Source organism: Streptomyces sp. NPDC041108 (genome assembly GCF_055592645.1).
On sequence record NZ_JBVIYK010000001.1, the window covers coordinates 468,173 to 525,843 of the forward strand.

Consider the following 57,671-nt stretch of genomic DNA (forward strand, 5'->3'; position numbering starts at 1 on the left):
GATCTTCATGCTCCAGGCCCGTGGCGTCCCCGGCGCGATCCTGCTCGGCATCGTCGGCGGCACGGTCCTCGCCGTCGTCCTCAACGCCCTCGACGTCATCGACCCGAAGCAATGGGCCAGTGGCGCACCGGAGTTGCACGGCAGCGCGATCTCGATGCCGGACTTCTCACTCTTCGGGCACGTCGAGTTCGGCGGCTGGGGGGACGTCGGCGCCATGACGGTCGGCATGATCGTCTTCACTCTCGTGCTCGCCGGGTTCTTCGACGCCATGGCCACCATCATCGGGGTGGGGACGGAGGCCGGGCTCGCCGACGACAGGGGCCGGATGCCGGGTCTGTCCAAGGCGCTGTTCATCGACGGCGCCGGCGGCGCGATCGGCGGCGTGGCCGGCGGCTCGGGCCAGACCGTCTTCGTCGAGTCGGCGACCGGCGTCGGAGAGGGCGCGCGAACAGGGCTCTCCTCCGTCGTCACCGGCCTGTTCTTCGCGGCCTGTCTGTTCCTCACCCCGCTCACCGCGATCGTGCCCGGCGAGGTCGCGGCCGCCGCCCTCGTCGTCATCGGCGCCATGATGATGACGAACGCCCGGCACATCGACTGGTCCGACCGGGCCACCGCGATCCCGGTCTTCCTGACCGTTGTGATCATGCCGTTCACGTACTCCATCACCGCGGGCGTCGCCGCCGGAGTCGTCTCCTACGCCGCCATCAGGCTGGCCCAGGGCCGGGCGCGGGAGGTCGGCGGGTTCATGTGGGGCCTGACGGCCGTCTTCCTCGTCTTCTTCGCCCTCCATCCGATCGAGAGCTGGCTGGGCGTGCACTAGGCGCCCGGCGCCGAGTACCGTCCGCAGACCCGTTGCTTCAAGGAGACCGACCATGCTGGACATCGCCGAAGAACTGCACCGGTGGGTCGAGCAGGGGCGCGACTTCGCCGTGGCCACCGTGGTGGCCGTCGGCGGCAGCGCTCCCCGGCAGCCGGGCGCCGCCCTCGCGGTGGACGCCGAGGGCACGGCGATCGGCTCGGTCTCCGGCGGTTGTGTGGAGGGCAGCGTCTACGACCTGTGCCGACAGGCGCTGACGGACGGCGAACCGGTGCTCGAACGCTTCGGCTACAGCGACGAGGACGCCTTCGCGGTCGGTCTGACCTGCGGCGGTGTCATCGACATCCTCGTCACCCCGGTGCGGACCGGCGACCCGGTCCGTCCGGTGGTCGCCGCCGCGCTCTCCGCAGCCGCGAGCGGGGAGGCGGCGGCGCTGACCCGGATCGTCTCCGGCCCGGCGGACCTGCGGGGCCGCGCCCTGCTGGTCCGCCCGGACGGCTCGTACGGCGGCGGCTACGGCGCTCATCCCGAACTGGACCGCACCGTGGCCGCCGAGGCCCGTGCCCTCCTCGACACCGGCCGCACAGGCACACTGGAGATCGGAGAGCGGGGCTCACGCTGCGGAGCACCGCTCACCGTCCTCGTCGAGTCGTCCGTCCCGCCGCCCCGGATGATCGTCTTCGGCGCGATCGACTTCGCGTCGGCGCTGGTCCGCGTCGGCAAGTTCCTCGGCCATCACGTCACCGTCTGCGACGCCCGCCCCGTCTTCGCGACCCGCGACCGTTTCCCGGAGGCGGACGAGATCGTCGTCGACTGGCCCCACCGCTATCTGGAGCGGACCACCGTCGACGCCCGTACGGTCCTCTGCGTCCTCACCCACGACGCCAAGTTCGACATCCCGCTCCTCCAACTCGCCCTGCGGCTCCCCGTCGCCTACGTCGGCGCGATGGGCTCCCGCCGCACCCATCTCGACCGCAACGAGCGGCTCCGCCAAACAGGTGTCACCGAAGCCGAGTTGGCCCGGCTCCGGTCCCCGATCGGGCTCGACCTCGGAGCCCGCACCCCGGAGGAGACGGCTCTTTCCATCGCCGCCGAGATCGTCGCCGCCCGGCGCGGCGGCAGCGGCGTCCCCCTGACCGGCGCGCACACCCCGATCCACCACGACGGTTCCCCCGACCGTTCACCCGGTGTCACGCGGCTGCCGAGCCTGCGGGTCTCCTGAGGCCCGACCCCGAACCCGCGCCCGCGACTTGACCCCGGCAGGGAGAGGGCGGACCGTTGCTCCAGGACAACAGCACTACGGGGGCGGACAGTTGAGTGCGGCGAGCGGCGACGAGCGCCCGGCCGTGGGCGCGGGCGAAAGCGAACGCGCAAGCGGAAGCGGGAACGGACGCGGGAACGGACGCGAGAACGGAAGCGAGAACGGAAGCGGGAACGGAAGCGGCAGCGGTACGCCCTCGGGCGAGCGCGCCGGCGACCGCGACCCTGGTACGGAAGACGACCCCGGCGCCGACTCGTCCGGCCGCCCCGCCCCCGACGCCTCCGCCGACGACCGGCGGCTGTCCACCGCCTCGACGGCCCTGCTCGGCCTCTTCCTCCTCGCCCACGTCGTCTTCGTCTGCGGAGCCCTCGTGACCCTCTGGCCCGCCGTACTGGCGACGGTCGAGCCCGGGGCGGAGCCGACGGCCACCGCGCGCTGGTCGCCCTTCGGCCTCGGCGACTGGTCCCTCACCGCCGACACCGCGATGCTGCTCGCCGTGGTCGTGTGCAGCGCGCTCGGCAGCTTCGTCCACGCGGCCACGTCCTTCGCGACCTACGTCGGCAACCGGCGGCTCTACGCGAGCTGGCTGTGGTGGTACCTCCTGCGCGCCGGCATCGGCGTGGCCCTCGCCCTGCTCGTATACCTCCTGCTGCGCGGCGGCCTGTTCGCGGGCAGCTCCGGCGCCGGTGCCACCAACCCGTACGGCTTCTCCGGCATCGCCGGGCTCTGCGGACTGTTCTCCAAGCAGGCCACCGACAAGCTCCGCGAGATCTGCGACACCCTCCTCAGCACCACTGGCGACGGCGACCGCGACCGCCGCGACGGCCTCGCCGCCGCCCGGAACCGGGATGCGGGCAGGTCCTGACCGGCGCCCGTCCGCAGTCCGCCCGGCGGTTCACGCGGGCTTGCGCGCCAGCACGTACGCCTGTGGGGTGAGCGCCGTGGTGTCCGGCCCGTCCGCCTCCCGCACCAGCCGCGCCGACTCGACGAACCCGGCGTCGGTCAGCAGCTCCGCGACCAGGCCGGGCGGGAAGCGGTGCACGTCGAGGTCGAGGGGATGACCGTCCGCGTGCGACAGGTGCACGGACTCGTCCCCCACCTTGTACGCCAGCGCGAGGAGGCCGCCGGGGGCGAGAACGCGGTGGAACTCACGGAAGAGGGGCGGGAGTTCGGCGGGCGGGGTGTGGACCGTCGATTACCACGCGAGGGCGCCCGCCAGGGAGCCGTCCTCGAAGTCGAGCGCGGTCATCGTGCCCACGTCGAACCGCAGCCGGGGGTGGGCCCAGCGGGCCACGGCGACCATCTCCGGCGAGAGGTCGATCCCGCAGATGTCGAGCCCCAGCGAGGCCAGATGCCCGGTGACCCGCCCCGGACCGCACCCCAGGTCCGCCACGCGGCCCCCTCCGGCGCCCAGCACCCGCTCCGCGAACACCCCGAGCATCGCCCGCTCGAACGGACTGTTCGCCAACTCGTCTCTCAGCAGCTTCTCGTAGTCGGCGGCGACCGTGTCGTAGGACGCCCGGACGGCGTGCACGTGGTGTGTGGTCATGCTCCGCGACAGTAGCCGGGGGGTCCGACAACGACGTGGAGACCGGGATCCGTACCGCCGTCGGGCGAACGCCCTGTCGGCGGCTCAGCCCGGCCGCCGGCCGTCGGGCGCGAGCAGCCCGTCCACCACCCGTCCGAACGTCCGCCGTGCCACGAGCGCCAGCGGCCGGTCGAGGAATCCCGGCAGCCCCCGCACCCGCAGGTCCTCCCGCCACACCACTCGGGACGTGCCGGCACCGTGCGGATGGACCTCGATCTCGGCCCACCCGGTGACGAACGAACCGTGCTTGACGAGACGGCACCGCCCGCCCGCCTCCCCCTCCGGCGGCTGCCAGACGGTGACCTCCATCGGATCGTCGAAGGCGAGCGGGCCGACACCGCTGTGCGCCACGAACACCGTGCCCACCCCGGTCGGGGCCGGCGTGCGGACGGTGACGCGGGTCAGCGGGACGACTCCGGCGTGCCGGGGCCAGTCGGTGAGACGCTGCCATGCGCGGTCCGCGGGGAGCGGGGGGAGGCGTTCCAGGAGGAAGAGAACCACGAGGTGATCGTAGGCGCACGGGTCCGTTCCGGCCCCGCCCGACCCGCACGGCCGGCCCCGGCGCGGAGCCCTACCGTCGCGCCCCGCCGTACGGCACGATGAGGCGCGACCGCACGTCCGCCCCCGGCCGGAAGGTGCTCCCGTGGACGCTGAACTGCACGGCAGGCTCGACGAGTTGCAGCGCGATCCGTATCCGCACTACGCGCGGGCCAGGGCGGCGGAGGGGCTGACGTACGTCCCCGAGCTGGACTCCTGGCTGGTGGCGCGGGACGCCGACGTACGGGAGGTGCTGCGGCGCCCGGAGGACTTCTCCTCGGCCAACGCGCTGCGCCCGGACGTCATGCCCGCCCCCGCCGCGCTGGCCGTGCTCGGCGGCGGCTTCGGCGGCCGCCCCGTCGTCGTCACCGCCGACGGGGCCCTGCACCAGGAGCTGCGGGCTCCCATCGTGCGAGGGATGTCGCCGGCGAGGGTCGCGGCGGTCCTCCCGTACGCCGAGGAGCGGGCCGCCGCCCTGATCGACGGCTTCGTCAAGAGCGCCGGAGAGACCGGAACAGCCGGGAGCGGGGCCGATGGCTACGGCGAGGGCGGCGAGGGCGGCCGGGTCGAGCTGATGTCCGCCTATGCGGGCCGGCTGCCCGGGGAGGTCATCGGACGCCTCGTCGGGTTCGACCCGGAGGACGTCCCGGCGCTGGTCCGGGGCGGTCACCGGGCCGAGCGGCTGCTGTTCCGGCCCATGACGGAGGCCGAGCAGATCGCGGCGGCCGAGGAGGTGGTCGCCGCAGCCCACCGCCTCGACGCGTTCGTGCGGGCCCGCCACGCCGACCCCCGCGAGGATCTGGGCACCGAACTCATCAGGTCCGTCGTCGGCACCGGCACAGGACCCGGCACCGGAACCGGACCCGGCGCCGCCACCGACGCCGATGTCGCCACCGACGACAACGCCGGTGCCGGTGAGCTGACGCTCGACCACCGCCATCAGGTCGTCTCTCATCTGCAGAACCTGCTGATCGCCGGGCACCTGACCACGACCGCCCTCATCGGGACGACCCTGCTGCACCTCCTGCGCGACCGCAGGCAGTGGGAGCTGCTCTGCGCCGAGCCGGAGCGCATCCCGGCCGCCATCGAGGAAGCCGCCCGCCACGACACCGCGTTGCAGGGCTTCCGCCGTGTCACCACCCGGCCGGTCACGCTCGCCGGCACCGAACTCCCGGCCGGGACACCGGTGTTCCTGGCCTTCGGCGGCGCCAACCGGGACGGCTCCCGCCACCCGCGCCCCGACGACTTCGACATCACCCGGCACGCCGGCAGCCGCCACCTCTCCTTCGGCCTCGGCGCCCACGCGTGCCCGGGATCGCAGCTCGCCCGTGAACAACTGCGCATCACCCTGCGGCTGTTGACGAGCCGACTGCCGGGCCTGCGCCTCGCGGAGGACCAGCGGATCACCATGCGCCCGACGTTGATCCACCGCGCCCCGGAACGCCTCGAACTCGTCTGGTGACCTCCGGGGACACCCGCTCCGGCTCCGCCACCGCACGGCGAGGACGCGGCCCGAGCGCGGCTCAGACGTCCAGCAACTCCCGTGCCGCCACCGGCATCCCCGTCTCCAGCGACCGGTTCGCCGCCAGTCCCGTCACCAGCGAGCGCGCTCCGTCCACCGCGTCGGCCGCCCGCCCCAGCGCATCCGGCGCACGCTCCCCGAACAGGTCGGCCAGCATGCGGACATCGCCACCGCCGTGCCCGCCCTCGCCGACGGCCACCTTGACCTCGCGCGGCGGCTCCCAGAAGCGGCGGACCAGCAGTTCGGTCCGGCCGGCCCCCTCGCCCGCCTCGGCACCGTGCAGGACCGGGCCCGCCCCGGCCCTGCGGACGTGGGGGCGGGTCCAGGTGGACTCCTCCACCAGCAGCTCGACACGGCCCTCACTGCCGTTGAACGCGACGCGGTAGCCCTCCCAGGGGGAGTAGGCCGTCAGGTGGTAGGTCAGGGTGGCGCCGGAGTCGTAGCGGACGAGGACCGCCATGTCGTCCTCGATGGTCACGCCGGGGGCGAAGACGTTCTGGTCGCGGTGGTAGCCGTCCTCCCGCTCGGCGTCCAGATAGAGCGAGGTGAGGACGGGGGAGTCCCGGAGGTGGAGGGCGAAGGGGTCGGTCTCGGCCGCCGGGGAGCCGTGGGCGCGGGTGTAGTCCCGGGCGAGGCCCCGACGGCGGCCGGCGTCGGGGCCGTAGAAGAAGAGGCCGCCCTGGGCGAAGACGGTGTCGGGGCGGGTGCCGAGCCACCAGTTGACCAGGTCGAAGTGATGGGTCGACTTGTGGACGAGCAGGCCGCCGGAGTTCGCCTTGTCGCGATGCCAGCGGCGGAAGTAGTCGGCGCCGTGCCGCAGGTCGAGCAGCCACTCGAAGTGCACCGAGCCGATCTCGCCGATCTCGCCGCCCACGATCAGTTCCCGTACCGCCGAGTGCACCGGGTTGTAGCGGTAGTTGAAGGCGACGCGCACCTCGCGGCCGGTCCGGTGCCGGGCCTGGAGGACGCGGCGGGCGCGGTCGGCGTCGGTCGTCATCGGCTTCTCGGTGACGACGTCGCAGCCCGCCTCCAGCGCGCGCACGATGTAGTGGTCGTGGGACCGGTCCAGGGAGCACACCACGACGAGGTCCACGCGCTCGCGCCGCAGCATCTCCTCGAAGTCCTCGGCCCCGTACGCCGGTACGGGCGTGCGGCCGGGGTGGTCGGCCGCGATCCAGGAGTTGTGCACGGCGACGCGGTGGGCGTTCGTGTCGCAGAAGCCCACCAGGTCGATCCGCTCGGAGAACGGTCCGGTCAGTGCCTCGGTGAACATCCGCGCACGGGCTCCGAGCCCCACCACGGCGGCGCGGCGGCGAGGCACGGAGGTGGTGCAGGGGTCTTGTTCTGACATCCGGACCTTCCCTAGGGTCGTACCGGGGGGTGGAAGCGCTTTCTAGTGAAAGAGGTGACCCACTCATGCCCCGAATCAGGACGAGGAAGTCCTGGAAACCCCGTGCGGCGGCCACCGCGCTGGCGCTCTGCGCGCTGCTCACCGGCTGCTCCGCGACGGACGGGTCGGGCAGCGTCGGCGACGGTGTCGTCCTGCGCTACACCTGGTGGGGCAACCCGGACCGCGCGGCGAGAACCCAGGCGGCCGTCGACCTCTTCGAGAAGCGGAACCCCGGGATCGAGGTGCAGACCTCCTTCGCCGGCTACGAGGCATACAAGCAGAAGCTCGCCACCCAGGCCGCCGGCGGCGACGCGCCCGACGTGATGCAGCTCGACTACCGGATGATCGACCAGTACGCCTCCGGCGGTGTCCTCCTCGACCTCGCGGAGCAGCGATCGGCCCTGGACACCCGCGAGTTGGAGCCCGGTCTCCTCGCCACCGGCACGGTGGACGGCAGACAGTACGCGGTCCCGCAGGGGCGCGGCACCGAGACGATGGTCCACGACACCGCGAAGTGGAAGGCGGCGGGCCTGGAACCGCCCCGCGTGGGCTGGACCTGGAGCGAATGGGCCGAGGCCATGCGGACGGTGGCCGAGGAGACCGGAGAGCCCGGCGGCACCGACCCCGGGCAGAGCGAGGACGCCTTCGAGATCTGGCTGCGCGGCCAGGGCAAGTCCCTCTACACCGACGACCGGCGGCTCGGCTTCGACGCCGACGACCTGACCCGCTGGTGGACCTTCACCGACCGGCTCCGCAGGGAGGGCGCCGTGTCACCCGCCGAGCAGACCACCCAGCTCGACGGCACGGTCGAGAACACCCCGCTCGGCCGGGGCAAGGCCGCCTCGGACGTCAACTGGGACGCCCCCGCGAGCGGTTACCTCGCACTCGTCCCCACCGGGATCTCTCTCGCCCCGATGCCGGGCGGAGAGGACGGCACCCCCGGCCAGTACTTCAAGCCCTCCATGTTCATGGGCGTGGCCGCCGACTCCGGCCACCCGGAGGAGTCCGCCCGGCTCGTCGACTTCCTGCTCAACGACGACGAGGCCGCGAAGATCCTCGGCGCCACCCGGGGCATCCCCGTCAACGAGTCGATCCGCGAGGACATCGCGGCCGGCCTCAAGGACTTCGACAAGACGATCTACGAGTACCAGGCCACCGTCGAAGGGAAGCTCGACCCGCCGCCCCAGGCGCCCCCCTCGGGCGACAGCGCCCTGCAGACCACCTTCCAGCGCGACTACGACCAGGTCTCCTACGAGCGGATGTCCCCCCGCGAGGCCGCCGAGAACTACCTCACCGAGGCGAAGGCGGAGCTGAGGTCATGACCACCACGCAACTGCCGACCACCGTACGCGGCACCGGAGTCCAGCAGCCTGACCGGCCCGCCCGGCGCCGCCGCCGCGAGGGCGCGGCCTGGGTGTTCCTCTCCCCCTGGGTGCTCGGGGCCTGTGTCCTGACCCTGCTCCCGATGGCCGTCTCGCTCTACCTCTCCTTCACCGACTACGACCTCTTCAACGCGCCCAGCTGGGTGGGCCTGCGCAACTACACCCAGATGTTCACCGAGGACCCGCGCTACTGGCGTTCGGTGGCGACGACCCTGATGTACGTCGCCATCGCCGTACCGCTCCAACTGGCCCTCGCCCTCCTGGTGGCCCTCGCCCTGAAGAACATGAAGCGCGGCCGGGCCTTCTACCGCTCCGCGTTCTACGCCCCCTCCCTCCTCGGCGCGTCCATGTCCATCGCCCTGGTGTGGCGGGCGATCTTCAACGACGACGGCACGGTCGACCAACTCCTCGGCACCGGCGGCTGGGTCAACCGCCCCGGCTGGGCGCTGCTCGCGGTGGCCCTGCTCACCGTGTGGCAGTTCGGCGCCCCGATGGTCATCTTCCTCGCCGGACTCCAGCAGATCCCGGGGGAGTTGTACGAGGCGGCCGAGGTGGACGGCGCGGGTGCCTGGCGCCGCTTCCTGTCGATCACGGTGCCGATGCTGTCACCCGTGATCTTCTTCAACCTGGTCCTGCAGACCATTCAGGCATTCCAGGTCTTCACCCCGGCCTTCGCGGTCAGCGCCGGCAAGGGCGGCCCCGCGGACTCCACCCTCTTCTACACCCTGTACCTCTACGACCGGGGCTTCGTCGCCTCCCACATGGGCTACGCCTCCGCCATGGCCTGGGTCCTGCTGCTCGCCATCGGCGCGGTCACCGCGATCCTGTTCCGCACGTCCCGCTCCTGGGTCTTCTACGCCTCCGAGGGGGACCGATGACCACCACCACGCCCTCAACCCCCGCCCCGCGCAAGCCTGTCGACCCGCGGCGTGTGGCGCTGCACCTCGGCTGTGCGGCCGCGCTGCTCGTGATGCTGTATCCGCTGGCCTGGCTCCTCGCGACCTCCCTCAAGCCCGCGAACGAGGTCATCGCCAGCCTCGACCTGCTGCCGAGCAGGCTGGAATGGTCCAACTACACGACCGCGCTGGACGGCGTCAACGACGTGTCGGTGGGCAGGCTGCTCGGCAACTCCCTGCTGATCGCCGGCGGCGCGGTCGTCGGGAACGTCCTGTCCTGCTCCCTGGCGGCGTATGCCTTCGCCCGCCTGCGGTTCCGGCTGCGAGGCCCGCTCTTCGCGTTCATGATCGCGACGATCATGCTGCCGCACCACGCCGTACTGATCCCGCAGTACATCATCTTCAACCAGCTCGGCATGGTGAACACCTACTGGCCGCTGGTCCTGCCGAAGTTCCTCGCGACGGAGGCCTTCTTCGTCTTCCTCATCGTGCAGTTCATGCGGGGCCTGCCGAGGGAGCTGGAGGAGGCGGCACGCATCGACGGATGCGGACCGTTCCGGAGCTTCTTCTCGGTGATCCTGCCCCTCACCCGGCCCGCCCTGATCACCACCGCGATCTTCACCTTCATCTGGACCTGGAACGACTTCTTCACCCAGTTGATCTATCTGTTCTCGCCCGAGAAGTTCACCCTGACCCTGGCGCTGCGGTCCTTCGTCGACGCGTCGAGCACCTCGGCGTTCGGCCCGATGTTCGCCATGTCGGTGATCGCCCTCCTGCCGATCGTGCTGTTCTTCCTCGCGTTCCAGCGGTTCCTGGTGGAGGGCATGGCCAACTCCGGGATCAAGGGATAGGGATGAGCGTCGTGCGCAACGGCGGGGAACGTGAGGCGGGCGAGATCTTCGGCCCCCGGATGACACTGTTCGCGGACGTGCTGAGCATCGGGATCGCGGTGGCGGTGGTGAGCCTTCCCCTGGTGACCCTGCCCGCCGCGCTCTCCACGGCCTGCGCGCTGCTGCGGGGCGTACGGGAGGGCCGTCCGGCCACGGCCGGCCGTTTTCTCGTGGCACTGCGGGAGCGTCTGCGGCCCGGTGACCTCGCCGCCGGACTCGTGGCCCTGACCGGCCTGGCCCTCGTCCTGGCCGATCTGGCCCTGGCGGCCGCCGGACTCCCGGGCGGGCGGGCCTTCGCCTTCCTCGCCGCCGCCGTCGGCACGGGCGCCGCCGTGGTCGGCCTGCGCGCCTGCGCACGCCCCGAGTCGGTCGGGGACTGGCCCGCGGCGCTGCGGGGAGCGGCCCGGGACGCGGTGCGTGATCCGGGCGGCAGCGCACTGGTCGTGGCGGCCGTGGCCACGGCGGCGCTGAGCGCCTGGATGCTGCTGCCCCTCGCCTTCCTCGTGCCGGGTCCGCTGGCGCTGGCGCTCACCGCCGTGGACGTCCGCGGAAAAGAGGTCGCCTCCCGGCCGGGCGTGTGATGCGCTGACGCACTCGCACGTCATCAGCAAGGGGAGCGCACGGTGAACAGACGGCAGCGGAAGAAGTGGTCCACACGGCTGGTGACGGCCGCGATGGTCGGTGACACGGTGCGGGTCCGCGCGCTGCTGCGGGCCGGAGCCCCGGCCGAGACGACCGACGCCGAGGGGACGACACCTCTGTACGCGGCCTCCGTGCACGGAGCCGCGGACACGGTGCGCGTGCTGCTCGCGGCCGGGGCCCTGCCCGACACCGAGAGCGGACGCGGAACAGAGGGCACGCCGCTGTGCGGCGCCGCGTGCTGGGGGCACACCGAGACCGTGCGGGCGCTCCTCGACCACGGCGCCGACCCCGGCCTCCGCGAGGACCACGGCACGGGCCGCACCCCGCTCGACTGGGCGACCGCCGGCCCCCACCCCGAGACGGCGGCCCTGCTGCTGGCCGCGGGGGCGCGGCCCTAGGCCCGTCGTCACACTCCGGTTCACCCCGCGACGACGGGAAGGTGACGGCACGGCCCGGTGTCCGATCCCGAACTCGGCCTGCCCCACGTTCGAGTGCCACGTCGTCCGTGCGCACGACCGTGGTGACGTACCGGCGGCCGTCGCCTCCGTGCCGCCCGACGCGTGAGGGCGACGGTGAGGATCAGCCGCGTCACGCCCGGCTCGCGCCCCTGACCCCCCGGGGCCGGTCCCCGCGTCGAGGGGTGGGGACGAGCGTGGCGCCGTACGGCCACGGTCCGGCGCCGCCGAGTCGACGGCCCGCCGCCTCGGCGAAGGGGAGGCGGCGGCCGGCGCCTCAATGACCGGCCGGCGGGCCCGTGGTGCCGCGGACCTCCAGTGTCGGCGTGGTCAGGACGAGCTTGCCGGCGCGCGTCGGGTCGGCGATGCGGTCGAGGAGGCACTGGGCTGCGGCCCGGCCCACGTCGTGGCTGGCGTTGTCCACGGTGGTGAGCCAGAGGTGGCGCAGGCGGGCCACGTAGGTGTTGTCGTAGCCGACGAGGGAGAGGTCGCGCGGCACCTTCAGGCCCAGCTCCTCGGCGGCGGAGAGGGCGCCCACGCAGGCCATGTCGTTGAACGCCACGATGGCGGTGGGGCGTTCGGCGGTGCCGAGCAGCCGTACCGTGGCGCGGTAACCGCCCTCCTCCGTCAGGTCGCCGCGCTCGACGGACGCCAGATCGCCCAGCCCGTGCTCGCGCATCACCGTCTCGAAGCTGCGGCGGCGCAGCGCGCCGACCACGCCGTCCCCGGCGATGTGCGCGATGCGCCGGTGCCCGAGGCCGATGAGGTGCTCGGTGGCGAGACGGGCGCCGAGCTGGTCGTCGCCCGCGACGACGTCCACCTGGGGGAGCGTGGGCTCCCGGGCACCCGCCACCACGGTCGGGACGAGCCCGGCCGCCGTGCGCAGGGCCTCGGACGGGGGCAGGGTGCCGACCGCGATCAGCCCGTCGACCCGCAGCTCGGTGAAGGTGCGGGTGAGATCCTCGCCGAGTCGTCGGTTCAGGTGGCCGTCGGCCAGCAGCATGCGCAGACCGTTGTCGTGCAGACGGGAGTTGAGGCCGTCCAGCAGCTCCACGAACCAGGGGTTGCGCATGTCGTTGAGGAGAACGCCGACCGTGCGGGTGCGGCGCTCGCTCAGACTGCGGGCGGCGGCGTTCGGCCGGTAGCCCAACTCGTCCACGGCGGCCAGCACGGCCTGCCGCTTCTCCTCGCGCACCTGTTCCGAGCCGCGCAGGACCAGCGAGACCAGGGACTTGGACACACCGGCCCGCTCGGCGACGTCGCGGATCGTCGGGGTCGCGGGTCCGGGTCTCATGGCCTGGACCGTTCCACAGCGGAGTGCCGCTGTCAAAGGGCTTGACAGTACCGGAACCTGCCCTCAATGTGAGCGGCGTACGTGCTTGGAACGGTCCAAAAGAAGGGCAGTCATGGTGAGTGCGCTCGGTGTCGCCGTGGTGGGGTTCGGCTGGATGGGACGGGTGCACACGCAGGCGTACGCCCGCGTGGCCCACCACTTCCCGCAGCTGCCCCTGAGGCCCGAGCTGGTCACCGTCGTGGAGGAGGTGCCCGGCCGTGCCGAGGAGGCCGCCCGGCAGTTCGGGTTCGCCTCGACCGCCCGGGACTGGCGCGAGGTGGCCGCCGATCCCCGGATCCAGGCGGTCAGCATCACCGCGCCGAACTTCCTGCACCGGGAGATCGGCGTCGCCATGGCCGAGGCCGGCAAGCACATCTGGATCGAGAAGCCCGTCGGGCTCACCGCCGCCGACGCCCGCGCGGTCGCCGACGCGGCCGCCCGGTCCGGCGTCCAGGGCACCGTGGGCTTCAACTACCGCAACGCACCCGCCGTCTCCGCCGCCCGCGAGCTGATCGCCGCCGGGCGGATCGGCGCGGTCACCCACATCCGCATCCGCCTCTTCAGCGACTACGCCGCCCACCCTGAAGGTGCCCTGACCTGGCGGTACGAGCGGGAGCGCGGCGGCAGCGGCGTCCTCGGAGACCTCGCCTCGCACGGCGTGGACCTGGCCCGCTTCCTGCTCGGCGACATCACCTCCCTCACCGCCGACACCGCGATCTTCGTCCCCGAGCGGGCCCGGCCCACCGGCGCCACCGCCGGACACACCCGCGCCTCGGGCGGCGAACTCGGCCCGGTGGAGAACGAGGACTACGTCAACTGCCTCCTCCGCTTCGCCTCCGGCGCCCGGGGTGTCCTGGAGGCGTGCAGGGTCTCCGTCGGCGAGCAGAACAACTACGGCTTCGAGATCCACGGCACCGAGGGCGCCCTCTTCTGGGACTTCCGCCGCATGGGCGAGCTGGGCGTCAGCAGCGGCGACGCCTACCAGGACCAGTCCGTCCACACCCTCTTCGTCGGCCCCGGGCACGGCGCGTACGGAGCCTTCCAGCCCGGCTCCGCCAACGCCATGGGCTACGACGACCTCAAGGTCGTGGAGGCGCACAACTTCCTGCGCTCGATCGCCGAGGGCACCCCGCACGGCACCACCCTCGCCGACGCCGTGCACAGCGCCACCGCGCTGGACGCGATGAGCCGCTCGGCCGGGTCGGGAGCGTGGGTGAACCTCTGAGCCCGGGGGCGGGCACCGCCCTTGGAAACCGTTCCCGTACCCGAACTCCCGCTTCCCGTACGTCAGTTGCGGACGAGGAGTTGGAAGTCGAAGGAGTAGCGCGAGGCCCGGTAGACATGGGTGCCGTACTCCACCGCGCGCCCGGTGTCGTCGTACGCAGTGCGCTGCATGGTGAGAAGCGCGGCGCCCTCCGGCTCGCCGAGGCGCTCGGCCTCCTCGGGGGTGGCGAGGCGGGCGCCGACGCTCTGGTGGGCGCTGTGCAGGGTGATGCCGGCGTTGCGCATCATCTGGTACAGGCCCGTCGACTCCAGGCGTTCGGTGCCGAGGTCCAGCAGCCCGCCCGGCACGAAGTTGGCCAGGTACGCCACCGGCTGGCCGTGGGTCAGGCGCAGCCGCTCGACGAGGTGCACCTCGGCGCCCTCGGTGATGCCCAGGGCGGCCGCGACCTCGGCGGAGGCCGGCCGGATCTCGCTCAGCAGCACCCTGGTCGTGGGCCGCTGCCCGGCCGCCTCCAGGTCGTCGTAGAGGCTGCTCAGCTCCAGCGGCCGTTTCACCTGACTGTGCACCACCTGCGTACCGACACCCCGGCGGCGTACGAGCAGGCCCTTGTCGACGAGCGACTGGATGGCCTGCCGCACGGTCGGGCGGGACAGGCCGAGCCGGCCCGCGAGTTCGATCTCGTTGCCCAGCAGGCTGCCGGGGCCGAGGGCGCCCTGCTCGATCGCCGACTCCAGCTGCCGGGCCAGCTGGTAGTACAGCGGCACCGGGCTGCTCCGGTCGACGCTGAGGCCGAGACTCCCTGTACTCCCCGTGGTCGCGCTGGTCACGCCCATGAGAGTAGCCGTCCGTCCGGATGACAGGAACCCCTGTCATCGCATTGTCCTGACATGACTCGGTGAGGTACCGGGAGTTCGGCAGGGCGCGGCACCGAGGGGCTCCGATGAGCGGGCCCCTCGGAAGCGTCCGGCGATGCGTCAGAGGTGGCGCCGCCGGCCGGCCGCCTCGCGGTCGTACGCCGCGCGCGCCTCGACGGCCGCCGGACGCACGGCGGTCTCGGCGACCGGGACGTCCCACCACGCCTCCGCCGGGGGAGCGGTGGGCGCCGGGTCGGTCTCCACGTACACACAGGTGGGCCGCTCCGAGGCGCGGGCCGTCGCCAGCGCGTCGCGCAGCTCCTTCACGGTCTTGGCGCGGACGACGTCCATGCCGAGGCTGGCCGCGTTGGCGGCGAGGTCCACCGGGAGCGGGGCACCGGAGAAGGTGCCGTCGGCGGCGCGGTAGCGGTAGGCGGTGCCGAAGCGCTCGCCGCCGACCGACTCGGACAGGCCGCCGATGGAGGCGTACCCGTGGTTCTGGATGAGGACCAGGTTGACCGGCAGGCCCTCCTGGACGGCCGTGACGATCTCCGTCGGCATCATCAGGTACGTGCCGTCCCCGACCAGCGACCAGACGGCGGTGCCGGGCGCCGCCTGCTGGACACCGATCCCGGCGGGGATCTCGTAGCCCATGCAGGAGTAGCCGTACTCCAGGTGGTACTGGCGCGGGCTGCGGGCCCGCCAGAGCTTGTGCAGGTCGCCGGGGAGCGAACCGGCCGCGTTGATGACCACGTCCTCGTCCCCGACGACCGCGTCCAGGGCGCCGAGCACCTGGGTCTGGGTGGGCGCGGCGTGCTCGTCGGCCGGGGTGTAGGCGGCCTCGACGACCTGCTCCCAGCGCTCCTTGCCGGCCCGGTACTCCGCCTCGTACGCCTCGCTCACCCGGTGGCCGGCCAGCGCCTCGGTGAGTGCGGTGAGACCTGCCCGCGCGTCGCAGACGACCGTCCGGGCCGACAGCTTGTGGGCGTCGAACGCGGCGATGTTGAGGTTGACGAAACGGACGTCCGGGGTCTGGAAGAGGGTGCTCGAGGCTGTGGTGAAGTCGGTGTAGCGGGTGCCCACGCCGATGACCAGGTCCGCGGTGCGGGCGATGTCGTCGCAGACGGCCGTGCCGGTGTGGCCGATGCCGCCGAGGTCGCCCGGGTGGTCGAAGCGCAGGGATCCCTTGCCGGCCTGGGTGGACGCGACCGGGATGCCCGTGGCGTCGACCAGCGCCTTCAGCGCCTCCTCGGCCTCGCTGTGGTGGATGCCGCCGCCCGCGACGAGGAGCGGGCGCCGCGCGCCGCGGATCGCCCGCACGGCCTCCGCCAGCTCCACCGGGTCGGGCACGGGACGCCGTACGCGCCACACGCGCTCGGTGAAGAACTCCTCCGGCCAGTCGTACGCCTCCGCCTGGACGTCCTGGGGGAGGGCGAGGGTGACGGCGCCGGTGTCGGCCGGGTCGGCGAGGACCCTCATGGCGTTCAGGGCGGCCGGGATCAGCGCCTCGGGGCGGGTGATCCGGTCGAAGTGACGGGAGACGGGGCGCAGGGTGTCGTTGACCGACACATCGGCTTCGGTGGGGTGCTCCAGCTGCTGGAGCAGCGGGTCGGCGCTGCGGGTCGCGAAGTAGTCGCCGGGGAGGAGGAGTACGGGCAGACGGTTGATGGTGGCGAGGGCGGCGCCGGTGACCAGGTTGGTGGCGCCGGGGCCGATGGAGGTGGTCACCGCCTGCGCGGAGAGCCGGTTCAGCTGGCGGGCGTACCCGACGGCGGCGTGCACCATCGACTGCTCGTTGCGGCCCTGGTGGAACGGCATCGCCTCCTCGCCGGCCTCCAGGAGCGCCTGGCCGAGGCCCGCGACATTGCCGTGGCCGAAGATGCCCCAGGTCCCGGCGATCAGCCGGTGGCGTTCTCCGTCGCGCTCGGTGTACTGCGCGGACAGGAACCGCACCAGCGCCTGGGCGACGGTCAGACGGCGGGTGGGGGACTGGGGCATCGGTACCTCACGGGTCGGGGTGATTGGTGGGTGTCTTACGGGGTGGTGCGGAGCGGTCCGACCGGGGGGCGACCGCGTTCTCCACGTCGCCCCGGCCGGGTCGAGCAGACAGCGGCCCACGGCCGGACCCCGGGCGCCGGGCGGGCGCGGGGCCTCGCACCACTTCCGGTGGGCGCCCTCCTGATCCTTGCCCACCTCGTCGCCGGGAAGCACGGGGTCGTCCTGGTCGATCCGCGGCAGCCGCTTGCCCGTGTCGACGCGGAGCGAGGGCTTCCTCAGCGTCTGGTGCCGAGCCGCGCCGCAGGGCTCGACACGCGCGAGAAGGACGCCGGTGTGCAACGGATGGAGATCGATTGCGATACGGCCGTCGTGACCGGATCGAGGGATTCGGCGGGCTCGGGCATGCGCGTCGCTCCTCGGGCGGGGGATGCGGGCCTCCGGAGGCCCGCGGCGCCCGGGGATGCGCGCGCTCGGGTCCGGATGTATCCCAGGTGTAGGACCCGGGGCGACCCCCTGTCAAGGCTTTGTACTGACATCCTGACCTGCTCCTGAAATAATGTCTTAACAAAGTCTTGACAGGGGGGTCCGTCAGGGGTTTGTATCCCGTCCCAACGAATCAGCGCAGTCGGCCTACCGGCACAATGATCCGGACTTTCCGAGTCCGGGCCCGCGCGGGCGCTCCGCCCGACGCTGTCCCGATCCCTTTCCCCCCGTCGCACAGTGAGGTGCAGGAAAGATGGACCGCACGTTTCACTCCCGCTCGCGCAGAGTGGCCCCCTTCTTCGCCATGGCCGCGGCATCCGCGCTGCTGATAGCCGGCTGCTCCAGCGGTTCCGGCGGAAAGAAGTCCGAGGAGGGCGGGGCGGACGCCTCCGCGGGCAAGGCGAACACCCCCCGGATGAAGGTCGCGCTGGTCACCCACCAGGCCCCCGGCGACACCTTCTGGGACATCGTCCGCAAGGGCGCGCAGGCGGCGGCCGCCAAGGACAACATCGAGCTGATCTACTCGGCGGACCCGAACGCCGGCACCCAGGCCAACCTCGTGCAGAACGCGATCGACCAGAAGGTCGACGGCATCGCCATCACCCTCGCCAAGCCCGACGCGATGAAGGACGTCGTGGCCAAGGCGACCAAGGCGGGCATCCCTGTCGTCGGCCTCAACTCCGGTCTGAGCGACTGGCAGAACCTCGGTCTGATGTCCTTCTTCGGACAGGACGAGAGCGTGGCGGGCGAGGCGTTCGGCAAGCGGCTGAACGACGTCGGTGCGAAGAAGGCCGTCTGTGTCGTGCAGGAGCAGGGCAACGTCGGCCTGGAGCAGCGCTGCGCCGGTGTGAAGAAGACCTTCGAGGGCGACACCCAGATCCTCAACGTCACGGGTACCGACATGCCGTCCGTGAAGTCGACCATCTCCGCCAAGCTCAAGCAGGACACCGCCATCGACTACGTGGTCGCGCTCGGTGCCCCCTACGCCCTGACGGCGGTCCAGTCGGTCGCGGACGCCGGCAGCAAGGCGAAGGTCGCCACCTTCGACCTGAACAAGGAGCTGACGGACGCGATCAAGAGCGGTGACATCCAGTTCGCGGTCGACCAGCAGCCGTATCTGCAGGGCTACCTGGCCGTGGACTCGCTGTGGCTCTACAAGAACAACGGCAACTACAGCGGCGGCGGCGAGGAAGCGGTGCTGACCGGCCCCGCGTTCGTCGACAAGAAGAACGTCGACACGATCGCAGGGTTCGCCGCGAAGGGCACCCGGTGATCTGAGATGTCCCAAGCAACGGCTCCGGCGGCGAGTTCCTCGCCGCCGGCTCCGCCGGCCGGCACCCAGAAGGACGGGCGCACCGCACAGCGCTCGCTCGGACGGCGGCTGCTGGCGCGCCCGGAGGTCGGCGCGCTGATCGCCGCGATCGGGGTGTACGTCTTCTTCTTCTCGGTGGCTCCGTCCTTCCGGGAGGCCAGTTCGCTGGCGACCGTGCTCTACCAGGCCTCCGTCATGGGCATCATGGCGATCCCGGTGGCCCTGCTGATGATCGGCGGCGAGTTCGACCTGTCCGCCGGTGTCGCGGTCACCACCTCCGCCCTGACCGCCGCGATCCTGAGTTTCCAGCTCACGGTGAACGTGTGGACGGGCGTGATCGTCGCGCTGATCGTGTCGCTGGCCGTGGGGGCGTTCAACGGCTGGCTGCTGATCAAGACCGGTCTGCCCAGCTTCCTCGTGACCCTGGGCTCGTTCCTGATCCTCCAGGGCTCGAACCTGGCGGTGACGAAGATCTTCACCGGCAACGTCGCCAGCGACTCCATCAGCGACATGGACGGCTTCGACCAGGCCAAGAGCGTCTTCGCCTCCGAGGTCGGCATCGGCGGCGTCGAGGTCAAGGTCACGGTCTTCTACTGGCTGGCGTTCGCGGCGATCGCGACATGGCTGCTGCTGCGCACCAGGTTCGGCAACTGGATCTTCGCGGTCGGTGGGAACAAGGACAGTGCGCGGGCCGTCGGCGTGCCCGTGAACTTCACCAAGGTCGCCCTGTTCATGGGCGTCGGCGCGGGCGCGTGGTTCGTGGGCATGCACCTGCTGTTCTCGTTCAACACGGTGCAGTCCGGCGAGGGTGTGGGCAACGAGTTCCTGTACATCATCGCCGCGGTGATCGGCGGCTGTCTGCTGACCGGTGGCTACGGCTCGGCGGTGGGCCCGGTGATCGGTGCCTTCATCTTCGGCATGGTGTCCCAGGGCATCGTCTACGCCAACTGGAACCCCGACTGGTTCAAGGCCTTCCTCGGCGTGATGCTCCTGATCGCCGCCCTCGTCAACTTGTGGGTCCGCAGCCAGGCGACCCGGAGGTGAACCACCCCATGACCGACCCCAACGGATCCCCGGCCGACGGTGCGACCGCGAACGACGCCGCGAACGACGCCGCGAACGACGCCGCGAACGGCACCGCGAAGGACGCCGCGAACGCTGCTGCGAAGGACGCCGCGAGCGGCACCGCGAAGGACCCCGCCGACGACACCGCGCGGGACGTGGCGCCCGGCCCGGACCGCCCGATCGTCGAGCTGCGTGAGGCGGGCAAGTCCTACGGCAACATCCGCGCCCTGCACGGCGTGAACCTCACCGTCCACCCCGGCCGCGTCACCTGCGTCCTGGGCGACAACGGCGCCGGCAAGTCCACCCTCATCAAGATCATCTCCGGGCTGCATCAGCACACCGAGGGCGAGTTCGTCGTCGACGGAGACCCGGTGCGCTTCACCACCCCGCGGGACGCCCTGGACGCCGGAATCGCCACCGTCTACCAGGACCTCGCCACGGTGCCGCTGATGCCGGTCTGGCGCAACTTCTTCCTCGGCTCCGAGATGACCAAGGGCCCCTGGCCCGTGCGCCGCCTCGACATCCAGCGGATGAAGAAGACCGCGGACGAGGAACTGCGGAACATGGGCATCGTCCTGGACGACCTCGACCAGCCCATCGGCACCCTCTCCGGCGGCCAGCGCCAGTGCGTGGCCATCGCCCGCGCCGTCTACTTCGGCGCCCGGGTCCTCATCCTGGACGAGCCCACCGCCGCCCTGGGCGTCAAGCAGTCGGGTGTGGTGCTGAAGTACATCGCCGCCGCCCGCGACCGCGGCCTCGGCGTCATCTTCATCACCCACAACCCGCACCACGCCTACATGGTCGGCGACCACTTCAGCGTCCTGCGCCTGGGGACCCTCGAACTGAGCGCCGCCCGCGACCAGGTCAGCCTCGACGAACTCACCAACCACATGGCGGGCGGCACCGAACTCGCCGCCCTCAAGCACGAACTCGCCCAGGTGCGCGGCGTGGACGTCGAGGAACTCCCCGAAGCCGAGGAACTCACCGCACCCGCGGTCGCCTCGAAGGACGGGGCCGCGTAACACCCCGGCCGCCGCTCCCCGTGAGCGGTCACGCCGACGACACGGCCGCGGTCGTCAGGACGGCTCTTCGAACATGGGCGCCCGCCACCCCGAGGGGCGCCCGGGAGAGGCATCCTGACGGCCGCGGCCGTGCGCGCCGACGGCGGTCCGGGAGGCGAAGTCCCCCGCCGGCCACCGCGGTTCACCAGCCCCGGACCGCCGTTCCGGCCCCGCCGCCGACGCCGGGTCGATGTCGGCCCGATTCACGACTTGGCTGGCGATCGCCTTGCTGTTCGGTTACCGGGCCGTCACCATGAGGTGTGCCGCCCGGAGCCGTACGCTCGAGGAGACGCCTATGGACAGGTACGAGCAGCCCTTCGCCACGAGCGTCGTCAGGGACTTGCACGACACCTCACTGGACGAGGTACCGGAGTCCGCTCAGGAGTCGGCCATGGCAAGGACGCTCGCAGGTGGCGGAGAGCCGGTGGCCGCCTTCCAGTCGTCGCTCTGACCGGCCCGGCCGGAACGACGGGGAACCGTACCGGTGACGGTGGCGGCGCGGCCCTTCCGCCAGTTCGTGATCAAGGTGCACAGCCGGTGCGATCTGGCCTGTGACCACTGCTACGTCTACCAGCACGCCGACCAGAGCTGGCGCCGGCGTCCGGGGACGATGTCCGAGGAGACGTTCCGTCGTACGGCCGAGCGGATCGCCGAGCACGCCGCCGCCCACCGGCTCCCTCGCGTCCATGTCGTCCTGCACGGGGGCGAACCGCTGCTCGCCGGGCGGGAACGGCTGCGCGGCTACGCCCGCGCACTGCGCTCGGCCCTCGACGGCGTGGCCGCGCTCGATCTGCGGATGCAGACCAACGGACTGCGGCTGGACGACGCGTTCTGCGCGATGCTCGTCGAGGAGTCGGTCGTCACCAGCGTCTCGCTCGACGGGGACCGGGCGTCCCACGACCGCCATCGGATCAGACGGGACGGCTCCGGCTCCTACCACGACGTGGTGCGCGCGGTGCGCCTGCTGGGCGCGCCGGCCCACCGCGCCGCCTTCGGCGGGCTGCTCTGCACGATCGACGTCGAGAACGACCCGGTGGAGGTGTACCGGGCCCTGGCCGAACTCGACCCGCCCGCAGTCGACTTCCTGCTGCCGCACGCCACCTGGGAGTACCCGCCGCCCCGCCCCGGCGGGGAGACCGGCACCGAGTACGCCCACTGGCTGATCGCCGTGCACAAGCAGTGGACCGCCGACGGCATGCCGATGCGGATCCGGATGTTCGAGTCGATCAGCCGGCTGAGCCGTGGTCGCGGCAGCCTCACCGAGGCGCTGGGGCTGGGCAGTTCGGACCTGCTCGTGGTGGAGACCGACGGTGCCGTGGAGCAGGCCGACTGGTTGAAGACGGCCTATCCGGGAGCCCCCGAGACCGGTATGCACGTCGACACCCACCGCCTGGAGGAGGCGGCCGCGCACCGGGGCATCCAGGCCCGCCGCGCCGGACTGGACGGGCTCAGCGCGCAGTGCCGTGCCTGCCCCGTCGTGACGGTCTGCGGCGGCGGCCTCTACGGACACCGCCACCGCAGGTCCAACGGCTTCGACAACCCGTCCGTCTACTGCGCGGACCTGCTGAGGATCATCGAGTACGTCCAGAGCGCGGAACGCGACGACGCCGACGTCCGGCACGGCTGGCACGGCCTGTCCTGGGTCCACTTCGACGAACTGGCCGCCGGACACGGCAGCACGGCGGCGGTCCGGTCGCTGGCCGCGGCCCAGAACAGCCAACGGCGGGCGCTGCTGGCGGCCGCCCGCCGCGCGGACACCCAGGGACCGGGCAACCAGGGGCCGGGCAACCAAGGGCCGGACACCCAGACACCGGACACTCAGGGACCGGGCACCCAGGGGTCGGGCGGCCCGGCGCCGGTCCCGGGTCCGGGCGCGGTCCCGGGGCGCGGCCCGGTGACCGGCGGCCCGGTGGATTCGGCACCCGGCTGGGACGCGGTCCTCGCCCTGCCCGCCGCCGCCCTGGACGTGCTGCTCGCCGACCCGTACCTGCGCGTATGGGCCCTCGCCTGCGGCCGGTCGGTGCGACGGCGGGCCGAGGGCCACCCGGCCGAGGCCGCCCTGTCGGCCGTCGCGCGCACCGGAGGCCGGCTCACCCTGACCGTCCCGCTGCGGCACGGCTCCGAGGGCCCGGCGATCCATCTGCCTGGCATCGGACGGCTGTTGCTGCGTGGCGGCAGCCGCGACCGGTCCGCCCGCACGCTCACGGTGACGGCGGCCGACACCGCCCTCACCGTCGAAGGACGCGCCCTGGGCCGGGAGCGGCCGCCCGACGGCATGATCTGGCAGCCGCTGCGCCACCTGTCCGCGGACGGACTGGACGTGGCCCTGGACGACCTGGACCCCTCCCGCGACTGCTACGGCTACGCGCCCCGGCCCCGGCTCTCCGAGGCCGAATTCCGACGCTGGGAGGTCATGTTCGAGGAGGCGTGGCAGCTGATCCGGACGGAGTACGCCGACTACGCACAGGGCATCGCCGCCGGCCTGACCACCGTCACCCCCCTCACCCCCGCACCCTCCGGCGACGACGTCAGCGCCACCTCCCGGCACGCCTTCGGTGCCGTCGGCATCGCGCTGCCCCGCTCGGCCGAGGACCTGGCCATGCTGCTCGTCCACGAATACCAGCACGTCAAACTGGGTGCGATGCTCGACATGTTCGACCTGCTCGACGGTGTCGACGAGCGCCGCTACCGCGTGCTGTGGCGGCCCGACGCCAGGCCCCTCGACGCCATCCTCCAGGGCGCCTACGCCCACCTCGCCGTCGCCGACGTGTGGCGGATCAGGGTCCGTCGCGGAGCGGCCGACGTCGGCGCCACCCTGTACGAACGCTCCCCCGCGGAGGCCGACAAGTGGCGCACGGCGGTGCTGGACGCCCTCGACACCGTGGCCGGAACCGGCTCGCTGACGGCCCTCGGGCACCGTTTCCTACGCGGGTTGCGGGGCGAGGCGGAAACACTGGGCGGAGTGGCCGAAACGGGTCCGATCGCGGTGTAATGGTCAGCCAACTCCCTTTCCTCGCAACCGTGTCCGGTACAACTTGCTCCGGCCCGACCCCTGGTACCGGCGGTGGTTTTCGCGTTCCAATGGATCCTTGGAGGAGATCCAGCTGCGAAGTAGGGGCCTGGGAGGGGCCCGCGGTGGGCTTACGGGGGAGGGGAAAGGCGAGTCCATGGTTCAGGCGGTATCTCAGGCGACTCGGTCGGCGGATTCCTCCGATCCGTACGTGTTCTTCATGAGCTACGCACGGACGCAGTTGGCGGGGGTGCGGGCCAGGAAAGACGCTTCGGACGTGGCGCTGGAGCAGTTCCATGTCCAGTTATGCAGCGACATCATGCAGTTGACCGACCACGATGGTCTGGAACTGCCGGGATTCCTGGACAAGAGAATGCATCCCGGAGACGACTGGGAGGGCCGGCTCAAACAGGCCCTGGCCACCTGCCGGGTCTTCGTTCCGATCTACAACAGCCGGTACTTCAGGCGGGAATGGTGCGGAAAGGAATGGGACGCCTTCGCACGGCGCCAGCAGCTCCGTACCCGGCCCTACACGGGCAACGCGATCATCCCCGTCCTGTGGGTGGGGGAGCAGCATCTGACGCTGCCGACCGTCGCGGCCAAGGTGCAGTACGCCCACACCGATCTGGGTAAGGATTACCTGCAGTCCGGCCTCTACGGACTGAAGCAGGCGGGCCGCCACGCCAAGTACCGCAGCTCCGTATGGGCGCTCGCCCAGATGATCGTCAGAGTGGCTCAGCAGACCAGCCTGGAACCGTGCGACGTGGAGCTGTTCAGTGACCTCCGGAACGTCTTCGAGGGGGAATAGCGGGATGCCGATGTTCTTCATGAGCTATGCGCGGGTTCCTGCTCCCCGGCACCGGGACATCTCCCAGGACCCCAACCGCCTGGTCTTCCGGTTCTTCGACGAACTGTGCGGGAAAGTGGCCCGCCACGCGAGAGTGCCGCGGGAGGAGGCCGGCTTCGTCGAGCGGCCCGGGGCGCCGGGGGAGAGCTCGATCAAGGCGCTCCTCGGCTGCCAGGTCTTCGTCCCGCTGTACTCGAAGCGGTACTTCAGCAATCCGCAGTGCGGGCGTCAGTGGACCGCCGTCACGCAGCAGAGCGTGCAGGGGGCGCGGCCGAGCATCGTCCCGGTGCTGTGGACGCCGTACTCGCCCACGTCGCTCCCCGAGCGGATCAAGGACAAGCAGCAGTACCCCGAGGTGCCGGAGGGCTTCGGTGAGGCCGCCGAGAACTACGCCTCCATGGGGCTGCACCGACTGCTGGACCAGGTGATCGACCTGGCCGAACGCCCGGACCCGGACGACGAGCACATGGCGGCGCAGTTCTCCGCCCAGGTCGCCCAGCTGACCGACTGGCTCGCCCGGCGCATCGTCGACGAGGCGGCCACGGTGCCCCGCCAGCCCCCGGCGCACTCCGGCGGGGGACGGACGGCCGAACCGACGACCCTGGCCGGGCTGGACGACGCCTTCGCCGATCCGCCCTTCGCCTCCCCGCTGCACATCACCGTGCTCGCCCCGACCGAGGAACAGTTACCGGTCGGCCGTGACAACACGCGCTACGGCCCCCGCGTCGACGACTGGCGGCCCTACGGGCAGGCGGTGGGACCGCTGGTCGAGCAGATGGAGGCGCTGGCCCGCAACCTCGGCTTCGCGCCCACCGTGCATCCCTTCCACAAGCACCAGGCGGAGCTGAGGAGCAAGGAGATCCCGACGGCGCCCTGGATCCTGGTCGTGGACCCCTGGGCTCTGGAGGACCCTCAAATGGCCGCCCAGGCAAGGGAGTTCGACAGGGCCCGCCGACCCTGGACGGGGGTGCTGAGTACTCTGGCGGGGGACGACCTGCAGACCAAGGAGCAGTCCGACCGGCTGCGCGGACTGCTGCTCTCCCACTTCCCCCGCTTCCTCAGCGAGGGACGGACGGGGGAGCAGGAGGCGGTGCGCGGCCTGACCGGGGCGGATGTCTTCACCCGCTGGTTCAGCGAGCTGGCCGAGGCGACCAAGATCCGGTATCTACGGTACATTCATTCGCAATTGTCCCGGAGCGCCGTTGACGCCCGGGATGTTCCGGAATCCGGTGCGGACCTGCCCCGACGGCCCGACGCCGGCAGGGACGACGGGGCACCGAGCGACGGACGTCGCGTGGAGGGCAGGCCATGACCGGCGACGACGCGGGCAGGATCATCACGTTCTACTCGTACAAGGGCGGTACGGGACGGACGATGGCGCTCGCCAACACGGCCTGGATCCTGGCCTCCGCGGGCAAGGCGGTCCTGGTCGTCGACTGGGACCTCGACGCTCCGGGCCTGGACCGCTTCCTGCACCCCTTCCTCAGCGAGAACCAGCTGCGCTCCACGCCGGGCGTGCTCGAACTGGTCAGCCGCTCCACCCAGTCCATGCTCCAGTCCTCCGCCGTCGCGGAGCAGAAACGCCCGGGCGAACTGGATTCCGAATCGTCGATCTCGGTCGACATGTGGGCGGCCGACGGCATCCCCCTCAACAGCTGCCTGATCCAGGTCGACTGGGACTTCCCCGAGGGCGGCCAGCTCTACTACCTCCCGGCCGGGACGAAGAACAAGGGCTATCTGTCGGCGTTCTCGCAGTTCGACTGGAAGCCCTTCATGGACGGGCCGCTGGCCACCAGGTTCCTGGAAGCGCTGAAGCGGGAGTTCGTCGGCAACTTCGACTACGTCCTCATCGACAGCCGTACCGGGCTCAACGACATCTCCGACATCTGCACCGTCAACCTGCCCCACACCCTGGTCACGTGCTTCACCCCGAGCAGCCAGAGCATCGAGGGCGCGGCCGGCGTCGCCGAGCGCATCGACGGGATGTACGGCAACCGGGACATCCGCATCCTGCCGGTCCCCATGCGCGTCGAGAACGCCGAGGCCGACCGGCTGGACGCCGCCCGCGGACAGATCCAGTACCGCTTCGACCGCGTGGTGCGCAAGCACATCCCGCACCAGGACCCGGAGGACTACTGGGGGAGCGTGGAGATCCCCTACCGGCCCATCTACTCCTACGAGGAGACGCTGGCCCCCTTCCGCGAACAGCCTGGCGACCCCAAGAGCCTGCTCGCCGCCTACGAGAGACTCACCGAGGTCATCACCGAGGGGCAGGTCGCCTCGATGCCGCGCATCGACGAGCCGCTGCGCCGCAAGACCCTGGAGCGGTACACCCGTCACCGTCCGCCGCGCATCTCCGATGTCTACGTCAGCTTCGTTCCGCAGGACCGCAGTTGGGCCCACTGGGCGGGCGCGGTCCTGGAGCAGGCCGGTTTCAAGGTGCACCTGGCGCAGGAGGGCACGGTCGAGAGCGCGCAGCGCAGGGACGAGATCGAGCGCGGCGTCGAGTCGGCCTCGCACACCCTGGTCATCTTCTCCGAGGCGTATCTGAGATCGTCCCGCTTCCGCACCACCTGGGAGGCGGTCTACGCCGAGGGCGACCGGCGCGCCCACCAGCTGGTCTCGATGCAGGTCGACCGCAAGCTGTCGCTGGACGCACCCTTCACGGAACAGCTCGCCGACATGACCCGCTGCGACACGGGGGAGGCGGGCCGGGAGGCGTTGCTGAGCAGCTTCGGCCGGTCGGCGGAGTCGCTGACGCGCAACCACTTCACGGGCGCCGAGCAGAAGCTGCCCCGATTCCCGGGGGCGGAACCGCCGATCTTCTCGGTCCCGCTGCGGACCTCGTCCTTCACCGGCCGCACCGAACTGCTGGAGGGCATCCGGGCGAAGCTGTGGCGGGAGGACACCAGAGCCCTGGTCCTCAAGGGCATGGGCGGCGTGGGCAAGACCCTGCTGGCCCAGGAGTTCGCCTACCGCTACCGGAGCGACTACGACGTCATCTGGCACATCCAGGCCGAGCAGCGCATCCTGGCCGTCGAGCGGTACGCGGGCATGGCCGAGTCGCTGGGCCTGCCGGAGCGCACCAACCCCACGGACACCGCCAAGACGGTGTACGAGGCCCTCAACCACGGTGAGCCGTACGGCAGTTGGCTGCTCATCCTGGACAACGTGACCGAGGCCGACCACCTCCCCGAGTTCATGATGGACGGCCGAGGCGGCCACATCCTGATCACCAGCCAGCGCTCCGAGGGCTGGGGCCGGTTCGTGGACACCGTCGACGTCCCCGTGTTCGAGCGCGACGAGAGCATCGCCCACCTGCACAGCCGCCTGCCCGACTGCGGCTGGCCGGAGGCCGACCAGATCGCGGAGGCCCTGGGCGACCTGCCGATCGCCATCGAACGTGCCGCCGCCTACATCGAGCAGACCAGGGTCGACGTCCGCGGCTACATCAAGCAGCTCCAGCCCCAGGCCACCGGAGCCCCCGCCGACAACACGGTCGGCGAGGTCGTCAAGTCCAGCACCAACACCTGGGAGTTCGCGCTCGGACAGCTGAAGGAGAACTTCCCCCCGGCGGTGAAGCTCCTGCAGATCTGTTCCTACTACAGCCCCGAGCCCATCTCCATGGACCTGCTGGAGGGCGTCGAGGTCTCCCGCGCCCTGGGCGGGGCACGCACCGTCTCCCGCGCCTACAAGGAGCTGAGCCGGTTCTCCCTGGTCACGGTCGACCGCAAGGCCCGAAGCCTGACGGTGCACCGGATGATGCAGATCGCCATGCGCGAGGAGATGACCGAGGCGGAGCGCGAGGACGCCCGCGAGGTGGTCTACCGTTCGCTGATCGCCGCCCGGCCCAACGGAGACGACCCCGAGAACCCCAACACCTGGGAGAAGTACCGCATCATCTGGCCGCACCTCGGTACGCCCTGGGCCGAGACGTCGTCCGACGAGGGCATCAGGGAACTCTTCGTCGACCGCGTCCGCCAGCTGCGCCGCCGGGGCGAGCTGACCCAGGCGATGGACTACAGCGTGCGCCGGGTGGACGCCTGGACCGCACTGGGACCGCCGGACGAACGCTGGACGCTCCACATGCGCTTCCAGATCGCCAACATCCTGCGTGCCCAGGGCAGATACGAGGAGTCGCTCTCCCTGGACCAGGAGATCCTGGAGCGGCAGCTCGCCGTGCTGGACGACGAGGACGACCAGCACATCCTCATGACCACCAGCAGCATCGCGGCCGACCTGCGCGGTCTGGGCCGCCTGACGGAGGCACTGCGGTACGACGAGGAGACGTACCAGAGATACGAGCTGATCTACGGCGAGGACCATGCGCGCACCCTCAGCGCCGCCAACAACCTCGCGGTCGCCCTGCGGCTCTCCGGCGACTACTACAAGGCGCGCGAACTGGACCGCAGGACACTGGAACTGCGGGAGGCGATCCAGCTCCACGACCATCCGCTGACCATCGAGTCGGCGGTCAACCTCGGCCGCGACCTGCGTGACTGCGGGGACTACGAGGAGTCCGTCACCCTGCTGAAGCGGGCCTACGAACGCTGTCTGCGCAATCCGCGCCTCACCCAGGGCTCGCCGACCGTGCTCAACACGGCCAAGGGCCTGGCCGGTTCCCTGCGCCGCGCGGGCCAGCCGGTGGAGGCCGAGGAACTCGTGCGCCATGTGCTGAGGAGCACCCCCGAGGGAGAGAAGGGATCCTCCTCGGAACGCTCGCTCCTGGAGATGAGCCTGGCGGGCGACATGGCCGCCCAGGGACGCGTCGACGAAGCGCTGACCCTCATCCGCAGAGTCCTGGACGACCTGCGCAACAACCTGGGGGACGGCCACTCCCAGACGGTGGCCTGCTCGGTCAACTACGCCGTCCTGCTGCTGGACGACATCGCCACCATCCGCCCCGAAGCGGCCGACAGGGCCTACGAGTTGCTGCTCTGGGCGCAGGCGACGTTCTGTGAACTCAACGGCGACCACCATCCCTATGTGCTCATCTGCCGCGCGAACCTCGCCGTGGCGGAGGCCGCGCTCGGCAAGTGGGACGAGGCCAGGAAGACCAGCCACGACGCCTACGAGCTGCTCAAGGAGGTGCTCGGCCCCACCCACCCGTCGACACTGACCTGTGCCGGGAACCTGGCCGTCGTCCTGAGCCATCTGGGCCGGGCCGACGCGGCCCGCACCAAGCACCATGACACCCTGGCCGCGCTGAGCAAGCGCATCGGCCGGGAACACCCCCGCGTGGTGGCCCTCCAGGAGTGGAAGCTCAGCTGCCTCGACCTGGAGCCGCACCCGATCTGAGCGACGGGCCCGTACGCGCGGCCGGTACCGGTATCGGTGGCGGCCGCGCACCCGGCGCGGTGTGCCGGGTCAGCGCCCCGCCGAGTCCCGGGCCCAGGCGAGCACCTGGGGAAGGGCCGGCAGCGCCGCGAAGTGGGCGGCGGACGGCTGCAGTACGGCCTTGGCCGAGGGGATCCGCTTGGTCAGCCAGTGGAAATGGGCGACCGGGGCGAACACGTCGCGCTCGCCGTGCCACAGCATCACGGGCACGGAACCGTCGATCTCCTTGAGTTCGAACCCCCAGTGCGTCCGGAACGCGACCAGGTCGTCCACCCAGCCCATCGGCGCGCGCGGATCGACCGACTCCTCCTCGCCCTGCTCAGCCCGGCCCACCGCCGACAGATAGTTCCGCAGGAGGTGCTGGCGGATGCCGGCGTCCTCGACGATCACGCGGTCGACGCTGGGCATCTCCTCCCGCAGGGACGCCAGGAACACGGTCGGATCGCGGCGGATGGTCTCGGCGTTACGGGCCAGCAGCGCACCCAGTTCGGTCACGTCGGGGGCATGGCGGTCGAGCAGGTCGTAGGTCGACACGTTGGACTCGGACATCTCCTTGTGCCAGTCGAGTCCGTCGCCGTCGGCATCGGGCGGAGCGAGCGAGACCAACGCGGCGACGCTCGCCACCTGGCTGCCGATGTTCCGGGCCGCGCAGGCCAGGGCGTGTGGTGCGCCTCCCGACCTGCCCACCACGGAGTACTTCTTGAGATCCAGGTCCTCGGCGATGGTGCTGACGTCCACGGCGGCGTCGACCACCGTGCGTCTGCGATGGCGGTCGGAGCCGCCGTACCCCGGCCGGTCGTAGGCGATGAGCCGTACGCCGAGCTTGTGGAGGTCGAAGGTGCGCAGCCGGGGCCCGAGTCGGCTTCCGGGAGTTCCGTGCAGCAGAAACACCGGGTGTGCGTCCGGATCGCCCCAGGTCTCGTAGGCGATCGTCCGTCCGCCGGACGGCGTCTTCACTGTCTTGACCACCCGATGCCCTCCCGTGCCAGCGGCTGTGGAGTGAAGCGCGGGACCTCCCAGCATTACGCATGGGAGGCCCCGCTCCTAGTAGCTGCTCAGCCGTTCTGGCTTCATGTGGCAAGAATTGGGTAAACGTGGGCCACTCGGCTGTTCACGCCCCAAGGTAGTGCACCGGGGCACGAGTCGCCGGATGAGGATGGAATTGATGGTGACCGAGTGAGTCATGGGATATGCCGCCTCATCGCGCTTCCGACGTCCGTTCCGCACCTTCGTGATGCCCGGCAGCTGGGTGAACACACATCCACCCGTACGGAGCAGGGCGGACGCTGACGTTCCGGGAAGTGGCGCGTGTCACGCCCCCGGCGCCGGTTCGGGGCGGTGCACACCGCGCGGCCGATAGCCCAGGAGGTCGGAGCGGCCCAGCAGGCCGGCCAGCAGCCAGACGATCGCCAGCCACATCTCCGTGCCCTGCAACCCCGGCTCCGGGCCGGGCCCCGCCGTACCCCCTCCGAATCCGAACCCTCGGCCGTCCTGCCAGCGGGTCAGGACGGCGGCGAGCCGGCGCTCGGCCCACGCGCGGATCTCGGCCGACCCGTAGCCGTCGCCGTCGCCGTCTCCGTCCGCACCGCCCGGCTGCCGTGTGCACAGCCACAACGGATGGGCGACATCAAGGACGTTGCACGCGTTCTCGCGGCCCGCGCCGAGGTGGCGTGTGTCGCGGGAGTGGTCCAGAACCGCGTCCACGACCCTCTCCGGATGCGGAACGGGTACCCCGTACTGCGCGAAGGAACCCCGCGTCAGCCGGTAGTAGCCGTTGACCACCTGAAGACGGCCGGTGGCGGCCGAGGGGCTGCCCCACTCAGCGCACACGAAGAGTCGAGGAGGGTGCGGGTCACCTTCCAGTCCCCGGTCGGCGGCCTCGGTGAACGTCTTGGAGGCCGCGCCCGGGGTGTGATGGATCCCCCTGCCCCGGGTGTGTTGCGGAGCAGGGGGATCCATCAGATGTACCGGATCAGCTGTCCGCCAGAGTGCATGCCCTCTCGGCGTGTGCGTTACGGACACCGAGGTCCCGGAGCAATTGCCAGCACATTCCCCAATCGCTGGGGCCGCCCCCTGATTGGCCGATGTTGCAGGCCCGCCTGACCCAGGTCCCGACCGTGTAACCCCGGTCCGCCAGATACTGTCGGCAGTCCCGCGCATTGGCCTGCGCCGGAGCCGCCAGTGCGACCGTCCCGACAAAGATCGCGGTCGCCGCGACGGATGTTGCGGAGGCGCCCGCGAGCAGTCTCTTTACGTTAGCCACGAATTGACACCTTTCGGCATGCAAGGGTACTTCGTCGTCTCAACTCTCGTGGTGGCGAGGGCTGTCCGTAAGATTACCCAGTGGTAGGTCAACTGGGCAGGACAGGAAGGAAGTTGACTGCCAGACAGTCTTTCCGGTCTGCGTTGTACGGCCGGTCGTCGGGATCCGGATGCCGGGCGGGAAAAGGATGTCGGGGATGGATGGTGAGGAGTGCCGACGCGGATGCTGCGGTACGGACGGAGCCGACACTGCCGCTGCGGCAGCGGGTCGATCACCGCCCCGCGCGCTGCCACACACCCTGCGCGCCATCGTCGTCGAAGACGAGACCATCGCAGAGCTGGAGATGATCGTCGGCTTCGACGAGGACCCGGCCGCCAGCACATCGGCCGTCGGTCAAACTCGCAGGTCCGGGCACTCGGCATCAGCCGGGCGGGACAACACTGCTTCTGCCCGGGGCAGCGGCATCACGACGTCACCCTCGGAGTACTGGCACTGCCAGCCGCTCGCGCTGATCAGGTCCAGGACAGCCTGCCAGTCCTCCACCGAGGCGTCAGGGACACGCACGTCCGGCAGCGACCCCATCTCATCAAGGTCGAAGAAGTACTCGACGTCATCCCACAGCAGATCAGACACCCTGCCATGCCGCCCGGCGCCGATCCTCGACGCAGCCCGATCTCCTTGACGAAACCCGTAGGGGGGCACCCCCCGCAGTCGCGGGCTTCCCGCTACGAGGGGCGAGACACGATGAAGCCGTCCCTGACTCTGTCGAAGACAGGGCGGTGGGCGTCCCAGTCCGCGTCCGGGGCCGAAAGGTAGATGTCGTACTCCCGTTCGCCTTCCCGACCGTAACCGAGGTCGATGGCACGGAAGGACCGGGCCCGCCCCTGGAAGGTGAACTCCCACACCGCGGCCGGCTGCCCACGGAAGGTGGTCTTCTGCATGCGGAGCTTCCGGTACGAGGTGGGGTAGTTGACCTTCGTGTTCGCTTCGATGTCCTTGAAGTGGGCCATGGGGTGTGAGCCGGCGGGGTCCACGACGCCGATGGCCAGGCGGGCCAGCCCGGTCTCGTCGGTGTAGACAACTTCCCCTGACGTCCGCTTACTGGCCTTCCAGCCGTCCGGAACGGGGAATGACACACCGAGCCCCTTCTCCGTGACCAGGTGGAAGCCGTCGGGGACGGGCGGGATGGACGGCGAGGCGGCGGTTTTGGTCTTTCCGCCGCTCGTCTTTCCGCCGCTCGGGGACGTGGTGTTCCTGTCAGGGTTCGCCGTCAGGTACAGCGCGGCCCCGACGACCATCGCGGCCACGGCCACCGCCACGGCGACCGGGACGAGGATCCGGTGCTTCCTCCGGCCCTGCCGGGACGGTTGACGACCGGCCTCGGGGCCTGTTGGCGCTCCCGCTCCCGTGCGCGTTCCCGTTCCCGTTCCTGATGTGGTTCCCCGGCGTGTGTGCCCTTCGCCGGTCTTCGGATCGTCGTGCGACTCCCCGGTGGACCGGCCGCCGGGCAAGGTGTTCCCGTCGCCCGTCACCCCGCTGTCCGGAACTCCGCCGACCCGGCCGCCCCCGGCTCCCGGTGTCGGCAGGGCGGTCATGGCCTGCCCGGACACCGCGGCCCGCAGTGCCCGTTCCGTCTGATCGATGTCGGGGCGGTCCGCGGGGTCCTTGGCGAGGAGGGCCTCGATGAGGGGTTCGAGGGCGCCGCCCTGCTTCAAGGGCTCCAGGGGGTCCACCGCGATGGCGTACGCGGCCTCCATCGCGGTGAGGCGGCGGAACGGCGGGCGGCCCTCGACGGCCTGGTAGAGGGTCGCGCCCAGGGCCCACAGATCCGAGGCCGGGCCGGGTTTCTGGCCGCGGATGCGCTCCGGGGCCATGTAGTGGATGGAGCCGACCATCTCGCCGGTCCTGGTCAGGGTGGAGGCGTCGGCGGTCATCGCGATGCCGAAGTCGGTGAGGACGACCCGCCCCTCTGCGGCGAGCAGGACGTTGCCGGGCTTGACGTCCCGGTGCAGTACGCCGGCGGCGTGCGCAGCGCGCAGCGCGGCGACCATGCCCAGACCGATACGGGCCGCCTCCTCCGGCGGCAGGGTCCGGCCGTCCGTGAGCAGGTCGGCGAGCGTGGGCGCCGGGACGTACTCCATGACGATGCAGGGCCGGCCGTCACCGGGGCCGCCCTCGAAGCCACCCTGAACGCCGTCCACATGACCGTCCACGTGGTCGTCCACGACGTCATGGACGACGATCACGTTCGGGTGCGCGATCCGGGCCGCGCTCCGGGCCTCCCGGCGCGTGCGCTCGTACAGGGTGACCAGGTCGTCGGGGGACAGATGCGGCTGCACGTGCAGCCGCTTCACCGCGACCTGACGGCCGAGGACCTCGTCCCCGGCCCGCCACACCGTGCCCATGCCGCCGCGGCCTATCTGCTCCGTGAGCCGGTAGCGCCCGGCGACGAGCCGCCCTACGTCCGACACCACGTGCCCTCCGCCAGCCCCGCATACGTTCGATTCGCCTCGTCAGCCTATCCGGCCCCGGCCAAGGGCCCGACAGGAGGAGCGGGTTCGCGGGGCACGGGGCGGCGGTGCCCCGCTTGGCGTGGCGCTGCCGCCCGGGAGCCGCGGTGAGGGCCGATGATGGTCGGATGACCGCCACTTCGTTCGATCCGCGTGCCCTGCTGGCGAAGAGCCGGCTCGGTGTCCTCGCCACTCTCAAGGCCGACGGCCGCCCCCAGCTGTCGCCCGTCATGCCCTCCTACGACGAGGAGGCCGAGGTCATCCGCATCTCCACGACCGAGGCGACCGCCAAGACCGCCAACCTGCGCCGGGACCCGCGTGCCGCACTGGAGGTGACCAGTTCCGACGGCATGTCCTGGGCCACGGCCGAGGGCACGGTCCACCTCGTCGGACCCGGCACCGACCCCGAGGGCCCGGAGGTCCAGGCCCTGGTCGACTACTACCGGGCCGCCGCCGGGGAGCACCCGGACTGGGACGAGTACCGCTCGGTGATGGTCTCCGACCGCCGGGTCCTGGTCGTGCTGACGGTCGACCACGTGTACGGTGCCGCGCTCGGCTGACGGCGGTTGCGGGCCGGCCCGGGGCCCAGCGGTGGGGCGTGGACGGTGGTTCGGCGTACCGTCGTGACTGTGGACCTCACGGCAGACGGTCTTGTGTCCCGAGTGGCGCGTGAGCTCGTCCCCAGGGCGGGGGAGCTGACCGCCGAGGTGGAGTGGTGCCTGCGCCGGGAACTGCCCGAACTGTGGGAGCACCCCGACGCCATGGGCTCGGACAACGTCGCCGAACACGTCACGGCGGTGCTGTCCGCCCTTCAGTACGGCGTCGACCCGGGCGGTATCGAGGTACCGGACACCGAGCTGGAGCGCGTCCGCCGCGTCGCCCGGCACGGCGTCCCCGTCAGCGCGTGGCTGCGGGCGTTCCGGCTGGGCCAGGCCATCGTCCTGGACCACCTGCTGGAGGAGATGGTCCGGCGCACCGACGACGCGGCCCTGATCGGCGAGGCCACCCGCAGCCTGATCGCCACGGCGACCGGGTACGTGGACCGCACCTCCGAGCAGGGCGTTGTGGCGTACGAGGAGGAACGGGACCGGCGGCTGCGGTGGCGGCTGTCGATGGTCAACGAGGCGAGCATGCGCATCGGCACCACCCTCGACATCGCCCGCACCGCCCAGGAACTGGCCGACTTCGCCACCGAGCACTTCGCCGACCTCGTCACCGTCGACCTCCTCCACTCCGCGCTCGACGCCCACGACACCCCGGCGGACGTCCCGCCCGCCTCACCCGTGCTGCACCGCCTGGCCCGTCGGTCGGCCGCCCACCCCGACGCCGCGCCCACCCGTCGGCGCCCCCACACCTTCCCGCCCGGCTCACCACCGGCCCGTGCCCTGAGCACGGGCCGGCCGACCCGGCACCGGCTCGACGCCGGCGGCCGGGGACCGCACGAGAGCGCGGGGCCCGCGGACGGAGGGTGCGCGGGGGAGGACGGGCGTGACGACGGTGCCGAGGCCGCGGACCGGGCCGCCCGGGGCGGGGACGGCACGGCCGGGGAGGACGGTGGCCCGGCGGCCGTGGACGGCGTGCCGCCCGGCCGCGCCCGACCGGTCCACTCCACGCTGGTGGTGCCGCTGCGCGCCCGGGGCGCCACGCTCGGTGTCGCGCAGTTCTGCCGGGACCGCAACCTCGACGCGTTCGACGACGAGGACCTGCTGCTGGCCCAGGAGATCGCCGCCCGCGCGGCGGTCGCGGTGGACAACGCCCGCCGCTACACCCATGCCCGCGCCACCGCCCTCACCCTGCAGCGCAGCCTGCTCCCGCGCCGCACCCCGCCGCAGTCCGCCGTCGACGTCGCCTTCCGCTACCTGCCGGCCGACGCCCGCGGAGGTGTGGGAGGCGACTGGTACGACGTCATCCCGCTCTCGGGGGCCAGGGTGGCCCTCGTCGTGGGGGACGTCGTGGGCCACGGCGTCCACGCCGCCGCCACGATGGGCCGCCTCCGGACCGCCGTACGTACCCTCGCCGACATCGACCTGCCGCCCGACGAACTCCTCACCCACCTGGACGACGTGGTGATCCGCCTGGCCGCGGAGGTGGAGGACGAGGGAGAGGACGTGGGTGGGGCGGGGGACGAGGCCGGGGCCGCCACGGGGGCCGGACCCCTCATGGCGGCGGCCCCGGGCACGGCGGCCCCCCGTGCCAGCGCGGCCGAAGCCGTCGGCGAGGGCGGGGACATCGGTGCCACCTGCCTCTACGCCGTGTACGACCCCGTCTCTTGCCGCTGCACCCTCGCCCGTGCCGGGCATGTGCTGCCCGCCGTGGTGCGGGCGGACGGCAGCGTCGACATCCTCGATCTGCCCCCGGGCCCGCCCCTCGGCCTGGGCGGGCTGCCCTTCGAGACGGCGGAGATCGACCTGCCCGAGGGCAGTCTGCTCGCGCTCTACACCGACGGCCTGATCGAGGCACGTGACCACGACATCGGCGCGGGCCTGAACCGGCTGCGTGACGCCCTCGCCCGGCCCGCGCCCTCCCTGGAGGCCACCTGCGACGCCCTGCTCGAAGCCCTGCTGCCCGCCCGGCCGCCGGACGACGTGGCCCTTCTCCTGGCCCGGACCCGGGCCCTCGGCGCGGGTCAGGTCGCCACCTGGGACCTGGAGGCCGAACCCGCCGCCGTCGCGAGGGCCAGGGCCCATGTCACCCGGCAGCTCGGCGACTGGGGCCTCGCGGAGGCGGAGTTCACCGCCGAGCTGGTGGCCAGTGAACTCGTCACCAACGCCATCCGCTACGGCAGGCCCCCGATCCGGCTGCGCCTCATCCACGACCGCACCCTCCAGTGCGAGGTCTCCGACTCCGGGGGCACCACCCCGCACCTGCGCCGCGCACGTGTCTTCGACGAGGGCGGCCGGGGCCTCCTCCTGGTCGCCCAGCTCGCCGAGCGCTGGGGCACGCGCCGGGCCCGTAGGGGCAAGACGGTCTGGGCGGAGCTGAACACCTCCGCCGCCGCCCCGTTCCCGCCCCTGACCGTCCTCTAGCCCCACCCCCGGGGGCGGTACCGCCCCCGGCGCGCGGTACGTCACGATGGGGATCATGGAGCGTGTCACCGGGGCCCCGTCCCTCGGCAAGGAAGGCTGGAAGCCATGAGCACCATCGCCGTCATCGGAGCCGGGCCGGGTCTCGGCGCGGCCGTCGCCCGTCGCTTCGGCCGTGAGGGGTTCGCCGTGGCGCTCGTCGCCCGCGACGCCGAGCGGACGAAGGCACTCGCCGCCGGCCTGGCCGACCAGGGCGTCACGGCCCGGGGTTTCGCCGCGGACGTGCGCGACCCGGCCGCCCTGACCGCCGCGCTCGACGCGGCGCACACGGCCCTCGGGCCGGTCGAGGTCCTGCAGTACAGCCCGCTGCCGCACCCCGACTTCATGCGGCCGGTGCTGGAGACGAGCCACGCCGACCTGGTCGGCCCGATCGAGTTCTCCCTCTACGGCGCGGTCGCCGCCGTCCGGCAGGTACTGCCCGGCATGCGCGACCTCGGCCGCGGCACCGTCCTCCTCGTCAACGGCGGCACGTCCGTGGTCCCGCACCCGGACCGGGCGGGCACGTCCGTCGCGTTCGCCGCGGAGAGCGCGTACGGCCACCTGCTGCACGACGCCCTCGCGGGGGAGGGCATCCATGTCGCCCAGCTGGTCGTGCCCGGCGCGATCGTCGCCGGGCACCCCAGGAAGGACCCGGCCGTCCTCGCCGACACCCTGTGGGGTCTGCACCGCGACCGGCACGGCTTCCGCCACTTCGCCGACGACCTGGACGCCGCGTAGGGGCTTCGCGCCGCGTACCGCCGCCGACGGCCCCAGCAGCAGCTCCACCCGCCCACCTACCCGTCCGCCCGCCCGTGACGCGGCCGACGCGCGGTCGTGCGGGGCGGGTGTCAGGCTGAGATCACCGGATCCGCGAACGCGAAGGGACATCCCGTGATCACCACCGACCTCACTCCCGGCTCCCCCTGCTGGCTCGACCTCGGCGCTCCCGACGTACCGGCCGCGGCGGCCTTCTACCACTCGGTGCTCGGCTGGGAGTACGAGCCCATGGGGGGCGGCGGGGAGGCGGACGAGGGCATGGAAGGCGAAGGGGGCGTGTTCCGCAAGGACGGCAAGGTCGTCGGCGGGCTCGGCGAACTCACCGAGAAGGGCGCGCGCCCGGCCTGGATGATCTACTACACCGTCACCGACGCGGACGCCACGACCCAGGCCGTGGAGCGTGCGGGCGGCACGGTGCGGGTGGCGCCGAGGGATCTCGGCGACTGGGGGCGGATGGCACAGTTCAGCGACCCCCTCGGCGGCCAGTTCGCCGTCTGGCAGCCGGGCGCCAACGCCGGGTTCGAGCTGGCCGACGAGCCGGGCTCGCTGTCCTGGACCGAGCTGTACACGACCGACGCCGCGGCCGCCAAGGAGTTCTACGGCGGCGTGTTCGGCTGGCAGTTCGGCGACATGCCCCTGCCGGGCGGCGCGGGCACGTACCACCTCGTCACGCCCGCCGGACTCCCGGAGGAGCGGATGCAGGGCGGCGTGATGCAACTCCGCCCGGAGGACCTCGGGCCGACGGACGGACGGCCCTACTGGCACCCCGTCTTCGCTGTCACGGACTGCGACGCCGCGGTCGCGGCCGTCACCGGACACGGCGGCAGTGTGCAGATGGGGCCCGTCGACATGGAGGACGTCGGCCGGCTGGCCGTCTGCCTCGATCCCTCCGGCGCGGACTTCGTGGTCCTCGCCCCCACCGGAGGCTGACTCCTCGCCCCCGCCGAGAGTCGGCTCCGCGCCTCCGCCGAGAGCCGACTCCTCGCCCCTGGCGAGCGCTGACTCCGCGCCCTCGCCGCCTTTTCGTCCTCCATCGCCTCTCGGCCATTGCGCGAAACAGGATCAGCGGTCATCATCCCATCAACAGGAATCCTGTTAATTCAAGGTTGCAGGGATGGGCGGGGCCGATCATGTCGTTCAGTGCCAGAATGCAGGCAAGAGGGGTCCAGCTGCTGCTCAGCGGCGTCATGACCCGTATCCACAAGGACCTGCGCTTCACCGATGTCCCGAAGCGGACGGAAACCCTCCGGGTGGAGACCGGCGCCGGCCCGGTCGACTGCACCGTCTACCGCCCGCCGGCCGACACCGCGGGCCCGGCCCCCGTGTACGTCAACTTCCACGGCGGCGGCTTCATCGTGGCCCGCCCCGAGCAGGACGACCACATCTGCCGCTACATAGCGGCCACGGCCGGGTGTGTGGTCGTCAACGTGGACTACGCCGTCGCGCCGCAGCGGGCCTTCCCCACCGCCGTCACCCAGGCATACGACGTCACCGAGTGGATCGTCGAGAACGGCCCGGCGCACGGCTGGGACGGCTCCCGGGTCGCCGTGGGCGGACACAGCGCGGGAGCCAACCTGACCGCCGGGGTCTGCCGTACGGCCCGCGACCGGGGCACCTTCACCCCGCGCCTCCAGATCATCGACTCCGCGCCGCTCGACCAGCTCGCCGACCCGGCCACCAAGCGGTCCCGCATCCCCAAGCCGTTGCTCAGCCCCCAGCTCATGCGGATCTTCACCGCCGCGTACGTCCCCGACCCGGCCGACCGTGCCGATCCCCTGGTCTCGCCCGGACTCGCCGACGACCTCGCCGGACTGCCGCCCGCCCTGGTCATCACCGCCGAGAACGACCGGCTGCGCGACGAGGGCGACGCCTACGCCAAGGCCCTCGCAGCCGCGGGTGTACCGGTCACCCACCGCCTCTTCGAGGGCGTCGACCACTATTTCACCCACACCGGCCCGGTACCGGCCGGCAAGGAGGCGATAGCCCTGATGGCCGACTCCCTGCGCACCGCCCTCGGCACCACGGTCCCCGACGCTGCCTGACCGCGTTCGCCCGCGGTCATCGCGCCGTCGGCGGCGTCCCCGCGGACGGCCCGACTCGCCGCCCGCGTACGGCCCACGCCGTGGAGCAGACCCAACGAGGCGTCTCCGTAAGCCTGTTGGGTGCCGGAAGCCACACTGTCCCGCGCCCGCCCGATGATCCGGCACGCTCGTCGGCGCGGGGCCGGCGGTGTTGGCCTGAGGCCGAGCGCGAGACCTGATGCGAGACCCGACACGAGGCCGGCGGTCGCCGGTCCCCGCGGACGAAAGGCGTGACGTGCGGCTCCACACCCGCCAATGGGGCGCAGGCGACCGGACCGCCCTGCTCGTGCACGGCATCATGTCCGACTCCCGTACCTGGCGACGGGTGGCCCCGGCGCTCGTGGAACGCGGCTACCGGGTGATCGCCGTGGACCTGCGCGGTCACGGGACCTCGCCGCGGGGCGCGTACAGCCCGGAACTCTTCGCCGACGACCTCGTCGACACACTGCCCCGGCAGGCGGACCTGGCCCTCGGCCACTCCCTGGGCGGGCTCACCCTGTCCCTCGCCGTGGAGCGGCTGCGGCCCCTGCGGGCGGTCTACTCGGACCCGGCCTGGTCGTCGGCCGACCCCGCCCGGCACATCGGCCCCGAGATCTTCGCCTCCTTCAAGCACGCCACCCGCGGGCAGACCGTCGCGCTCAACCCGCGCTGGGACGCCGAGGACGTCGACATCGAGATGGCCACGCTGGCCGCCTGGGACGCCGCCTCCGCGCACTTCCTCGGCGGCCGCCCGCTCACCGGCTTCGTCCCCGACCGCCCCGCCGTGCCCTCCCTGGTCCAACTCGCCGACCCCAGCTTCCTGGTCGGTCCCGAGGACACCGACCGACTCCGGGCGGCGGGTTTCGAGGTCCGTACCGTCACCGGCGCGGGACACACCATCCACCGCGACGACTTCGACGGTTTCATGAAGTCCCTGGACGGCTGGATCTGACGTCCCGGGCCCGTTCGCGCACCGGGAGCGTCCGGGCCGGCTCTCACGCCGATCCGCGTGCCCTCTCGAACAGCACGGGGTCGTGCGCGTTGACGATGGTCAGGCCGGGATCCACGCGCCCGTGCAGCTCGGCCAGCCGGGCGTGGTTGTCGCGGACCCGCCCCCGGTCGTCCGCCAGCAGGTTCTCCACCGTGCGGAGGGTGCGCGGCACCGGGTGTCCGTCGAGCGTGGCCCGGTGGAAGAAGGCATCACCGGCGTGCAGGATCCAGCGGGGTCCGGTGTCCACCGCGACGCAGGCATGACCCCGGGTGTGGCCCGGCAGGGAGATCAGGACGATCCCCGGGGTGACGGCGTCGAGTTCCCGGGCGGCGGCGAAGCCGCGCCACGCCTCGCCGTCCGGGGTGTGCTCGACGATCTTCGGACCGTGGGCCCACTGGACCGGCTTGTACCGGGACCGCTCACGCCGGGACGGGGAGACCATGGACCCCAGCACCTCGGCGGCGGTCGTGTGCACCTGTGCGTCGGGGAAGTCGGCCAGCCCTCCGATGTGGTCGAGGTCGAAGTGGGTGACGACGATGTGCCGGACGTCGTCACGCCGGAACCCGAGCGCCTCGACCTGACGCGCGGCCGTCTCCTCGGCCCGCAGCACGGGCCTGAGCAGCCGCCGGTCCCGCCCCAGACGTCCCCGGGGATCGGCGACATCGCGCAGCCCGAACCCGGAGTCCACCAGCACCAGCCCGCTCGGCGCCTCGACGAGCAGGACGTGGCACACGAGCGCGCCGGTGAGCGGCGGGACCATGGTCCCGCAGTTGAGGTGATGGACCTTCACGGCGGCACCGCTTTCGGGACATCGACGGGAGAGCGGCAGGACCCGCTCCCGGCCCCCTTCCCGAGAGGACCGGGAGACAGCGTACGGCCACGATCCGCCGGCACGGAGGTCAGTGGCGGCGGGGATCGGGACGAGGGCCGGCGGCCATGCCCACGGGGCGCGCTTCACGGACGTACGGGCCAGGTGCAGGGTGAGCCTCGGGGCGGTGGACGGCGGTTCGACGAACATGTCGATCAGGCCGCGGGTCGCTCCGCGGCCGGCGAGGGGCGCGAACCTCGGTCCCGATCACGTCCTCCTCGGCGAGGGGGCCCATTGGGGCTCTGGGCGACGGGTCGTCAGAAGACCGATCCTGGCCCGGTCCGCGACCGCTGCGCGAGTGAAGACGCACGGCCGCAGCTCCCCTCAAGAAGCGCGGCGGATCACAGATGGGCCACGACGAGCCGCTTTCGGCCTTTCCCAGGAGCAGGCACCGGCGCTCGCGGCCGAGCAGCGAGCTGAGCGGGACCGCCGCGATCGCTTTCGGTCAACGTCACCTGATCGTCGATGCCGCCCGCAGCATCGGCGTAAAACTCGTGGGTTCGATGTGCACCGGTGTGGGCGTGATGGGAAGGCGACACGTGCTGTCCGACGAAGTCTGGCGCGACCTGCGCAGTCAAGGCGTGACCAGGATGTTTCCGGAGCGCAGTGTGATGCTGCGACAAGGTTCTCCCGGGACGCACCTCCTGGCTCTCACCTCCGGGTTGGCCAAAGTGGTGTGCCGAGAGCCGAACGGTGGCAAGACCTGGCTCGCGTTCCGAGGGCCGGGGGACCTCCTCGGAGAGGTCTCGGTCTTCAACGGCACTTCACGCACGGCAGACGTTGTCGCCCTCACGCCCTGTGTTGCGGTCGTCCTGGACGCCGAGCGTTTCGTGCGGTTCGTCGAGGAGCGCGGATTGGTCATCCATCTGATGCGCCAGGCACTCGCCAGGATGCGCGAGTCAGACCTCCATCGAGGTGAACTGCAGACCTTGCCCTTGGTCGCGCGGCTGGCGCGCACGCTGCTGAGGCTGGCCGTGCTCACCGATCAGATGGCGGAGAACAACGCCGTTCGGCTGACGGGCCTGAACCAGGAAGAGGTCGCGCAGGCTATCGGCGTGACACGCAATGCGGTCATCAGCGGGTTGCGGCAGCTGAGGGCCGTCGGGCTGGTCGAAACGGCGCGGCGGGTGATCGTCATCAGGGACGTTGAGGCCCTGCAGCGCTGGGCGGCGGCCGACTGAGGACGGCGGTCTGTGACTCGGGTCACACCCCATGCGCCCAGCGCTGTGCACTCGGCGGAGCGGTGCGGATGGAACCTCGAAGCAGCCCGACCACGGCTACTTACCGGACCATCCGTGAGGAGATTCCGCATGGCTGTACCCATGCCTGTGCCGTACGCCGAAAGCCGACCGCTCCCGCCCTACCGCGCCCTGTTCGCCGTTGACGCGAAGGACTTCACCGGCCTGCCGGCCGCTCAGCACGGCCCGGTCAGCCAGCTCATTCCCCAGCTGGTGGACCAGGCCCTGGAGCGGGCCGGCCTGCACCAGTTGCGCGATGCCCAGCGGTTTCCCGCCAATACGGGGGACGGTGTCGTCTTCGGGTTCGACCCGGTGCACCTGCCCTTCGTGCTCTGGCCCTTCCTGGGCGTTCTGGACGACGTGCTCGGTTTGTACAACCGGCAGGCCGTCGGCCCGCGGATCAGGCTGCGGGCCAGCATTCACGTCGGCCCACTGCCCGATGGGGGCGAGCCCGGGGACGGCAACGGCACGGCCCGCAACGACATGCACCGGCTCCTGGATTCGCGTCCGGTCAAGGCGATCCTCGCCGCGGCGAGCGAGGAGGTGACCCACCTCGCCGCAATCGTCTCGGAACGGGTCTACGAAGACGTCGTGTTGGGCGCCTACACGGGACTCCACCCCGACCGGTGTGTCGAAGTGTCTGCCACCGTCGAAGGCAAGAATTTCTCGCAGCGGGCCTGGCTGTACGTTCCTTCGCCTTCCGGGAACCTCGCGCGGGCGGGCATCCAGCCGCGTGAGGAACCCGTAGGCGCGGTGCCGACGGCGCCCGCCGTGGCGCCGGACAAGGGGCCCGGCACGCAGTACAGCGGAAACTCCCAGCACGTCGGGGAAGGCGCCGCGGTGATGGGCAACGTCGGTCGTGACTTCACCTATACCGCGCCCGCGACCACGTACCGCGGAACCAATCAGCACTGGGGCAGCGGAGACAACGTTGCGGGTGACAAGCGGGCCGGCGACAGGGACCACCGATGAACGCCGGACCAGGCCGGGCCGCCGAGCCGGACATCCGGCCGGACACCGACCAGCCTGATCCGTCGGTTGGCCCGGTGGCCGGTCAGCACAGTTCTCTCCGTGAGGGCCGCCAACGGGTGGACAGCGGGGTCGCGTTGATGGGGAACGTCGGCGGCGACTTCACGTACCTGAACATCAGTGCGTGGACCGACGAAGCCACCGAGCGGATCCTCAAGCCGCGCCTGCGCGAGGGGCCTTATCCGGCGGAAGAGGTGCGCGGCCGGCTGTACGGATTCGTCGAACCGCCGTCGTACGCACGCTGCCGGAAGGCGCTGGACAGCCGGATCGTGCTGCTCAGGGCGAGGGCCGGAACGGGCGCCGGCACGGTGGCGTTCGCCCTTCTCGCCGAAAGGCACGGCGAGGGCGGTGTCACGGGCCTGGACGCGATGGGGGATCTGTCGGCATGGCAGCCGAAGGCCGGCCGTGGGTACGTCCTGCAGGGTTTGCCGGCGGCCTCCGCCCGATCTCTCGACGGTGTGCGGTTGGCGGGCCTGGCCGAGGCCCTGCACGGCGCCGGGGCGCACCTGGTCGTCACCATGGCGCAGGATGCCCGGTTGCCGTCAGACAGCAGCCGGTGGGAAGAGGCGCATGCCGCGCCCGGACCGCATGAGGTCGCAGAGCGGCGACTACGGCTCGCGGCCGCTGAGGGGAGGCTCGACAGCTCGCAACTGGACGCTGCACTGGGGCACCTGGCCTCCCCCGAGTTCACCGACTACCTCTCGACGCATCCGCTGCCCGGCGACGCCGTCGACCTATCGGACGGGTTGCGGCAGTCCGCGGAGACGTCGGCACCGACCGGGTCCGTGCTCGAGGAGCTCCTGACCGGCACCGAGGCCGCTGCCCGGTCCGCGCTCGCGAAGGCCCGGCACAGTGCCGACAAGGTCTCGTTGATGGCGGCCGTCGCTCTGCTGCCGGGACAGGACCGCACGGTGATCGAGCAGTTCGCCACAGCATTGCGCCCCTTGCTCGGCGCGCGTGCTGCCGAGACGAGACAGAACGAGCCCCCGGAGGATCAGTCGCCGGACGTCCTCGGCCCCTCGTTCGAGGACCGGCTCGAAGCCATCGGCGCACGCTCGCTGGCACCTCGTAGTTCTCCCGCCGACCGGTACCGCTACCCCGTGCAGCCGATCGTCTTCTCCGGCAGGCACCGCTCCGCGACACTCCTGCGCCACCTGTGGCTGGACTTCGAAGGCATGCCTGAAGTGCTGTGGGGAGCGCTCGAGCAGCTGCGCTATCAACCGGGCCTCGATCTGGTCGCCGGAGAGGCGATCGGCCGGGTGCTCGCACACGCCACCGGCCCCGGCGCGCTGACTCAGCTGCACCGCTTCGCCTCCTCGGGCGACCGCTGGCGCCGACGTCTGGTCGCAGTCGCGCTGGGAGAGATCGTCCAGCACCCCCTGGTGTCAGGTGCGGTCAAGGAGCAGATGCGCCGGTGGAGCCGGTCATCTGCAGTTCTCCGCTGCACGGTCGCCGAGACCTGTGCGGGCAGCTACGGTCTCGCCCGGCCGGCCGCGGCCCTCAGACTTCTGGACACAGTCCTCGACGGCTCCTCTGCGGAGTTGGACGCGAAACTGCGTTCCGCCGTCTCCTTCGCGCTGGGCGCCCTCCTCACCGAGGAGGCGAACCACATCGAGGTCCTGGAGACGGTGACGAGGTGGCTGGAAGCCGGCCGGGGAACCCCCCGTCACACGCTGGCGGTGCACGTGATCCACTCCATGTGCCTCTCGACGTTCCCCCCGCCGGGCGCACCGGGTGCCGTCCGTATGAGCCTGGCCCGGACTCTGGAGCGCCACCCAGCGCAGGGCTTCGCCCTCGTCGTGCTGGGTCTTGACGACCCGGCCACCTACGAAGCGGTGGCCCAAGGGCTTGGGCGGGTCGAAGCCGACCCGGACATGTTCCAGAGGGCGGCCTTCGACCACGTGTTGAGCGAGTTCTCCCGTACCGCTCGCCATCGTCGGGGAGTCATCCGGTTCCTACTGGGGCGCCACCGAGATCAGACGAACGCATTGCGAAGGAGGAGTGCGTCATGAGCAGGCCCCTGTTCACGTCGGTCAGGTCTTCACCGGTTCGGCAGCTGCTGCGGCAACGGTTCGGATCATCTTCAGATCGCGCGCTCGTCTTCCTCTCGGATCAGGAGGGGGACCGCCTGGAGCCGCCCCGAGGTGGAGACATCTGGGGATACCCCCGACCGTCGATCGGGGCGGCCTTCCGGCGGGAGTTCGACTCGATCGGGTGGGTCTCGCTGTCGGAACGCCGGACAGTGGTGGAGGTGTCACGCCGGAGCCCCGCGACAACAACGCCTTCGCGAGCACGATACGAAGTCGCCTGGAACGTCAGCAACCCGGTGATCGCGGCGCGCAGCGGCCTCACGGAGGACACCGCGCGCCGGCTGATCGACCAGGCCATCCGTGGAAGTGCCGGACTGCCGGATGCTTCTGATCCCCTTCCACAGCCGCCGATCCTGTACGGGACCGCTCAGGTCGAGCCCCCCGGTCAGCCACGGAGCATCGACGGGACGGGCCTGACCTACTGGTTCCTGGACCCTCCAGCCGGACTTCTGCCGGCTTCGAACCATCCTGCCGAACTCCTCCTTCCGCCGGGCTTCGGCGAGGCCCACCGCGAGGCGTACCGCTTCTACCGCGAGGTGGTTGCCGGCGGGCCGGTCGGTCTGGCGGCACTCTGGCTGCTTCACCATCCCGACCAGGCCAGGGAGGTGCTCGACTGGACGGTCGCACACGGTGACCTGCTCACCGAACGGGACGGATGGGAGCGGACGCTGGCGGCAACGCTTCAGGGACTGACGAGAGAGGACCGGGGCTTCGTCGGGGTGAACCTGGCGCGCCTCCTCAGCGAAGTCGGCGTACCCCAGGGCGATGAGGTCTTGCGCAGGATAGGTGACGCGGGTGTACCGCACAGCGGCATGAACGGCTTCCACGGAGGGGCGCCGTGATGCGGGCTCTACCGTCCCGCCTCGCCCAGTGGAGAACCCGGCCCGAACGCCATGCCTCGGACGCGGACCGCGTGGTGGTTCTGTCACGAGAACTCATCGCGCAGAACTATCTGGAGATCGGCCGAGCTGACGGCAAGGCGGCCATTCTTCTGGCCACTGGGGGAACACTCTTCGGGCTCCTTCTCGTACGGCGTCCCCTCGATGCCTTGTGGGCCGTCTCCTTGTGGTGGACGGCAGCGGCCACCACGACCGGGGCGTTGGTCTTCCTGCTCCTTGCTCTCGTCCCGCGCCGTGGGGCACGCGCCGGGGAGAGGCACGGCCTCCTCGCATACTACGAAGACGTGGTGCGTGCGGAGACGCGCGCCGATTTGTCGGCTGGGCTCAGGCGGGACGGCTCAGATCCCCAGCCCCGGCTGCTCTGTGCGCTGAGGGAGACCAGCAGGATCGCCCGAGCCAAGAACCGCTGCGTGCGGTACGCCATTGTCATGCTGCTACCGGCGATCACCGCGGCCTTCCTGGCCGCTGCGCTCGGTCGCTGACCAGCAACGAGTGGGAGGTTCGGCGCTAGTTGGGGACCGGTCCCGTGCTGCCGACGCGCGCAGCGCGATCAGGGGACGGTCGTCCCCGCTCGACGGCTGCCGGTCCCCGCCTGGGGGAGGACGCTGTCGGGATGCCGGTTCTCCCCGCACGACCGGATCCGCCGCTGTCCGCGGGCACTGCACCGCTGCCTGTGCTGGCGCAACGCCAATGTCCGCCCCCGACGTCATGGCCGCCCAAGGCGGAGAACGGGCCGGCATCCGCAGCGAAATGCGATTGCGCTGGGGCGGCGGACCAGCCCTCGCCTCGTGATCAATCAACCCGGCGAACCGATGCGGTCCCAGCGCTGGTCATGGGGTGCGTGATTCTCCCCAGGGGGCCCAGCGGGCCTCTCGTAGGGGTTCGCAAGAGCTAAGTTGATCAACGGCGCCGGTGTGCGGTCTACAGCCAGTCGCGCTTCTTGAAGATGACGTAGAGGCTGACACAGACCACCGCCATCAGCAGGATCGCGAAAGGGTAGCCGCCGGCCCACTTGAGTTCCGGCATGTGCTTGAAGTTCATGCCGTAGATGGTTCCCACGAGTGTGGGAGCGAAGAGAATGGCCGCCCACGACGAGATCTTCTTGATCTCCTCGTTCTGTTCGAAGCCCGCCTCCGCCAACGCCCGCATCTCCGCGTTCTGCTGCTGGGTGACGAGGGTGGCGTTCACCGTGAGGATCTCGGTGAGGGCCTGGCGGAAGCCGTCGACGCGTTCGCTGGTGTGGGTGACGTGGTCGGCGACGTCGCGGAGGTAACGCTGGAGTTCGTCGTCCGTCCCGTACTTGGTGAAGCCGGCCATGAGACCGTGGAGCATGCCGACGAGGGGGCGGGTGGCGCGCTGGAACTCCACCATCTCGCGGGAGAGTTCGTAGATGCGCCGGGAGACGGCCGGGTCACCGCGGAAGACCTCCGTCTCGATCTCGTCGACGTCGTTCTGCACCCCGGCGACGACGGGCGCGTACCCGTCTACCACCGCGTCGAGGATGGCGTAGAGGACCGCCTCGGGGCCGAGTCTCAGCAGCTCCGGGGTCTCCTCCATGCGGCGGCGGACGGCCGACAGGTCCGGTGCCGCGCCGTGCCGGACCGTGATGACGAAGTCCGGGCCCACGAAGACGTGCAGCTCGCCGAAGTCGACCTCCTCGGAGGCGTCGAGGTAGCGGGCGGCGCGCAGGACGACGAAGAGGGTGTCGCCGTAGCGCTCCAGCTTGGGGCGTTGATGGGCCTCCATCGCGTCCTCCACGGCGAGTGGGTGGAGGTCGAACTCGTCGGCCAAGGAGAGCAGTTCACCCTCGGTCGGGCGGGCCAGCCCGATCCACGCCATCCCGGCCGGCGCCTCCCGTAGCTCGCGGTAGGTGTCGGCCAGCGTGGCGGGGGAGGAGACGCGTACGCCGTCCTGGTACAGGGCCGCCTCCACCACGCTGGCCGCCCGCTCGGCCGGTGCCCGCTCCGCCGGTTCCCGGGTTTGGGCCGTGGGCGGGACGGGTGGTGTCGTCGCAGAGGGCAGGGCGCGGCGCCAGCCGGACTTCCGGCCGTCCCTCGGGGCGGAACCGGCACCCTTGGGGGCCGGGCGTGCGCGTCGATCGGCCATCGCGGATGCCTCCCGAGTTGCGCGTACACGTACGACTGTGCGATCACCGAGCAGGATATACGGGGCAAACGGCCCGGGAGCGGCAAGGGGCGCTCGGGGAGGGCTGGTCGGGGTGGGGAGGAGGCGTCACGGTGGGGTCGTCGTGGAGCGGGGCCCAGGAGGGCCGGCGGGCTAGACGGCAGGGACCCGCCGGTCGCGGAGGAGCGGAGGACCGCGCCGCCGGATGCGCGGGCGCGCGGACGAGGAGGCCGACCGCGACGGCGGACGCGCCCACCCCGGACGAGGAGGCCGACCGCGCCCACATACGCACGAACGCCGGACGAGGAGGCCGACCGCGCCCACGTACGCACGAACCCCGGACGAGGGGATCGACCGAGCCGACGTGCGCGCGCCGGGAGTGACGGCACCTCGACCGTGCCGGCCGACCGTCGCACGCACCGCGTCGCGCGAAGGCATCGACCAGGTCAGCGGAGACACCGACCTCGTCAGAGACCATCGCGGACAGAACCTGTCCGCAACTCCCGCTAGCGTGCGCAGCATGACGAACAAGGCGACCCAGACCGCCCCCCGGATCGGCACCCTCGCGCTCAACCGCGCGACCCTGGCCCGCCAGCTCCTGCTGCATCGGGCGCCCCTGTCCGCCCACGCCGCCATCACCCACCTCCTCGGGCTCCAGGCACAGAACGTACGGCCGCCCTACTACGCCCTCGCCGCCCGGCTGGACGGCTTCGCGGCCGAGCAGTTGTCGGCGCTGATGGCCGACCGGGAGGTCGTACGCATCGTCACCATGCGGTCCACCATCCACACGCACACCGCCGAGGACTGCCTCCGCCTGCGGCCGCTGGTGCAGCCGGCCCGGGAGCGGGAGCTGAACATGTTCCGCAAGGGGCTGGCCGGGGTCGACCTCGAACGGCTGGAGACGATCGCGCGGGAACTCGTCGAGGAGGAGCCGCGCACCCTGAAGCAGTTGCGCGAAGCGCTGATCGTGGAGTGGCCCGACGCCGACCCGTTCGCCCTCGGTCTGGCCGCCCGCTGCCGGCTGCCGCTCGTGCAGGTCACCCCGCGCGGTCTGTGGGGCAGGAGCGGGCAGGTCGCCCTGACCACCGCCGAGCACTGGCTCGGCCGCCCCGCCGAGGCGGCCCCCGCGCCGGAGACCGTCGTCCGGCGCTATCTCGCCGCCTTCGGACCCGCCTCCGTCCGGGACATGCAGGCCTGGGCCGGAGTGACCCGCCTGCGCGAGGCGTTCGAGCGGCTGCGCCCGGAGCTGCTCGTCCTGCGCGACGACCGCGGCACCGAACTCTTCGACCTCCCGGACGCGCCCCGTCCCGACCCGGAGACCCCGGCGCCGCCCCGGCTCCTCCCCGAGTTCGACAACCTGCTCCTCTCCCACGCCGACCGCTCCCGCGTGGTTCCGCCGGACCTCAAGGGCCGTTCCTGGCAGGGGAACCAGGCCTATCGCACCTTCCTCGTCGACGGGTTCCTGGCCGGTCTCTGGAAGCTCGGCGACGGCGCTCTCACCCTCGAACCCTTCGGCCCGCTCACCCGGGAGCAGCGGGCCGACCTGGTGACGGAGGCGGAACGCACGCTCACGACCCTGCGCGAGGACGAGGGCGGCGCCCACCCCGACGGCACCGCCCACGACATCCGCTTCGGCGCCGTGGCCGCGTGACACCCGGCGCGGCCGCGTGACACCCGGCGCGGCAGCGTGTCACCAGCCGCCCGCCCGGGCCATGGAGAGGGGGCGCCGCGAACCGCTCGTGGCAGGTTCGCGGCGCCCCCTGTGAGTTCCCGGGGACGTGCCCCGGGAGCCTGTCGGCGCGCGCCCGGCCTCGGTTACGAGGCGATCTGCGCGGCCACCGTGCTGGAGAAGGTGGTCAGCCGGGTGTAGATGCCGGGGAACCCGGCGTCCGCGCACCCCTCGCCCCAGGAAGTGATGCCTGCCAGGACGCCCCCGATGAGCAGGGGACCGCCGCTGTCGCCCTGGCAGGTGTCGACGCCGCCGGAGGTGTATCCGGCGCAGACCATGTCGCTCGCGATGAAGTCGGAGCCGTAGGAGGTGCGGCAGCTGGAGTCGGACACGAGCGGGACGGTCGCGGTGCGCAGCTGGTTGGAGGAGCTGCCGCCCGAGGAGGTGGCTCCCCAGCCGACGATGCGGGCGGTGGTGCCGGCCGCGTAGACGCCCGTGTTCGAGGACGAGACGTACTTCGCCGTGGTGTACGGCATCGCCGTGGACAGGGTCAGCACGGCGACGTCGTCGCCCGTCTTGACATCCCGGAAGCTCGGGTGGACCCATATCTTGCTCACCCGGCTGACCGTGCCGTTGGTGCCGTTGGCGTAGGTGCGGCCACCGACGACCCTGACACTGCTGGTGGTCTCGCCGACCATGCAGTGCGCGGCGGTGATCACCTTGGTGGGCGAGACGAGGGTGCCGCCGCAGAACTGCTCCTGAGAAGCGTCCGTGATCTGCATGACGAAGGGGTACGCGGATGCCGTGGTCGTCGTGCCGCCCACGATGGGCTGGGAAGCGGCGGCGGCGCCCGGCGCGGTGAGCAGCGCGGCAGCGGCGGCGGCAGCGGTGGCCGTGGCGGCCACCATCGACTTCTTGACACGGTGGAACCCGAACATGGTTCTCCTCAGGGGACTTGCCGGTGGGGACACGCGGGTGGGGGTCGGAGCACAGAGCCCGCGGTGCCGCCCCCGCTCGGGGGAGCCGAGCGGGGGCGGCGGGCCGGTCTGTGTGCCCTGGCGTGCGGCACGTCACAAAAAATAGGAGCGAGAGGGATCGCCTCCCAAGGGGGGATCCCCCTAAGGGAGTTGGGGAGGGAAAACCCTCGATGACCCGGGCCGGGGTTTGAGCCTAGGCTGGAGCCGCAAGGTCGCCGCGCGCTCGTGGTCCCGCCCGGGCGCGGCAGAGCGGGAATGTGACGACGGAGCCCAGGTCCCGGGAGAAGGGGCTCGTCAGCCGGTGCCGGGGAGGTCAGTTCGTACGGTGTCCCGCCGCCAGTCGCACGATGTCCACACGCGACCGGATGCCCAGCTTCCGGTAGACGCGCGTCAGTGTCGCCTCCACCGTCTTCACGCTGATGTACAGCCGGCCGGCGATCTCCCGGTTGGTCGCGCCCTCCATGACCAGCTCCGCGACCTGCCGTTCGGTCGCCGCGAGCACGGCGAGGGCGTCCAGTGCCGAAGGGGCGATCGCGGGCTGCTGCGGGGGCGCCGGGGCGACGGAGGCCTCCTCCACCTGACGCAGCCACGGCAGGGCGCGGCAGCGGCGGAACAGCCGGGACGCCTCGTCGTACGAACCGGGCCCGGAGGCCGGTGCCGCTCCCGGCCGGGCGAGGCCGAGTCCCTGCGGGAGGGTGCGCAGCCCCGCCAGGGCGAACGCGGCCCGCGCCTCCTCCAGGCCGTAGCCCAGCTTGGCGAGCCGGTCCTGCGCCGACGTCAACTGCCGTACAGCGGCGTCCTGTTCACCCCGTGCCGCGCGTACCAGGGCCTCGGCCCGGTCGAGTACGGCGAGCACGCTCTCCCGGCCGAGCCGCAGGGCCTGCTGCCGGGTGACGTCGATGACGTCCTGCGCCTCCGCCAACTCGCCCACCCGCACCAGGGCTTCGGCGAGATCGCCGTGCCACCGGCCGCGCGCGGGGTCGTAGATCCCCAGCCCGTCCTCCAACTCCCGTACGCGGCGCAGGGACTGCACCGTGCCCGGCGCGTCCCCGGCCACCAGCTGGGCGTGCCCGAGGGCGCCCAGGGCGCGGGAGAGGTACATCAGGTCGCCGTCCTGTTCGGCGCGGTCGGCGGCCTCGCGGGCCAGCGCCCGGGCCCGCTCCACATCACCGCCGGCGGCCTCCGCGAGCGAGGTGAGCATGGCGGACGCGCCCTCGCCGATACCGGAGTCGCGGGCCAGGACGTATCCCTCGCGGGCGAGGTCGAGCGCCCGGCCGCAGTGTCCGGAGCGCAGCTCGGTCTCGGCGAGGAAGCGCACGTAGTGCACCTCGCTCTCGACCATGCCGCGCCGGCGCACCTCGCGCAGCAGCGAGGTGATCGTGGCGCGGGCCTCGCCGAGCTGGTCGCTCATCATCAGCCAGCGGAAGCGGGTCGCGCCCGCCCCGTTGTGGTGGCAGGCGAGCTGCGGGTCCTGCGGCTCCTTCAGCGCCCGCTTGATCGTCACGGGCGCGTCCGGGTGGCCCATCAGCATCTCGGTCTGCGCCTGGAAGGAGAGCGCGAGCAGCTCGGTGCGCCGGTCCTCGGCGCGCGCCGCCAGCTCCGCGGCCCGGGCGGCCTCCTCCCGGCTCTGGGCGAAGTCGCCCTCGAGGACCAGGGCGCGCCAGGCCAGCTGGTAGCGGACCAGGCCGAGCAGCCGCGGGTCGTCGCCGGCGTCGGCGAGGACCTGCGGGTAGACGGCGTCGACCTCGGCGAGCGACTGCCCGGCCGCGTCGATCACCACCATCCAGGCGCGGACCCGTTCGGCGGGCTCGGTGGCCCGGCTCAGCACCTCACGGGCGATGTCCCGGCCGAGGTCGTTCTCCCCGGCGGTCAGCGCGTCCTCGGCGGCCTGCAGCCGCCGCTCGTCGGGACCCGGTGTCGCGTCCGCCGGGGTGCGCCGGGCCGCGAGGAGCCCCAGTTCGGCGGCGACCGAGGGCGCGCCCCGGTCCCGGGCCACGGCCGCGGCCTCGCCGAGCCGTGCGGCGACCAGCGGATCGGTGCCGTGGGTGGACAGCGCCAGGTGGCGGGCCCGTTCGATGGGGTCGACGGCGGCGGTGGACAGCGCCGCGTGGGCGGCCCGTCGCTCCTGGGCGGTCGCCTCGGCGTACAGCGCGGCGGACACCAGGGGGTGCGCGAACCGCACGCCCGGGCCCTCCCGCTCCGGCGCGAGCAGCCCCAGCTCGACGGCCTGCGCGGTCTCCGCCTCGGCGTTCTCCCGGCCGGCGGCGCGCAGCAGCGCCACGGTGGGCCGGGCACCGGCACTGGCGACGAGCAGGGTGCGGCGGGCCTCGGCCGAGAGCATGTCCAGCCGGTTCAGGACCAGGGTCCGCAGCGAGGTCGGCACCGGCAGCTGCTCACCGGGACGCGGCGGCGTCGGGCTGTCGGCGAGGGCGCGGCCGAGTTCCAGGGCGAAGAGCGGGTTGCCGCCGCTGGTGCGGTGGATGTCGCGCACGGCGGAGCGGGGCAGCCCGGTGTAGCCGCGGTTCTCCAGCAGCTCGGCGACGTGCGTCCGGGACAGCGGGGTGAGCCGGAGAGCGAGGGTGTCGGGCGGGGACGCGCGTAGATACCTGTCCTGCTCGTGGCCGTGCGGGTCCGTCGAGGTACGCACGGCGCACAGCATGCGCACCGGCAGCTCGCCCAGCCGCCGCGCCGCGAACCCGAGCAGCTCGACACTGGCCGGATCCAGCCACTGGAGGTCGTCCGCGACGATCAGCACCGGGCCCTTGGCGGCCAGGGCGCGCAGGGTCGACAGCACCGCCAGCCGGAGCGCGAGCCCGTCGCGCTGGAGGGTGGACTCGCCACGGCCGGTGAGCGCGGACTCCAGCGCGGTGCGCTGCGGGGCGGGCAGCTGGTCGGACACCTCGTCCAGGACCAGCCCGAACAGATCGGTCAGCGCGAGGAACGGCAGATGCGACTCGGATTCGGTGGCCGAGCAGCGCAGCACCGTCCGGGCCGATTCCTCGTCCGCGGCGGCCAGAGCGCGCAGGATCGTCGACTTCCCGATCCCCGCGGAGCCGTGCACGAGCACGCTGCCGCCCCGCGCCAGCTGCTCACGCGCCCCCGCGAACAGCTCCTCCCGGCCAATGACCAGGTCGGGGCGGGGTCTCCCAGGCTCCTTGAACTCCCGTCGCACGGGCCACCGCTCCCCTCGAGTGTCGTGTCCGGGCCAATATTAGGCGTCCAGTCTTTGAATTTCGGAACGTAGGCCCGGTGTGGGAAATAACAGGAAGGGTACGGCATAAGGAATTTCACATGCCTGTTACATGAAAGCCCGTGTCCGCAACACCCTCGTCACGGGGCACGGGCGACCCCGCGACACGCCCGTCGGCCCCGGGGCGAGCGCCCGCTACGGCAGCAGCCCCGCCCGGCGGGCGGCCACCACCGCCGCCAGCCGGGTGTGCGCCCCCAGCTTGCGCATGGCCGACCGCAGATACGCCTTCACGGTCTCCGGACGCAGCCCCAGCCGCTCCGCCGCGACCGCGTTCGTCGCACCCATCGCCACACAGGCCAGCACATCCACCTCACGCGCGGTGAGGGCGACGCGCCCACCGCCGTCCCGGACGGGCGCGGCCGGACCGGCGGCGTCCTCGCCGGAGGCGGACGCGCCCGCCAGCCGGCCGCACACCCGCAGCAGCTCGGCCCGCAGCGCCGGATCGTCGATGCGCGGGGCCAGTGCACGCAGCGCCCCGTGCGCCTCACGGACCTCCTCCCACGCCCCGGCCGAGTCGCCGTGCTCGGCGCCCGCCCGGGCCGTGGCCAGCAGGTTCCGTGCCTCGTCCCGCACCACCAGCGCCTGCTCCAGGTCCCGCGCCGCGTCCAGTGCGGCCCCCACCGTGCGGTCGCCCAGCGGCTGAGCCGCGCGCAGTGCGCCGTACAGCACCCCGCGCACCTGGCGGCGTACGACGACGGGTACCGCGAGGACCGAGCGGATGCCCTCGGCGGCGACGGCGGCGTCGTACTCGTGGCTGATCTGTCGTGACAGCGAGTAGTCGGTCACCCAGCAGGGGCGGGCCAGAGCCACCGTCTTGCCGCCGAGGCCGTTGCCGGAGTGCACGGCTAGGCCCTGGAGCGCCGTCGTGCGGTTGCCCTGGAGTTCGCTGATGCGCAGTTGCCCGGGGCCGGGTTCGACCAGCCCGGCGAAGGCGAGCGGCAGGCCGGTGGCCTGCCGCAGCGTGCGCAGCGCGCCCCGCAGGTCCGCCCTTCCCGACCGTGCCGTCCCGACGGAATCCGAGGCTTCCGATGCCACGAACGCACCCCTTCCGCGCGGCGCACCCCCGTTCGGGGGTGGTGAGACGTCCATCACGCATTACACGATGTCAGGCAACGGTCCGGCAATGAGGAGGACACATGTCGGCGAGGACGAGCGCCACGGACGAGTTCCGGGCCGCCCGGGACTTCCTGCTGGCCCATCGTGAGGACTACGCCACGGCCTACCGGGGCTTCACCTGGCCGCGCCCGGAGTACTTCAACTGGGCGCTCGACTGGTTCGACGTGATCGCAACAGGGAACGACCGCACCGCGCTGCACATCGTCGAGGAGGACGGCACCGAGACCGTGGTCTCCTTCGCCGAGATGTCCGAGCGCTCCTCCCGGGTCGCCAACCGGCTGCGGGACCGGGGGGTGCGCGCCGACGACCGCATCCTCGTGATGCTCGGCAACCAGGCGGAGTTGTGGGAGACGGCCCTCGCCGCGATGAAGCTGCGGGCCGTCGTCATCCCCGCCACCCCGCTGCTGGGCCCCGCCGACCTGCGCGACCGGGTGGAGCGCGGCCGGGTGAGGCATGTGATCGTACGGGCCGAGGACGCTCCCAAGTTCGATGACGTGACCGGCCGTTACACCCGTACCACCGTCGGCGGCACGGTGGACGGCTGGCGGCCCTACGAGGAGGCGTACGCGGCCGCCGCCCGTTTCGAGCCGAACGGGCCGACCAACGCCACCGACCCGCTGATGCTGTACTTCACCTCGGGCACGACCGCCCGGCCCAAGCTGGTCGAGCACACCCATGTGTCGTACCCCGTGGGCCACTTGGCGACCATGTACTGGATCGGTCTGAAGCCCGGCGACGTGCACCTCAACATCTCCTCGCCCGGCTGGGCCAAGCACGCCTGGTCCAACCTCTTCGCCCCCTGGAACGCGGAGGCGACGGTGTTCATCCACAACTACACCCGCT

44 protein-coding genes and 3 pseudogenes (2 of these 47 running past the window's edge) are annotated in these 57,671 nt (G+C 71.8%); 31 read left to right on the forward strand and 16 right to left on the reverse strand.

Features of this window, described 5'->3' with window-relative positions:
* The 3 genes from ACZ6BB_RS01915 to ACZ6BB_RS01925 form a co-directional block, all read left to right on the forward strand.
* A protein-coding gene (locus ACZ6BB_RS01915; RefSeq protein WP_471613373.1) for an NCS2 family permease crosses the window boundary here: on the forward strand, positions 1-820 show its 3' portion. Its footprint begins 626 nt before the window's first position; the window shows 820 of its 1,446 coding nt (coding positions 627-1,446); its start codon lies off the left edge, out of view; the stop codon is at positions 818-820.
* A 52-nt stretch (positions 821-872) separates the two neighbouring features.
* Positions 873-2,039, forward strand: a complete 1,167-nt coding sequence (locus tag ACZ6BB_RS01920) for an XdhC family protein (RefSeq protein WP_471613374.1) — start codon at positions 873-875, stop codon at positions 2,037-2,039.
* Between the two features lie 91 nt (positions 2,040-2,130).
* Positions 2,131-2,943, forward strand: a complete 813-nt coding sequence (locus ACZ6BB_RS01925) for a hypothetical protein (protein WP_471613375.1) — start codon at positions 2,131-2,133, stop codon at positions 2,941-2,943.
* A gap of 30 nt (positions 2,944-2,973) precedes the next feature.
* On the opposite strand, the pseudogene ACZ6BB_RS01930 reads toward ACZ6BB_RS01925, so the two are convergent.
* A pseudogene (locus tag ACZ6BB_RS01930) lies at positions 2,974-3,627 on the reverse strand (class I SAM-dependent DNA methyltransferase).
* 84 nt (positions 3,628-3,711) lie between these two features.
* Entirely contained in the window at positions 3,712-4,167 is a 456-nt protein-coding gene (locus tag ACZ6BB_RS01935; protein ID WP_471613376.1) for an SRPBCC family protein, read from the reverse strand.
* Between the two features lie 142 nt (positions 4,168-4,309).
* On the opposite strand from ACZ6BB_RS01935, the gene ACZ6BB_RS01940 reads away from it, so the two are divergent.
* A complete protein-coding gene (locus ACZ6BB_RS01940) occupies positions 4,310-5,665 on the forward strand; it encodes a cytochrome P450 (protein WP_471613377.1) in 1,356 nt (451 codons plus the stop codon).
* A 61-nt stretch (positions 5,666-5,726) separates the two neighbouring features.
* On the opposite strand, the gene ACZ6BB_RS01945 is transcribed toward ACZ6BB_RS01940, so the two are convergent.
* Entirely contained in the window at positions 5,727-7,076 is a 1,350-nt protein-coding gene (locus tag ACZ6BB_RS01945; protein WP_471613378.1) for a Gfo/Idh/MocA family protein, read from the reverse strand.
* A 65-nt stretch (positions 7,077-7,141) separates the two neighbouring features.
* Here ACZ6BB_RS01945 and ACZ6BB_RS01950 point away from each other — a divergent pair, with 65 nt between their 5' ends.
* From ACZ6BB_RS01950 to ACZ6BB_RS01970, 5 genes are read left to right on the forward strand one after another with little or no spacing between them, the layout of a single operon-like run.
* Positions 7,142-8,437, forward strand: coding sequence for an ABC transporter substrate-binding protein (locus tag ACZ6BB_RS01950; RefSeq protein WP_471613379.1), 1,296 nt, complete (start codon positions 7,142-7,144; stop codon positions 8,435-8,437).
* Positions 8,434-9,375: a carbohydrate ABC transporter permease gene (locus tag ACZ6BB_RS01955; RefSeq protein ID WP_471613380.1), complete on the forward strand. Its 942-nt coding sequence runs from the start codon at positions 8,434-8,436 to the stop codon at positions 9,373-9,375. The genes ACZ6BB_RS01950 and ACZ6BB_RS01955 overlap by 4 nt, the downstream gene beginning before the upstream one ends.
* Positions 9,372-10,244 carry a carbohydrate ABC transporter permease gene (locus tag ACZ6BB_RS01960; RefSeq protein WP_471613381.1) on the forward strand — a complete coding sequence of 291 codons (873 nt, stop codon included), beginning with the start codon at positions 9,372-9,374 and terminating at the stop codon, positions 10,242-10,244. Before ACZ6BB_RS01955 ends, ACZ6BB_RS01960 begins: the two co-directional genes overlap by 4 nt.
* Before the next feature lie 2 nt (positions 10,245-10,246).
* Positions 10,247-10,864 carry a hypothetical protein gene (locus ACZ6BB_RS01965; RefSeq protein ID WP_471613382.1) on the forward strand — a complete coding sequence of 206 codons (618 nt, stop codon included), beginning with the start codon at positions 10,247-10,249 and terminating at the stop codon, positions 10,862-10,864.
* Positions 10,865-10,906: 42 nt separating this feature from the next.
* Complete coding sequence (locus ACZ6BB_RS01970; protein ID WP_471613383.1) at positions 10,907-11,323, forward strand: ankyrin repeat domain-containing protein; 417 nt, start codon at positions 10,907-10,909, stop codon at positions 11,321-11,323.
* Positions 11,324-11,657: 334 nt separating this feature from the next.
* On the opposite strand, the gene ACZ6BB_RS01975 is transcribed toward ACZ6BB_RS01970, so the two are convergent.
* Positions 11,658-12,674, reverse strand: a complete 1,017-nt coding sequence (locus tag ACZ6BB_RS01975) for a LacI family DNA-binding transcriptional regulator (protein WP_471613384.1) — start codon at positions 12,672-12,674, stop codon at positions 11,658-11,660.
* A gap of 112 nt (positions 12,675-12,786) precedes the next feature.
* Between ACZ6BB_RS01975 and ACZ6BB_RS01980 the strand changes: the two genes are divergently transcribed.
* Positions 12,787-13,938 carry a Gfo/Idh/MocA family protein gene (locus ACZ6BB_RS01980; protein WP_471613385.1) on the forward strand — a complete coding sequence of 384 codons (1,152 nt, stop codon included), beginning with the start codon at positions 12,787-12,789 and terminating at the stop codon, positions 13,936-13,938.
* A 62-nt stretch (positions 13,939-14,000) separates the two neighbouring features.
* On the opposite strand, the gene ACZ6BB_RS01985 is transcribed toward ACZ6BB_RS01980, so the two are convergent.
* From ACZ6BB_RS01985 to ACZ6BB_RS01995, 3 genes are all read right to left on the reverse strand, one after another.
* Positions 14,001-14,771, reverse strand: coding sequence for a GntR family transcriptional regulator (locus ACZ6BB_RS01985; RefSeq protein ID WP_471613386.1), 771 nt, complete (start codon positions 14,769-14,771; stop codon positions 14,001-14,003).
* A 141-nt stretch (positions 14,772-14,912) separates the two neighbouring features.
* Entirely contained in the window at positions 14,913-16,790 is a 1,878-nt protein-coding gene (gene iolD, locus ACZ6BB_RS01990; protein ID WP_471613387.1) for a 3D-(3,5/4)-trihydroxycyclohexane-1,2-dione acylhydrolase (decyclizing), read from the reverse strand.
* Positions 16,791-17,065: 275 nt separating this feature from the next.
* Entirely contained in the window at positions 17,066-17,194 is a 129-nt protein-coding gene (locus ACZ6BB_RS01995; protein ID WP_471613388.1) for a hypothetical protein, read from the reverse strand.
* A 332-nt stretch (positions 17,195-17,526) separates the two neighbouring features.
* Here ACZ6BB_RS01995 and ACZ6BB_RS02000 point away from each other — a divergent pair, with 332 nt between their 5' ends.
* The 8 genes from ACZ6BB_RS02000 to fxsT all read left to right on the forward strand — a co-directional run bounded on the left by ACZ6BB_RS02000 (position 17,527) and on the right by fxsT (position 29,866).
* A complete protein-coding gene (locus tag ACZ6BB_RS02000) occupies positions 17,527-18,546 on the forward strand; it encodes a sugar ABC transporter substrate-binding protein (protein ID WP_471613389.1) in 1,020 nt (339 codons plus the stop codon).
* 6 nt (positions 18,547-18,552) lie between these two features.
* Positions 18,553-19,629: an ABC transporter permease gene (locus tag ACZ6BB_RS02005; protein ID WP_471613390.1), complete on the forward strand. Its 1,077-nt coding sequence runs from the start codon at positions 18,553-18,555 to the stop codon at positions 19,627-19,629.
* 8 nt (positions 19,630-19,637) lie between these two features.
* The gene (locus ACZ6BB_RS02010) at positions 19,638-20,672 is read left to right on the forward strand and encodes an ATP-binding cassette domain-containing protein (protein ID WP_471613391.1); all 1,035 of its coding nucleotides are present in this window, start codon (positions 19,638-19,640) and stop codon (positions 20,670-20,672) included.
* Between the two features lie 334 nt (positions 20,673-21,006).
* Positions 21,007-21,162 (forward strand): FxSxx-COOH cyclophane-containing RiPP peptide, encoded by a 156-nt coding sequence (gene fxsA / locus ACZ6BB_RS02015; RefSeq protein ID WP_063649857.1) that lies wholly within the window; start codon positions 21,007-21,009, stop codon positions 21,160-21,162.
* Between the two features lie 33 nt (positions 21,163-21,195).
* Complete coding sequence (locus ACZ6BB_RS02020; protein WP_471613392.1) at positions 21,196-23,703, forward strand: FxsB family cyclophane-forming radical SAM/SPASM peptide maturase; 2,508 nt, start codon at positions 21,196-21,198, stop codon at positions 23,701-23,703.
* 238 nt (positions 23,704-23,941) lie between these two features.
* The gene (locus tag ACZ6BB_RS02025; protein WP_471613393.1) at positions 23,942-24,529 is read left to right on the forward strand and encodes a TIR-like protein FxsC; all 588 of its coding nucleotides are present in this window, start codon (positions 23,942-23,944) and stop codon (positions 24,527-24,529) included.
* Positions 24,530-24,533: 4 nt separating this feature from the next.
* Positions 24,534-25,880 (forward strand): FxsC protein, encoded by a 1,347-nt coding sequence (gene fsxC / locus ACZ6BB_RS02030; RefSeq protein WP_471613394.1) that lies wholly within the window; start codon positions 24,534-24,536, stop codon positions 25,878-25,880.
* A complete protein-coding gene (gene fxsT / locus ACZ6BB_RS02035) occupies positions 25,877-29,866 on the forward strand; it encodes an FxSxx-COOH system tetratricopeptide repeat protein (RefSeq protein WP_471613395.1) in 3,990 nt (1,329 codons plus the stop codon). The genes fsxC and fxsT overlap by 4 nt, the downstream gene beginning before the upstream one ends.
* 69 nt (positions 29,867-29,935) lie before the next feature.
* On the opposite strand, the gene ACZ6BB_RS02040 is transcribed toward fxsT, so the two are convergent.
* From ACZ6BB_RS02040 to ACZ6BB_RS02055, 4 genes and pseudogenes are all read right to left on the reverse strand, one after another.
* Positions 29,936-30,874 carry an alpha/beta fold hydrolase gene (locus ACZ6BB_RS02040; RefSeq protein ID WP_471613396.1) on the reverse strand — a complete coding sequence of 313 codons (939 nt, stop codon included), beginning with the start codon at positions 30,872-30,874 and terminating at the stop codon, positions 29,936-29,938.
* A 342-nt stretch (positions 30,875-31,216) separates the two neighbouring features.
* Positions 31,217-31,723 (reverse strand): annotated as a pseudogene (locus ACZ6BB_RS02045) (acyltransferase); the annotation flags it as partial.
* Between the two features lie 841 nt (positions 31,724-32,564).
* Positions 32,565-32,801, reverse strand: a pseudogene (locus ACZ6BB_RS02050) (hypothetical protein); the annotation flags it as partial.
* 92 nt (positions 32,802-32,893) lie between these two features.
* A complete protein-coding gene (locus ACZ6BB_RS02055) occupies positions 32,894-34,642 on the reverse strand; it encodes a serine/threonine-protein kinase (protein ID WP_471613397.1) in 1,749 nt (582 codons plus the stop codon).
* A 164-nt stretch (positions 34,643-34,806) separates the two neighbouring features.
* On the opposite strand from ACZ6BB_RS02055, the gene ACZ6BB_RS02060 reads away from it, so the two are divergent.
* The 6 genes from ACZ6BB_RS02060 (at position 34,807) to ACZ6BB_RS02085 (ending at position 41,529) form a co-directional block, all read left to right on the forward strand.
* Complete coding sequence (locus ACZ6BB_RS02060; protein WP_471613398.1) at positions 34,807-35,238, forward strand: PPOX class F420-dependent oxidoreductase; 432 nt, start codon at positions 34,807-34,809, stop codon at positions 35,236-35,238.
* A gap of 69 nt (positions 35,239-35,307) precedes the next feature.
* A complete protein-coding gene (locus ACZ6BB_RS02065; protein ID WP_471613399.1) occupies positions 35,308-37,704 on the forward strand; it encodes a SpoIIE family protein phosphatase in 2,397 nt (798 codons plus the stop codon).
* 105 nt (positions 37,705-37,809) lie between these two features.
* Positions 37,810-38,478, forward strand: a complete 669-nt coding sequence (locus ACZ6BB_RS02070; RefSeq protein WP_471613400.1) for an SDR family NAD(P)-dependent oxidoreductase — start codon at positions 37,810-37,812, stop codon at positions 38,476-38,478.
* A 153-nt stretch (positions 38,479-38,631) separates the two neighbouring features.
* Positions 38,632-39,447 (forward strand): VOC family protein, encoded by an 816-nt coding sequence (locus ACZ6BB_RS02075; protein WP_471613401.1) that lies wholly within the window; start codon positions 38,632-38,634, stop codon positions 39,445-39,447.
* A gap of 200 nt (positions 39,448-39,647) precedes the next feature.
* The gene (locus tag ACZ6BB_RS02080; RefSeq protein ID WP_471613402.1) at positions 39,648-40,559 is read left to right on the forward strand and encodes an alpha/beta hydrolase; all 912 of its coding nucleotides are present in this window, start codon (positions 39,648-39,650) and stop codon (positions 40,557-40,559) included.
* 274 nt (positions 40,560-40,833) lie between these two features.
* Positions 40,834-41,529: an alpha/beta fold hydrolase gene (locus ACZ6BB_RS02085; protein ID WP_471613403.1), complete on the forward strand. Its 696-nt coding sequence runs from the start codon at positions 40,834-40,836 to the stop codon at positions 41,527-41,529.
* A gap of 43 nt (positions 41,530-41,572) precedes the next feature.
* On the opposite strand, the gene ACZ6BB_RS02090 is transcribed toward ACZ6BB_RS02085, so the two are convergent.
* Entirely contained in the window at positions 41,573-42,358 is a 786-nt protein-coding gene (locus tag ACZ6BB_RS02090) for an MBL fold metallo-hydrolase (RefSeq protein WP_471613404.1), read from the reverse strand.
* A 425-nt stretch (positions 42,359-42,783) separates the two neighbouring features.
* Between ACZ6BB_RS02090 and ACZ6BB_RS02095 the strand changes: the two genes are divergently transcribed.
* The 5 genes from ACZ6BB_RS02095 to ACZ6BB_RS02115 all read left to right on the forward strand — a co-directional run bounded on the left by ACZ6BB_RS02095 (position 42,784) and on the right by ACZ6BB_RS02115 (position 48,174).
* The gene (locus ACZ6BB_RS02095) at positions 42,784-43,617 is read left to right on the forward strand and encodes a Crp/Fnr family transcriptional regulator (RefSeq protein ID WP_471613405.1); all 834 of its coding nucleotides are present in this window, start codon (positions 42,784-42,786) and stop codon (positions 43,615-43,617) included.
* A gap of 129 nt (positions 43,618-43,746) precedes the next feature.
* Positions 43,747-44,646: a hypothetical protein gene (locus ACZ6BB_RS02100; RefSeq protein WP_471613406.1), complete on the forward strand. Its 900-nt coding sequence runs from the start codon at positions 43,747-43,749 to the stop codon at positions 44,644-44,646.
* Complete coding sequence (locus tag ACZ6BB_RS02105; RefSeq protein ID WP_471613407.1) at positions 44,643-46,715, forward strand: hypothetical protein; 2,073 nt, start codon at positions 44,643-44,645, stop codon at positions 46,713-46,715. Before ACZ6BB_RS02100 ends, ACZ6BB_RS02105 begins: the two co-directional genes overlap by 4 nt.
* The gene (locus ACZ6BB_RS02110; RefSeq protein ID WP_471613408.1) at positions 46,712-47,635 is read left to right on the forward strand and encodes a hypothetical protein; all 924 of its coding nucleotides are present in this window, start codon (positions 46,712-46,714) and stop codon (positions 47,633-47,635) included. Before ACZ6BB_RS02105 ends, ACZ6BB_RS02110 begins: the two co-directional genes overlap by 4 nt.
* Positions 47,636-47,706: 71 nt before the next feature.
* Positions 47,707-48,174 (forward strand): Pycsar system effector family protein, encoded by a 468-nt coding sequence (locus ACZ6BB_RS02115; RefSeq protein WP_471613409.1) that lies wholly within the window; start codon positions 47,707-47,709, stop codon positions 48,172-48,174.
* 439 nt (positions 48,175-48,613) lie between these two features.
* Here the strand turns inward: ACZ6BB_RS02115 and ACZ6BB_RS02120 are convergent, their stop codons facing one another.
* Positions 48,614-49,798 carry a magnesium and cobalt transport protein CorA gene (locus ACZ6BB_RS02120; RefSeq protein ID WP_471613410.1) on the reverse strand — a complete coding sequence of 395 codons (1,185 nt, stop codon included), beginning with the start codon at positions 49,796-49,798 and terminating at the stop codon, positions 48,614-48,616.
* A 538-nt stretch (positions 49,799-50,336) separates the two neighbouring features.
* On the opposite strand from ACZ6BB_RS02120, the gene ACZ6BB_RS02125 reads away from it, so the two are divergent.
* On the forward strand, positions 50,337-51,467 hold the full coding sequence (locus tag ACZ6BB_RS02125) for a winged helix DNA-binding domain-containing protein (protein WP_471613411.1): 1,131 nt from the start codon (positions 50,337-50,339) through the stop codon (positions 51,465-51,467).
* Between the two features lie 164 nt (positions 51,468-51,631).
* On the opposite strand, the gene ACZ6BB_RS02130 is transcribed toward ACZ6BB_RS02125, so the two are convergent.
* From ACZ6BB_RS02130 to ACZ6BB_RS02140, 3 genes are all read right to left on the reverse strand, one after another.
* Positions 51,632-52,423: a S1 family peptidase gene (locus ACZ6BB_RS02130; RefSeq protein ID WP_471613412.1), complete on the reverse strand. Its 792-nt coding sequence runs from the start codon at positions 52,421-52,423 to the stop codon at positions 51,632-51,634.
* A gap of 352 nt (positions 52,424-52,775) precedes the next feature.
* Positions 52,776-55,634: a helix-turn-helix transcriptional regulator gene (locus ACZ6BB_RS02135; RefSeq protein WP_471613413.1), complete on the reverse strand. Its 2,859-nt coding sequence runs from the start codon at positions 55,632-55,634 to the stop codon at positions 52,776-52,778.
* Between the two features lie 213 nt (positions 55,635-55,847).
* Positions 55,848-56,747 carry a response regulator transcription factor gene (locus ACZ6BB_RS02140; RefSeq protein WP_471613414.1) on the reverse strand — a complete coding sequence of 300 codons (900 nt, stop codon included), beginning with the start codon at positions 56,745-56,747 and terminating at the stop codon, positions 55,848-55,850.
* 101 nt (positions 56,748-56,848) lie between these two features.
* Between ACZ6BB_RS02140 and ACZ6BB_RS02145 the strand changes: the two genes are divergently transcribed.
* Positions 56,849-57,671, forward strand: partial view of an AMP-binding protein gene (locus ACZ6BB_RS02145; RefSeq protein WP_471613415.1) — the start only. The gene runs 857 nt beyond the window's last position; only the first 823 of its 1,680 coding nucleotides appear in the window; the start codon lies at positions 56,849-56,851; its stop codon lies off the right edge, out of view.

What these genes read in the sequence shown, in the direction of transcription:
- ACZ6BB_RS02070 (WP_471613400.1), top strand. Translation starts at nt 37,810, where the DNA reads ATGAGCACCATCGCCGTCATCGGAGCCGGGCCGGGTCTCGGCGCGGCC.
- ACZ6BB_RS01920 (WP_471613374.1), top strand. Translation starts at nt 873, where the DNA reads ATGCTGGACATCGCCGAAGAACTGCACCGGTGGGTCGAGCAGGGGCGC.
- ACZ6BB_RS02095 (WP_471613405.1), top strand. Translation starts at nt 42,784, where the DNA reads ATGGGCCACGACGAGCCGCTTTCGGCCTTTCCCAGGAGCAGGCACCGG.
- ACZ6BB_RS01960 (WP_471613381.1), top strand. Translation starts at nt 9,372, where the DNA reads ATGACCACCACCACGCCCTCAACCCCCGCCCCGCGCAAGCCTGTCGAC.
- ACZ6BB_RS02110 (WP_471613408.1), top strand. Translation starts at nt 46,712, where the DNA reads ATGAGCAGGCCCCTGTTCACGTCGGTCAGGTCTTCACCGGTTCGGCAG.
- ACZ6BB_RS02010 (WP_471613391.1), top strand. Translation starts at nt 19,638, where the DNA reads ATGACCGACCCCAACGGATCCCCGGCCGACGGTGCGACCGCGAACGAC.
- ACZ6BB_RS02100 (WP_471613406.1), top strand. Translation starts at nt 43,747, where the DNA reads ATGGCTGTACCCATGCCTGTGCCGTACGCCGAAAGCCGACCGCTCCCG.
- ACZ6BB_RS01980 (WP_471613385.1), top strand. Translation starts at nt 12,787, where the DNA reads ATGGTGAGTGCGCTCGGTGTCGCCGTGGTGGGGTTCGGCTGGATGGGA.
- fxsA (WP_063649857.1), top strand. Translation starts at nt 21,007, where the DNA reads ATGGACAGGTACGAGCAGCCCTTCGCCACGAGCGTCGTCAGGGACTTG.
- iolD (WP_471613387.1), bottom strand. Translation starts at nt 16,790, where the DNA reads ATGCCCCAGTCCCCCACCCGCCGTCTGACCGTCGCCCAGGCGCTGGTG.
- ACZ6BB_RS01945 (WP_471613378.1), bottom strand. Translation starts at nt 7,076, where the DNA reads ATGTCAGAACAAGACCCCTGCACCACCTCCGTGCCTCGCCGCCGCGCC.
- ACZ6BB_RS01950 (WP_471613379.1), top strand. Translation starts at nt 7,142, where the DNA reads ATGCCCCGAATCAGGACGAGGAAGTCCTGGAAACCCCGTGCGGCGGCC.
- ACZ6BB_RS02125 (WP_471613411.1), top strand. Translation starts at nt 50,337, where the DNA reads ATGACGAACAAGGCGACCCAGACCGCCCCCCGGATCGGCACCCTCGCG.
- fxsT (WP_471613395.1), top strand. Translation starts at nt 25,877, where the DNA reads ATGACCGGCGACGACGCGGGCAGGATCATCACGTTCTACTCGTACAAG.
- ACZ6BB_RS02120 (WP_471613410.1), bottom strand. Translation starts at nt 49,798, where the DNA reads ATGGCCGATCGACGCGCACGCCCGGCCCCCAAGGGTGCCGGTTCCGCC.
- ACZ6BB_RS01975 (WP_471613384.1), bottom strand. Translation starts at nt 12,674, where the DNA reads ATGAGACCCGGACCCGCGACCCCGACGATCCGCGACGTCGCCGAGCGG.
- ACZ6BB_RS01995 (WP_471613388.1), bottom strand. Translation starts at nt 17,194, where the DNA reads ATGCCCGAGCCCGCCGAATCCCTCGATCCGGTCACGACGGCCGTATCG.
- ACZ6BB_RS02060 (WP_471613398.1), top strand. Translation starts at nt 34,807, where the DNA reads ATGACCGCCACTTCGTTCGATCCGCGTGCCCTGCTGGCGAAGAGCCGG.
- ACZ6BB_RS02000 (WP_471613389.1), top strand. Translation starts at nt 17,527, where the DNA reads ATGGACCGCACGTTTCACTCCCGCTCGCGCAGAGTGGCCCCCTTCTTC.
- ACZ6BB_RS01965 (WP_471613382.1), top strand. Translation starts at nt 10,247, where the DNA reads ATGAGCGTCGTGCGCAACGGCGGGGAACGTGAGGCGGGCGAGATCTTC.
- fsxC (WP_471613394.1), top strand. Translation starts at nt 24,534, where the DNA reads ATGCCGATGTTCTTCATGAGCTATGCGCGGGTTCCTGCTCCCCGGCAC.
- ACZ6BB_RS02105 (WP_471613407.1), top strand. Translation starts at nt 44,643, where the DNA reads ATGAACGCCGGACCAGGCCGGGCCGCCGAGCCGGACATCCGGCCGGAC.
- ACZ6BB_RS01955 (WP_471613380.1), top strand. Translation starts at nt 8,434, where the DNA reads ATGACCACCACGCAACTGCCGACCACCGTACGCGGCACCGGAGTCCAG.
- ACZ6BB_RS02025 (WP_471613393.1), top strand. Translation starts at nt 23,942, where the DNA reads ATGAGCTACGCACGGACGCAGTTGGCGGGGGTGCGGGCCAGGAAAGAC.
- ACZ6BB_RS02080 (WP_471613402.1), top strand. Translation starts at nt 39,648, where the DNA reads ATGTCGTTCAGTGCCAGAATGCAGGCAAGAGGGGTCCAGCTGCTGCTC.
- ACZ6BB_RS02005 (WP_471613390.1), top strand. Translation starts at nt 18,553, where the DNA reads ATGTCCCAAGCAACGGCTCCGGCGGCGAGTTCCTCGCCGCCGGCTCCG.
- ACZ6BB_RS02130 (WP_471613412.1), bottom strand. Translation starts at nt 52,423, where the DNA reads ATGTTCGGGTTCCACCGTGTCAAGAAGTCGATGGTGGCCGCCACGGCC.
- ACZ6BB_RS01985 (WP_471613386.1), bottom strand. Translation starts at nt 14,771, where the DNA reads ATGGGCGTGACCAGCGCGACCACGGGGAGTACAGGGAGTCTCGGCCTC.